The following is a 57,671-nucleotide window of genomic DNA, read 5'->3' on the forward strand; positions in this document are numbered from 1 at the left end:
ATTAAAATTGGTGATATTATCGGTGAACGGACGGATTATATAAAGGATATTCACTTTGCCGAACCACAAATGGAAGCTGCCATTGATGCCGTGCCTAAAGAACAAATTCATGATTTATACGCTGCTCTTATGGAACTATGCGAAGAAGATCCTCTCATTAAAGTGTGGAAAGACAATGTTCATAATGAACTATACATTCGTCTTTTCGGTGAAGTACAAAAAGAGGTTATTGAAACAACACTTTATGAGAAATATAATTTACAGGTTACTTTCTCAAATACACGAGTTGTCTGTATTGAGAAACCAATTGGCATTGCGAATTCCATTGAAGTAATGGGAGAAAAAACGAATCCATTTTACGCGACAATTGGTTTTAAAATTGAGCACGGTGAACTTAATTCTGGTATAACATATAAATTAGACGTTGAACTCGGCTCACTACCTTTAGCATTTCATAAAGCGATAGAAGATACTGTATTTCAAACGTTAAAACAAGGATTATACGGATGGGAAGTTACGGATATTATCGTTACGTTAACTCATACTGGTTATGCTAGTCCTGTTACAACAGCGAGTGACTTTAGAAACTTAACACCGCTCGTATTAATGAATGCTTTAAAGCAAGCTGAAACATATGTATATGAACCAGTAAATGAGTTTGAATTAACTGTACCTGAGCACGCAATTAGTACCGCAATGTATAAGCTCGCTGCCATTCCAGCAACCTTTGCAGAGCCTATATTCAATAATGATTCTTACCAGTTAACAGGATCATTACCTGTTGCGAAAACAGAGAATTTCAAACGAATGCTCCATTCATTTACTGAAGGAGAAGGTATATTTACAACGAAGCCAGCTGGTTTCACAAAGTTGACGGCTCCCTTCCCTATTCGAAAACGTGTTGATTATAATCCTCTGAACCGGAAAGATTATTTGCTTCATGTTTTGAAAGCTTATTAATTAACAAATAGAAAAAAGCGCCCTCTTGTATGATATATTCCTTACTAGAGGGCGCTTTCTTCATACAATATTAAGGTAGGGCTGGTTCAAACTCCCCTGTAATTGTTTGATATCCATTATTGTTCTCATATTCCTGTTTCCGCTCTAACCCGAATTTTTCTAAAATAGGAAGATCATTTGTTGAAAATACATAACTATTTTCTAGTGCAACGTGTTCGTGCCATGCCCAGTTTGGTACGACAAAGAAATCTCCTTTAGACCAGTCAAAGCGAACACCATTAATTATCGTATATCCTGATCCTTCATGCACATGATAGATTGATGCATGTGTATGGCGATGCGCTTTTCCTTTGAATCCCTTCGGCAATTTTTGCATCCAAGCTGCAATCGTTGGACACGCTGTTTCACCATTCGATGGATTTATATATTCAACCGCATAACCATCGTATGCATCTGGTTCAAAACGACTTAATCCATTAAGTGCCGCTTCCGTCCCTGCCCATTTATAAGAACTAAGTGGAGCTTTCTTTGCATATCGGTCCGAAACCGGTCGAACCATTCCACCTTCATAGCGCTGAGTAGTATAATTGTCCGGCACATTGGGCTGTTCAATTTTTTCTGGATATGGCTCGAAGAACGTACCACCAAGATAATAAATGGTCGGAATATCAAGGCAATCCATCCAAATCATCGGTTTGTCACCTGTATGACCATGTCCATGCCAAAGACCATTTGGCGTTGTTAAGAAGTCGCCCCGTTCCATGAAAATACGCTCTCCTTGCACAATTGAGTAAGCCCCTTCTCCCTCCATGACGAAACGTAATGCATTTTGAACGTGCCGATGTGATGGAGCAGTTTCTCCAGGTTGTATCAATTGAACCGCTGCATATAACGTTTGTGTAGTCGATGCCCATCCCCAAGGTTTTCTATAGTTAAGTCCTGGATTTTGTAAGTAAATGGCCCGGCGTTCTCCCCCTCGGTCTGGTGTAAATATTTGCGTTGCTTCCGTTAACTTTTTTTGAAGCAATTCAGATTTCCAAAGGTATGCTTGTGCATGAGGTTCCGGTGTATGTTTCATTAAATCTGGGATCGCGTTCCATAGCGGGCCAAGATGGTATTGTTCGATATCACGATTGAAATCTTGTACAAGGTCACTTTCAAAAAAAGCATTTTTTTCCGCCATTTTATTTGCCTCCTTTATCGGTCATTAAACTTACATAAATTCCGCTCGATTTGTTTATAATGCTTTTCTGTATGTTCTACGATGAGGTGATTCACAATAAAATCAATCGACTTATTGGTAAAACGAGGATTACGACTCGGAGCCTGAATCTTTAACTCTTCGTCTGTTAATGTGGTCAGTACTTTTTCTATGGTGAGTGGTATAGAAGACAGCTGCTCAATGACTTCTTCTATAGTCTGATTATGAATATTCTCTTCTGAAACCGCTTGTAGGCGCACTTCATCCGTTAAACCACGGCCCCATAAATTTTCATGATTTACTTTAATATTACTAATTTCTTTTGCCCAATACGGAATAGCTTCTGCTACATGTGTAATGATCTGCATAATTGACCATTCATCTTCTGAAGGTTTCCAGTAGATGATTTCCTCTGATAAAGGCTTAACGATCATTTTTATCTTATTGATTGATTCATAAATAGACTCGGCCGCATGGGCTTGTAAGTTTTTCGTCATAGCACTGGCACCTCTAACTTTTGTCTCACTTTATTTTCTAATACACCTACTCCATCAACTTCGATTCGAACGATATCTCCATCTTTAAGAAATACTTGCGGATTACGTGCAACTCCTACACCACCTGGCGTACCTGTTAAAATGACGTCCCCTGGCTCTAGTGTCATTAGACTAGATAAAAACGAAACGAGATATTGTACCGAGAATACTAAATTAGCAGTATTAGACTGTTGACGTTTCTCTCCATTTACCGTTAATATGATTTCCAAACCAGATGGGTTCTTTAATTCATCTGAAGTAATTAACCATGGCCCCATTGGAGCACTTCCTTCAACACTCTTCCCTTGAAGCCATTGAATTGTACGGCGCTGAATATCACGATAAGTAATATCATTTACAATTGTGTAACCAGCTACATATTGGAGGGCATCTCCTTCCGAAACATTTCGGGCACGCTTTCCAATTACAAAAGCAAATTCAGCTTCATAATCTAATTGTTCTGAAATCGGATAAAACGGAATATCATCTTGCGGGCCGACTACTGTATTCGCAAATTTTGCAAAGATAACCGGAAAAGCAGGTAATTCGCGTTTCATTTCCAAAATATGTTCACGATAATTGTGACCTACACATATAATTTTTCCTGGCGAAGGTACCGGAGCCTCAATTTTCACTTCACCTTCTTCAAATACCAATTTTTCTTTATGGTTTTTCATAAGTGCATAATCAATTGCCTCTTTTGCTAAATTCATACTTTCTGTTCCACCTTGTAAAAACCCATTCATATCCTTTGGTATATACGCCTCTGCAATTTGAGTGGCCCGAAGGTTTCCCTCGCTTGTCAGTTTCGCTTTATAAGCAGCATGCAAATCAATCAAATTCCCGTTTTCTAAAGCTGCAACTCTCGTTTCTCCATTATGTGTAAAAGTAACAAGTTTCATAGTAATCTCCCTTTCCTCTAAATAATTGAAAGTTCCACCGTCTCAAATAATCGAGAACGATGGTAGCGTATAACTTTCCCACCTCACTTTTTGTTATAAAAGATAAAAAGTATTTCGCTCTGGACCAAGTGGTATATGTCCCAATTCTATTAACTCTACTATTGGCAGAAACACATTTTTTTCTTCGGCTAATTCAGCGGCACATGCAACAGTACTTATATACATCGCATGCCCAACTAGAAATTTCACTACTTTTTCCTCTCCGAAATGTTTGAACGCTTCTTTATAAACACCATGAAAAATTGCTTCTGGTACTTTATCTACAACATCAATAAGAAGTTTTTCGTTACCTACACGTACAATTTTTTCTTTCAATTGATCAGGCACTTCTGCTAGCGTCCCCCATAAGTCATTATCTTCAAATGAAATTCGTTCAATTGTCTCACTTAATTGTTTTCTTGAAATCCATTCAATTTCATATTCACTAATGTTTAGAGCACGCATAAATTGATCTATTTTCTTCTCAGCCTCTAAATTTTGCTTTCCAATGTTGCTATACCAGTTCATCGTCATGAACCGCTCAATCATTCCATTTGTAGAACGGGCATGGGAACCATACTTTTCTTCATTTATGAATTGAGACAAACCCATTTCTTATCGCTCCTTTCATATTACTTATCTAATTTTTTATCATTTTAATATTTTGTCGTCAGTTCAGGAGGTCCAAATTTCGGTCCGTACGGTCCCTCATCAAGCCATCTTCCAAGCCTCGGAACGATAGCTACCAATGAAGCAGCAATATCTCGTTTCATATTCATTTCAGGAGAATTCCCTTGAAGATGGTGAAGTGCTGTAGTTGATGCATCGCGGTTCCACTGCGCTGCAATTCGGCGTTCTTTTGCAGCTGCTTCAATTGCTTCCACTCGCTCTTCTTCGAAATGGGATTGTAACGCTTTCTGGACACCTCTTGCAGCAAGAACTGCATCTGGAATACCAGAATTTAATCCACGTGCTCCGAATGGGGCAAATAAGTGTGCTGCTTCTCCAGCTAGAAGAACACGACGTTTTTCGTCAGTAAACGAATTTGCCACTACTTGATGGAAACGATAAGAAGACACCCACGTAATTCTCTCCGCATATTTAGCATCCATGACTTTCGGCAACCATTTCTTTACACTTTCAATATTTGTATAATCATCTGGATTATCTGATTCAAGCAGTTGTAAATCGATACGCCACCCGCCTTTAAACGGAACAAACATTACATTTCTTCCTTCCATAGCTGGATGCTGATAATGGAATATTCTTTCTAAAGGAAGTGGATCTGTTTCATCTTCTTTTGCATCCACGACTATAAAAGTATCTGCTGTACGTGGACCTTCAAACGTTAATCCTGCTTGCTCTCTTACGATGGAACGTGCTCCATCACATCCAATTACATACTGAGACTTTAAGATTTCGTCATTTGTGATTGTTAGTTCTACCCCAGAGTCTGTAATGTGTAACTTCTTGACCGGGGCATCCCAAAGGAATTCAACGCCCGCATTTATACAAGCCTCATACATATACTTTTCAATTTCATCTTGATGAAGAGCTGTGAAATGAGGTAATCGGTTAAACTTAAGGTTTTCATCCTTACCGTAATCTCTTACATATACTTCTTTCCCCTTATAAAACGTTCGTTTTACCGGCCAAATAATTCCGTTACGAGCAAGTGTAAAACCGAGGTTTTCTACAGTTTCCTCTAGTAGTTTTAACGAAGCGCTATGCAAATAAATTGCTCTACTTCCTGGACGTGGTCTTCCATATGAATCGGCCTCAATTACTAACGTTGATATCCCCTTCTTTTGTAATGCAAGTCCTGCTACAAGTCCGACTGGTCCTGCCCCAACAACAATGGCATCATATGTTTTTTCTTTTTCCATCACTATCTCCCCTTTATTAACAATTTCTCGTTACGGTATCCTTACTCGTTCTTCTTTAACTTTCTACAGTTTTTATCTCTGGCATCATCTTCTGCCGAATATATTCAGGTATTAGCTGCGCTTTCACCTTTTCTTTAAAAGAAGTCCATGCACGAGTTTCATAACCTTCTGCCACAACCTGTTCCCCTTTTACAAAAACGTGCTGAATTGTAAAAACTTTATTATGCAATTCGTTCACAGTACTTTTCACAATTACTTGATCTTCAAAACGAAGAGGTGACTTAAATTGACATTTCGCTTCTAGTAACGGCAAACCAATTTGTTGTTCTTCGTAAAGTTTGACTGAAGGAAAACCAATTTTTTTAAAATACTCATGAGTTGCTTCATCCATCCATTTATAAAAATTGGGATAATATACAATGCCCGCCGCATCTGTATCTCCCCACCTTACTTGAAATGTATACTCTTCCATTATTTCTTCGCCCCTATCTATTAAACTGTCGGACTAATATTTGAAGATACTTGTTCTTTCAGTTTCAATTTTTGAATTTTTCCACTTGCTGTTACAGGAAATTCATCCGTAAAGATCACTTTCTCTGGTAGTTTATAAATTGCCATTTTCTCTTTAAGATAGAGTTTTATTTCTTCTTCTGTACTTACTTCCCCGTTCTTTAATCGTATGACCGCACAAGCCACTTCCCCTAGCACTTTATCTGGAAGGCCTATAACAGCTGCTTCGATTACTTTCGGATGTTTCATAATGACTGCTTCAATTTCCTGTGGATAAACGTTAAGTCCACCCCTTATAATCATCTCTTTCTTTCGTCCTACGAACCTTAAATAACCTTGAGAATCAAGTGTGCCTAAATCTCCTGAATAATACCAACCTTCATTATCTAAAACCTGATTTGTCTGTTCAGGCATATTATAATAACCTTTCATTACTCCAAATCCCTTAACTGCGATTTCTCCTACTTCTCCGGGCGGGAGCGCTACTCTATTTTCATCTACAATTTTCAATGTTACTCCTGGGATTGCCTTTCCGAGAGTTTCTGTTATATTCTGCTTTGTATCATCATACGAGGTCATCGTAATAGAAACCGTTTCAGTTATCCCAAATGATTGGCAAAGGTTAATGCCCATCCGTTCTCGAATCTCCGTCACTGTTTTTGCTGGAATAGGTGCAGCACCAACTAACCCGGCACGTAATGAAGATAAATCATATTTATCAAAGCCCTCTAACTCTAGTTCCTTTATAAACATAGTTGGTACACCTTTTTGAATGGTTACCTTTTCTTGTTCAATTAATTGTAAAGTTTTGCGTGGGTGGAATTTTTCTTGTAATATGATCCGTCCTCCCATTGCTACTGCGCAAAGCATATTAATTGCCATACCGAAAATATGAAATAGTGGTGCTGAAATAATGAATACATCCTTTTGTGTACAATGCAGCTCTGTTCCTATCGTTCGTGCAGATTGTACAACGGCACGATGTGTAACCATTACACCTTTTGGAGTTCCCGTCGTCCCTGACGTATATAAAATGCAAAACAAATCATCGTTCACATTTATATGAACTGGTTCAATATCCATTTTTTCTGTACGAATTAACTCCTCATATGGACAGTAATTCTCATGTAAAAACCGTACTGTAATAACCTTTTGTACTTTATTAACGACTTTTTCAAAACCAAAATTCTTTTCAAATTCCCCTGAAGCTATTAATAGCTTTGGATCTGAACTTTCCAATATATACTCAATTTCATATGATTTATATTTTGGGTTAAATGGAACGATTATCGCTCCCAATTTCGCAGCTGCAAAATAGATTACTACTGTTTCGGACCAGTTTGGTAGAGATACGGCGATACGGTCTGCTTTACCTACTCCTAGTCTCTTAAATGCCGTAGCCAAACAATCTACTTCATGTTTCAATTGTTTGTATATAATTCGTCTCGTTAAATCATATATTGCTTCTTTTTCACCGTAAGATGAAGTAACCGTTTCTAACAGCTCATACACCGATAATAAGTTTTTATCCTTTTTCATTGTCCCACTCACTTTCTATCGTCTTACCAACTAGCCCGAATTTTTCACTTTAAGAAACGATGTAGGTAAAACCAGGAAGGACTCTCCCTGGCTTGTTCTCCCTAGTACAACGCTTCCCAAATCGCTGCAATTCCTTGACCTCCGCCAATACAAACAGCGGATACTCCATATTTTTCATTTCTTCTTCTTAATTCATAAATTAATGATAGAGAAATTCTAGTTCCACTCGCAGCAAGTGGATGACCTATTGCAATTGCCCCACCGTTTACATTTGCTTTTTCAAGATCGAATCCTAATTCTTTTTGACAAGCTAAATACTGCGCAGAAAATGCTTCATTAATTTCAATCAAATCTAAGTCTGCCAAAGTTAAATTTGCTTTTTCTAATGCACTTTGAATAGCTGGAACTGGACCGATTCCCATATACTTCGGTTCTACTCCTACAACAGCCCAAGAAACGAGCTTAGCAATTGGTTGCAATCCTCTATCTTTTGCAAAGTCGCTCGATGCTAAAACAACTGCGGCTGCACCGTCCACCATGCCGCTTGCACTACCAGGAGTTACAACGCCATTTTCCACAAAACGAGGTTTTAACTTGGCAAGTTTTTCTAGACTCGTATGACGGATATGCTCATCCTCTTCAATGACTTGTGCTCCTTTTCTTCCTTTCACTGTTACTGGAACAATCTCTTCTTTGAAATACCCTTTTTCTCTTGCTAAAAGAGCTCTTTCATGACTCGATAGTGCATGCTGATCTACTTCTTCTCTCGTTACGTTATATTTTACAGCTAAGTTTTCAGCCGTTTCGCCCATCGTACATTTACCATACGTATCATACAGACCATCCCATAACCAATCTTCTATTACCGGACCGCCGAGTGGACTTCCCCATCTCATGCCAGGTATTACATGTGGCACTTGGCTCATATTCTCCGTTCCTCCGGCAAGCGCAACTTCTGCTTCCCCACTAAGAATATAGCGAGCGGCCGTTAAAATAGATTCAACACCCGTTCCGCAAAGTCGGTTGATTGTCAAAGCTGGGACATGAATAGGCGCTCCGGCTTTTAAAGCAACATGCCTCGCCAATAAATGTGCGTCTTTGCTAGATTGCTGAACATTACCAACTACAACTTGATCAATATCTTCAGCAGATATAGTAGCTTTTCGTATTGCTTCCTTAGCAGCAATAGCTCCTAAATCTGTTGCATTCACGCCTCGGAAAGACCCCGAAATTTCAGCGAACGGAGTCCTTGCTCCTTCTAATAAAACAATTTCTTTCATATCCTTTTCACCTCATTATTTCCCTAAATAAACTGGTTTTCTTTTTTCAACGAATGCTTGTAATCCTTCCTTACGATCCTCTGTTGCGAAAGCATTCCCAAAACAGGTGCTTTCGATGATTAAGCCTGTTTCAAGATCAGCATTGCTTCCTACATTTACCGCAGTTTTTAACATTTGAAGTGCTACTGGAGGTTTTTTTGCCAATTTATATGCCCATTCTTTTGCTGCTTCAAATAACTCTTCTGCAGGTACTATTTTGTTGATAATATGTAAATCAAACGCACGTTTCGAATCAAACATGTCTCCGAAGTAGAGTAATTCTTTCGCTATACCTTGGCCAACAATCTTTTGAAGACGCTGCGTTCCTCCGCCTCCAGGAATAATTCCAAGTCCCACTTCTGGAAAAGCAAATTTTGCTTGATCCGAACAAATGCGTAAGTCACATGCAAGTGCAAGTTCAAAACCGCCACCAAGGGCCAATCCATTAATCGCAGCAATAACTGGTTTTGATATATTTTCAATTTTGCTAAATACCGTTCGTGAAGTTTTATTCATTTTGTTTACACCGACAAGATCAAGTGCTGCCATTTCATTAATATCAGCACCTGCGACAAATGCTTTCCAGCCGCTTCCTGTAAGAATGATTACTCGTACATCTTCATTTGCTTCTAGTTCACTAAATAGACTGGAAAGTTCATGAAACACTTGTGTATTTAGCGGATTTACAGGTGGCCGATTAATCGTAACAATCGCAACTTTATTTTCAATTTCACAAATTAAAAACTCGTAATTCATAACTTTATCCCCCATTCTTTATTCATAATCATAAAAACCTGCACCTGTTTTTTTACCATGTCTACCTGCTCTAACTAGCTGTTTTAAAAGAAGCGGCGGTGCGTATTGATCATTGTTTAATTCTTCTTTAAAGTACTCCATCACGTGATAGCCAATGTCTACACCTGCAAAATCTTGTAGTGTAAACGGCCCCATCGGATAATTAAGACCAAGTGTAACTGCCTTATCAATATCTTCTGCAGATGCAACCCCATCTTCAAGCAATTTAATTGCTTCAATAAATTGTGGAATCATAATTCGATTTACAATAAAACCCGGTGAATCTTTCTTTACTTCAACTGGTTCTTTCGAAAGTCTTTTGGATAGCGCTTTCAATTCTTCAACGGTTTCATCACTCGTTTTATAGCCTCGAACAACTTCTACAAGTTTCATAAGTTGTGCAGGATTAAAGAAATGCATACCTGCTACACGTTCTGGACGATTCGTTGCTGAGGCAATCTCTGTTATCGACATAGATGAAGTATTTGTCGCCAATATAACTCCTTCTGGAACGATTCGATCCAGTGCTGCAAACACTTCTCTCTTCAACTCTAATTTTTCTAACACGGCTTCAATAATTACATCCGCATCTTTCATATCTTCTAAATTTGTAGTCATTTGAATGCGGTTAAGTGCCTCTTGTTTATCCTCTTCAGTCATTTTTCCTCTCGTAGCACTTTTCGTCATAAAACCATTCATACGTTGCATTGCACTATCTAAATAACGCTCTTCAATATCGTGTAAAATAACTGTAAATCCATGTAATGCTGCTAGATTTGCAATGCCAGAACCCATAGATCCTGCACCGACAATACCAATTGTTTGAATTGCCATTTTGCTACCCCCTATAGTAACTTTTTTAATATTCTGTAAATAAATTATATCTATATTCAAAAAGTTTTTGTATGTACATAGTATAGGAAATACACATATTTCTTTCATACATTTTGAGGGTATTCATTCCAATTTAAATGGCTTTATATTCTATCTGGAGAAAGGTAGAGTCATTTTTCAAAAAAAAGTGCGCACCTCAAAATAAATAATTTTTTCTTGAGGTACGCACTCTATGATGTGAAATTCGAAACTATATGTTATCGTTCTTTACCATTTGATGAAATAACTTCTTTATACCAATAAAAGCTTTGTTTCTTTATTCTTTTTAAATCTTTTAAATCGTCTTCATCACGATTTATATAAATAAAACCATATCTTTTTCTAAAACCTTGATGTGTAGAAATTAAATCGATTGCCGCCCAAGGACAATAACCAATTACATCCACTCCATCTGCAATTGCCAATTCCATCTGTTCAATATGCTTTTTCAAATAATCAATTCGGTAATGATCTTGCACAGACCCATCTTCATCGATTTTGTCGTAAGCGCCTATCCCATTCTCTGTAACGATAATTGGCAAGTTATAACGATCATTCACTTCTCTTAATGTAGCTCGGAAGCCAATTGGGTCAATCTCCCAACCGAAATCAGTTAATTCTAGATATTCATTATCGTCACCCATGAAGAACCCTTCTTCACCTACTTCAATTTGTTGATCAGCAGCTTCATTAATTACAAAGTTCTCATCATATTCGCTAACAGTAATAGAAGAATAATAATTAAATGCAATATAATCTGGTTTTGAACTAGCTAGAATCTCCATATCTCCCTCTAAAATTTCTGGTTCGATGTTTTTACTTTTCATGAAATTCCAAGCGATATTGTTATATCGTCCATATACAGCCATATCAAGATATAACCAATTACGAATTGCATTACAATTTTGCGCTGCAATTATATCATTCGGATTGCACGTTTTCGGATACACATAACTAATATTTGGTGCTGGGCCAATTTTAGCGTCTTTTATCATTTTATGACATAAATTTGTAACCTTAGCTTCTGCTAAAAGCATGTGATGATTTTGTTGATATAACTCTTTTTGAGATAATACAGATGTACCAATAGCCCCACCGTGTAAAATCATCATATTCTGCTCATTTATCGTTAACCAATTTTTAACTCTATCTCCAAATCGATCAAATAGAATTTCACAATATGTAACAAAAGCATCGATAGTAGCATGGTTGCTCCAGCCACCCTTTTTCTCTAATTCATGCGGTAAATCAAAATGATACATTGTTACTAGTGGTACGATATCATGCTTTAGCAATTCATCAATAAGATCACTATAAAACGCGATACCTTTTTCATTCACTTCTCCAGTTCCATTTGGAATAATTCGAGTCCAAGCTATAGAAAAGCGATATACTTTCAGTCCTAATTCAGAAAAAAGTTTGACATCTTCTTTAAAATGATGATAATGATCACTGCAAACTTTGAAATCTGACGTACCTTCAGGAATAACTTTCACATCTTGAACAGAAAGGCCTTTCCCATCTTCATTATAGGCGCCTTCTACTTGATAGGCACTTGTGGAAGCTCCCCATAAAAAGTCTTTTTTAAATGTAGTATTGAGCATATTTACCTTTCCCTTTCAAAAGTAGTATTGTTCTCGTTTGTTTCTATTATTTTTGTTTCACTAAAAATGTTTCATAAACAGTTATAAGCTCTTCTGCAATGATTTTAAATCCTTCTGCACTCATTAATTGATCTTCTGCGTGTGCTAACAATAAGCTTACTTCTACTTTTTCACCAGCAGCTTCTTTACTAATTAATTCAGCGTGAGCTCTATGACCTTCAATAAAAGTTTCACTGCCTTCATTCATTAATTGTCTTGCATTTTCAAAGTTACCCATTTTTGCTTCTTGTATTGCTTCAATATATGAAGATCGTGCACTACCTACTGCTGATATAATTTGAAATACTACTAATTCATTTTGTTCCATAACAATTCTCCTAACATTTTTTTATTTTTATAATTCGAAAATACAATCAGCGGTTTTTTGTTCATCCCCACTGATTATTAGCACCCAACAATTGGGCTTTTGCGGGATACATGATTATTGCTGTGTTGCTGCTTGTTGTTCTGCTTCATAAGCCTTTTTATCTCCCATTTTAAAGAACGGATAATATAATAGAATTTGAGAGATAATGATTAAAACAGTCATGATAAGTAGTAACCAACCACCAGAAATATAAGCTGCAAATGGTGCTGGTGTTACCCATGGTAATTCAATAAGTGGGTTGAAATTAGATAAAACCCCTGTAAGTTTAAGGAATACGATACCAATTAATCCGCCTACTATTGAAGATGTTACCAATGGAACAAAGTAGATTGGATTTAGAACAAGCGGTAATCCAAAGACAATTGGTTCATTTATATTAAAGATATTTGGAACGATACCGATTTTCCCAAGTGATTTATATTGCTCCGATTTCGCAAATAGCAGGTTTATTGCTAAACCTAACGTATTTCCTGTTCCACCAATAACGACTGCAAAATGCATTAACGTAAATGCTAAATAAGGAATTTCCGAAAAAGGTGTTCCTGAAGCAAAAGCTGTAATAGCTGCCGTAAATAACGGAGCTGTCGCACTATACCATACATTTATAATTGGTGCTGGGTGTAAACCGAAGAACCAACATATATTCATAAAAGTAAAGATAGCAATAACTGACCATACAGACGATCCGATGACTTTTACAGGTAACGAGATTACTTGACTCACAAAGTTAAAAATATTTTCATATGGAGTAAAGCCAAATATTACTCTTATAAAGAAGATAAGCGTGAAAATGATGATTGAAATAAACACAGGGTTAATCGCATCAGCTACCATAGGAGGTACTGATTCTGGCAATTTCACTCCAATATTTTTCCTTTTTAATGAACAATACAGTTTACTAGTGAAAACCCCGACAAACATGGCAACGAATATTCCATCACTACCTAAATACTGATTTAAAATAGCCGGAATTTGTTCTTCTCCTACTTTAATAGACATTGGCATTAAGCATAAGAAACTACCTAGCGCTATAACAGCAGCCGTCATTCCATTCATGCCTTCCTCTTTCGCATAGGAATACGCGATAATGACAACCATATAAACTGCTAATAAACTTAATGTCGCACTAATCATGTCTTGCATATGCGTATATAAACCAATTTGAATTAAAAATTCTTTCCACCCTTTAAATGGTAGATTACCTAAAATAGCAAATAACGTAACACCGATCGTAACAGGAATTGTCATCATCATCCCTGATGTAATCGCATTTACAACTTTACTATTTCCGAGATAATTTGTTAGCGGTGTGATGATTCGTTCTAGTCCGTTTTTAGTCCCTTCTAACAGTTTCATAATTACCTCCAACATTTTTAGATTTTATTACATCTACTTTTTACCTTTTTCTACATAGCTCATATCATTTACAGATTGAATTTTATATTTCCCGTCTTTATACACAACTTTTGAAACACTTGCATTTCCTAATCCTTCTTCAACCTCATTTAACGATTCAGGAGATATTGCATATAACAGGTCCATTAATGATGTACCATGTGATACGACAAGAACTTTCCCGCCGCCACCTTCTGCTACTTCTTCTGCAATTTGATCAACTTCTTTTTTCATTCTCTTTGTAACTGTTTCAGTATCTTCAGCCTGTTTACTACTATCGATTTTCGCTGCAGTTTTTTGCATAATATCAACATCAAAATTGTTCATAAACTCTTCATAAGTCATATTATTAGCTTGCGCGAGTTTTTCCCGAAACGTATGATTTAACTCCCCTTCAAACTCACCGAAACACGCTTCCCGCAAATTTTCACTTTGGTTGATATTCATATCTTTATTTCCACTATGATCTAATACAATTTTCGCTGTTTCTATTGCACGTCCACTATCACTACTATATGTCTTATCAAACTTAGTCCCTTTCAAACCTTTTCCAAGGTATTCTGCTACCGCAACACCATCTTTCGTAAGTGGTGCATCCGCCCAACCTTGTACTCTATCAGTCGTATTTAACATTGTTTTTCCATGTCTTACTAAATAAAATTCAACCGGCTTTTCTTCTTTTTTCTCTTTACCTTGCTCTACCTTATTAGGCGAACATCCAAATAAGGACACTGTCAGAGAAGCTACTAAACAAAACGATACTATTTTTTTATTCATCGTATAATCTCCTTATAGGGCATTTCTTAATGAATATATGTAACAAGCTATTTTGACTGATTAAATATGTAGCATCACTTTAATCAGTCAAAATGATATATCAGTCTCCTAAAATATCTTTTACTCGTTCCATTACTTTCTTCCCATCTAACATGCCATAAGCTGCCATATCAATTACTTCAATATTCTTTTCTGGTAATTGGCTTTTCACAGTATTTAAGGCATATCGAACTTGCGGCCCTAATAAGATCACATCGGCTGTCGGTCCAACATTTTTTGCTTCTGTTAATGCATAAGCATTAATCTCACAGTTATATCCTGTTGATTCTGCATATCCTCTCATTTTATTCATCAACATACTCGTAGACATACCCGCATTACATAAAAGTACGATATTTTTCATATTAAAAACCTCCAATAATTAATTTAAGCGATTTATGCTCCATTAGTTGTAACCGCTTACTTCATGAGTTCAATATAAACTATGGTCTAAGACTAGGGTCAATAACTTATTTTATATAAATATTGAATAAAACTTTTTATTTCAAAAAAATGCATGTAACTGTAGACACTGTCTAACAATTACATGCATTTTTTCACTTTGTACTATTTGATTTAATAATAGGAATCATAATAATATAATGTTCAACAGTATTTTCTTGATTCTTTGTTTCACAAACGTATCGACATAAAATATCTCCGTTAAGAGAGTATCCCTGTTCCTGTATAATATGTAGTGGCTCATCTAATATTAACGAAGATAATGGTTCATTTACATCTTTTTCATATAAGTAATGCAAGCACTCTCCCATCTCTATTTGAAAAACTGAATCATCTATAGGTAATTGGCACTCTTTCATCTTCAATTCAGATATGGCCATTACCCAGTAACTATTATCTATATTTTTCCCTTTATATTCTTCAAGTGGAATACACAAAGCTGTGGAAACGGTTGGCAAGAAATTTAACCATTTTTTTAATAGTGGATTTACACATAGCGTTCCTTCATTTAAATGAACATGTTTGAGAAAATAATAAGTCTCAGCTTGTTTTATAACCCACCGCTTATCTTCTTGTTTATATTCTTTTAATAAGCTCATAAATTCATTTATTTGTTTTGTTTCTAATTCTAACTGTTTTATCGCTTCATCTTTTTCAGCTATTTTATCATTACATTTTTTCATGATGTCATCATATTCTAAACCGTTAAAAATCGATCCAATTTCTTTAACATGAAACCCCATTTGTCGAAAACTTCTAATTGCTAAAAATACCCCAAAATCCTCATATGTATAAAATCTAAAACCGTTATCTTTATCTTTTTGTGGTTTTAGGAATCCTTTCTTTTCATAAAATCGTAAAGCATCTATTGAAACTCCAAATTCCTTTCCTACTTCGCCTATTTTGTATTTCTTCATACCTATCACCTTCAAATCTATAATTCCTACAAATACCTTTATAGTGTAACAAGTTTTGAAAAACAATTATATACAAAATAAAAAGAGATTTCGTATGAATACAAAACCTCTTTTTATCAAGTTCAAACTAAAATATTAACTTCAATTCCCCTATCACTTCACCATGCATATCATAAAGCTTTAATGCCATCATTAAATTAAATCTCACTTCAGCATCATTTAAATCAACTGAAATAAGTGATTCAATCTTTTCGAGCCTGTACAGTAGAGAACTTCGATGAATAAAGAGTTCTTCTGCAGCGCTTTTTACATTTCCATTGTTTTGTAAGAATACATGTAATGTATGATATAAATCAATATTCTTTCCTTCTGAATATGCAAGGAGCGGACCAATTTGTTTTTTTACAAAAAGTTCTACGGCTGTTGAATGATTTAAATGATGTAAAATAGCGTACGATCCTAAATCTTCAAATAGTGCATACCCTTTTTTTCTGAAGCGGCTATCTAAAATATTTAGAGCCTGCACGGCTTGCTGATAACTAATATAGTAGTCTTCTAATTGTTTTGTCACACCACCAATCCCTAATAATACTTGGCAACCAATAGGTGATGCGTGTATCCATTTTTGAATGCTATGAAACATCGATTCCCAAAATGTATCGGCTCTCTTCTTCTGCTCTTCGATAGGAACAATTAAAAGTTGCTCATCATTATGAGATACTGCTAAAATGCCTGTCCCTAGTTCCGGTAGACGGGTCTTAATTAAGTCCCATATAAGTGACTTTTTCGCTTGTTGTTCAAGTAAGTTTCCTTTTTTCAATTCTTTTTCATCAAGCGATATGGATAATACGGCTACTCTATGTTTTTTGAAGAGATTCCATTGATACAAGTTGGCATATTGCAAAATGTTATCTCGATCTTCAATTTTTTCAGTAAGTAATTTACTAATAAAGCTATCTTTCATTTGTTCTTTCGTATCAAGAACGAGCTTTTGTTTAATAAACTGGATGGAACATATATTTCGGGCTAAATCTACTGTTAGTTGATCAAATTCATCCATCCCTCCATTCTTTCTTCGTACTGCTAAATAACCTAAGAAATTACCGCCCCCATTTATAATCCAAAATGAAAAACAATAATCTATATGATTTGGATCAGTAATATGGAACGTATCATTCATTCTTTGATTTTTGCGTTCTTCTCTTGCTAAATCAGCCAAATGTTCTGCTAAACGACTATCCTTTTCATCATGAAAGGCTATAGGTTGCATAAATCTATCGAAAATAAATACTGTATCTTGAAACAGACTACCAAGCATTGTTGTAATACCTTCAAAGTTATTATCATCGACTGTTTCTTTTAATAAAGCTTGCTGGTAATCTAATAGAAAATGAAGTCGTTGTTTATGCTCTTTCTCACCATTATATAATCTTGCATTATCAAGTATCGTGGCCAAATGATTCGCTATCATTTCAAGTGATTTTGCATCTGCTTCCGTAAAAACCCCTTTGCATTCCTTTTCAACATGTAAAACCCCAATTGGTTTCATATCAATAATGATTGGAGCAGTAAACTGTTCACCACCAACCGTTTCAAAAAATGGGAAGTGCTCTTTTAGTACATATTTATCTTCAACCATAATTTTGAATGGGCGCTTCATTTCTCCATATGATGGTGGTTGAAAAACAAAACAATTTTCAGCCTCGTTATACAGGTAAACACATGAAAAATGAGCGTTTGTTTCCATTCCAGCTTTAGAAGTTACCTCATATATATGCTCTTCTAACGGAACATCTAACGACAGGTTTTTACTAATCCATCCAAAACCTTCAATTTTTTTCAACTGCGATTCTTTTTGTCTAGCCACAGCTATTGCCACGGCTATATCTCTTCCAAACTCTTCAAATGATATTTCCATATCTAAAAGTGGAACATAACTTGAAAACGCAACAACACAAAAACCAAAATGCTGTATGTCATCTTTTAATGGGACAGTAAACCAAGTCTCTACACCAGCACTTTTCAACGTTTCCGCTAGTAGGCACACTTCTGGTGAATCTGCCGTTTGATCCGTTATACTTTGATACTGGAGTCTTGATGAACATTCATCAGAGTGAAGAGGAAAAGCTGAAGCTAAAGAAGTTAAATTTCCGCTCCAAGCCTTTGGTAAAAATTGTCCTCCTTCATTAAAAATGACAGCTACGAAATTACAATGTAATTCCGCGCAAAAGGAATGAGTTAAATACTGAAGTGCTTCTTCTTCGGTATCAATTTTAATAAGCTGACGTGATGTATTTCGCAAATGATATTCAATTCTTTTCATTAACCGCTCCCTCTTATTACCAGACATGCCCCATCCCCCACTTTATCTTTTCTATCTATTGTATAAGAAGCGTTACATAAAATAAAACTAAATATTAAAATTATTCAGCGAACAATTTGAAATCCCGAAGAAATATATCCCCGGGATTAATTGTTTATTATTTTGCTGTAGTTACGTTGCTATCTCCGCTTACAATCTCTTTTTTCTCTTTATAATAAATTCCATGTTCTTCTTTCACAAACAACATTGCTATACCGCCAATTACAGCAGCGCTCGCAATAGCCGCAAAATTATATTGAGGTAAGAAATGCATAGAAAGTAGTACACCTACAAAAATCGGAGCGACCACACCTCCAAGACGCCCAAACGCCATTGTACTTCCTACCGCTGTTGATCGCATATTGCTAGGATAGTATTGAGAAACAAATGCATTTGACATATTTTGTAGTCCAACTGAAGAAGCACCAATTTTAGAAATTAACAAAAATCCAACAAACATGTTATTCGCAAATCCAATTAGGGATAACGCAATCGCTCCACAGAAAAATAATGGAACAAGTACCTTTTTGAATCCAACTTTATCCACGATTGGACCGAATATGAGTGTACCAACGATAGCGCCAATTTGCATGACAGCTGTAAATGAAAGACTTGATTTCAGGTCGTACCCTGACTGCATCATAAGTCTTGGTAACCAAGTATTCATAGAGTAAATGAGCACAAAAGCACTAAAACAGGAAATCCAAAACATAATCGTACTTACTGCGCGTTTCTCCTCAAATAACTTAACAACAGGAGAACCAACTTCTTTAGTTGATGGTTTTATAAATTCAATCGTCGCATCTTCACTTAATTTCGGATTTACTTTCGCTATTACTTTTTTAGCTTCTTCTATTTTTCCTTTCCCTAGAAGAAAACCAACAGACTCTGGAATACTTTTCATTAAAAATGGAAGAAACAATAACGGAATTCCCGCTAACCAAAAGACTGGTTTCCATCCTGCTGCCATGAGAAGTGATCGACTTGTAAGTGCTGCTGCCATTGCCCCAACCGAATATCCGCAAAAAATAAAAGATACAATAGCAGTTCGAACTCGTTTCGGCGAAAATTCAGTTGCTATAGCAATTACATTCGGCATAACTCCGCCAAGCCCAATCCCAGCGATGACACGAAAGACTGTAAATGTAACAGGATCGTTCGCAAAACCAGATAGAAATGTAAATAGACTAAATAAGGTTGTAGTTAACAGTATAATATTTTTACGACCAATTTTATCAGCTAATAAACCGAAGAAAATAGCACCAATTGCCGTTCCTATAACTGTATAACTACCAATTGCCCCTGCTGTAACATCCGATATCCCCCACTCTTTAATGAGCGACGGTACTGCTGCTCCATAAATAACAACATCATATCCATCAAATGCAATTACGATAAATAGCCAAAATATTAACCAAAGGTGCATGGAATGAATACGACTCTCATCTATCACATTCATTGGGTTAATCGATTTCATCTTAATAACCTCCTTAAATGGCGATTTTTCTTTTCTCGGCCTCTAAAAATAGTAAACGCTTTCAATTATCCCTTTCTGATTTTCTGAAAAACTTTCTGAATTTTCCGTATTTAAATTGTAATCATTACTTTTAAAAATTGTTATCCGCTAATTATAGGAAAAAGTAAAGTAATATTCCTATAATTAGCGGACTTCGCTTCATAGGATTTGAATTTCCGTCTATCGAACTTCTGTAATGAAAGTAGCGAATCAAAATCAAATTATAGAGAATTGGGGTTGATACATTGAAAAGGTTTATTTCTATTTTCATTAGTCTCACTATGCTTTTTATGTTAGTAGGATTTGAACAGGCGAAAAAAGATGCTACAAAACTAGCAGACACCATTTTTATTAACGGAAATGTCTATACGGTAGAAGCAAAGCAACCTTGGGCAGAAGCAGTTGCGATTAAAAACGGGAAAATTATTTATGTGGGTAATACGAAAGGTGCAAAAAAATACAAGAATAAGAATACAAAGATCATTGATTTAAAGGGAAAAATGTTACTTCCAGGATTTGTTGATAGCCACCTTCATGCTTCCGAAACTGTAAACTCTCTTTATTCTGTTGACTTAGTAAACGCTAGAACAGTTGATGAATATGTTCAGGCAGTTGAACAGTATAGGAAAGAACATAGTGATGTAAAAGTTATTCATGGGGCTGGTTGGAGCAATACCCTTTTCTCATCATCTGGTCCGACAAAAGATTTATTAGATACTGTTGTGAAAGACATTCCTGTCGCTTTAATTTCCGAGGATTATCATTCCGTTTGGGCAAATTCGAAAGCGCTTGAGATAGCTGAAATTACAAAAGATACTCCAAATCCTAACGGTGGAGTAATTGAACGAAATGAAAACGGTGAACCGTCCGGTACGCTTCGTGATACCGCAACGAATCTTGTACTAGACAAATTACCAAAGTACAATACGGAACAGTATAAAGAAGGTTTAAAAACTTTCCAACAACTCGCAGCGAGTAATGGATATACACAAGTAAATGATGTCGTTGTTCCTCAGCAAGATACTGTCATTGAAGCACTAACAATGCTCGAGAAAGAACAAGCGTTATCTATTAGACATAGCCTTGCATTAACGATACAACCAAGTGAAGGCCAGGAGCGCATTCCTTATGTAAAAGAACAGCGTGCTAAATTACAAGGCCCACTTGTAAAAATGAATACGGTCAAGTTATTTATGGATGGTGTACTTGAAGGCGGAACTGCCTACTTACATGAGCCGTATAACAATAAACCAAACTATTACGGCGTTCCTGTTTGGGAAAAACCAGCATTTGAACAAATGGTTCAAACATTAGACAAAGAGAAATTCCAAGTTCATATCCACTCTATCGGTGATGCTGCCACTACAGAAACATTAAATACATTAGCTATCGCTCAAGAACAAAACGGAAAACGAGATAGTCGCCATAAGATTACACATCTGCAATTAGTAAAAGAAAATGATATAAATCGTTTTAAAGATTTAGGTGTCATTGGTGTTCCGCAGCCAACGTGGTTTCTTAAAGACGGAGAATACTTTTCACAAGCTGTCGAATTATTAGGAGAAGAGCGTGCAAATGAACAATATCCTATGCGAAGTTTCATAAATAAAGGTGTTGTTATGGCTTCTTCTAGTGATTATCCCATTACACAAGGACCTTACTTCTCCCCTCTAGCTGGCATTCAAATGGGGATTACTCGTACAAGTTTACAAGATACAAATTCACAAAACGCTTTAAACCCAAAAGAAAAAGTAAGTTTAGCAGAAATGATTAAGACTTATACTATAAATGGAGCCTACGCCAATTTTTTAGAGAAAGAAACTGGATCTATTAAAGTCGGCAAAAAAGCAGACCTCGTTGTATTAGACAAAAACTTATTTAAAATTCCAAAACATGATATTCATAAAACGAAAATTTTACTGACTCTATTAGAAGGAAAAGAAACATTTCGTCATACAGAGTTTCGTTAATTTCAACATAAAAAAGAGGTGCATGAAGCACCTCTTTTTTATGTTGGAACAATTATAATTCAGCTCTACTTGTTTCTATTGTTTCTTTCAGTTTTCTCATTATTTTCGCTATCGCTTCAATTGAACTTTCTGTTTCATATTCTCCAACATTTAAAGAATGATTTGCGTTTTTAACAACATCAATCGTTAAATTCGTTTTATATAACTGATCAATTTGATTTGCATTGTATTGGTGATCTTTATCCCCAATTACTAAAAGCCCTTCGTGACTACTATGTAAAATAGAATCAAAAATGGAATCAAAAGTTAGTAAAGGTGTAAGTACTATCATTTTTGACTGTAAAAAATCTTCTCTCTTCATTAAATTATTTGCAATCGGAATTGTTCCAAGTGACTTCCCTAAAAACATAGTCTCGTTGTATTGCTCATCTTTTAATACTTCATTCATTATAGGATTAATATCATCCATCATTACTTTCGTTACTTCTTCTATCGGTTTATTCATTACCTGTTCGTCGTAAGAATAATAAATATGAACAACATCAATTTTATGTTCAAGCATAAGCATCGTCGCGTAATAAAATAACGGCTTATCATAATTGTATCCTGAACCTGAAAACATAAAGCAAACCCTACTAGAACCTTTTTCGATATGTGTGTAATGAATTACTTTGTCATTTATATGTATCTCTTTTTTAGTCCCCTTCATCGTTTTCCCCTCCAAATACGTTTATTTTTGTAATATGATATGTTCTGTGTGAACTGATACATCCTTTACTTTCACTTTTATAAATGCTGGTTGTAAGTTATATGCATGTAACTCTTCTACCGGCACCCACTTAAATAAATATGTTCTACCCTCTTCTTCCAAAATATATTGATCCGCTCCATTTGCAGGCAATTCATCTAGCTCTACTTCATAATAAAAACTAATCTCATGAAACTTCTGCTCAGAAAGCGTAAAGAAATTTTCTACTGACCATATTAATCTCTTCCCTTTAATAGGAACAGCTAGTTCTTCTGCAAGCTCCCGTTTTAATGCATCTTCACTATTTTCTAGCATTTTCACTCTTCCACCCGGTACGTACCAAAAATCTTCGCCGTCACCTTGCAGAATGAGTATTTTATTATTATGTTTACAAATTGCTCCGACGCGGTAGTTAAAACATGTTTCCTCAACTTTGAACGTAAGATCCATCCGTAATGTCCCCTTATATAATTAATATCTAATTATTACAAAAAGATTATCTAATTATTGTACAAATAAGGTTACTAAATTTATCCACTTCATTCAATCATTTTCGAATTTTCCAAACTCTTATTTTTTATCATTACAAGTGTATATGCATATGTTACAATCACAATTCATACTAGAAAAACATAATGGGGGTACGAATGGAAACGTTATTAATCCAACAAAATGAGAAATCAAATAAGTTTTGGAAAATCGTTGTGAAAGAAAAAGACTACGTTGTGTTTTACGGAAAAATCGGCACAGCTGGTAGTGTGAAAGCGAAAGAATTTGAAACAGAAGAAGAGTGTATAAAAGAAGCTAGCAAACTAGTTGCTTCTAAACGTAAAAAAGGATATACAGAACCATGCCTTGGGGAAGATTATATAAAAGAAAAAACGATAACAGAAGAAGAATTTTGGGAACTACTTAATCGTGCAAAAACGAAAGGTGAAGACCAGGAAGAACAAATAGAATGGCTTACTTCTCACCTCGCTAAACGTACAGTACATGAAATTGTAGCTTTTGATACGCATATGCATCGTATTTTGAAAGACTCTTATACATCTCGCTTATGGGCAGCAGCCTATATTATTTTAGGCGGTTGTTCGGATGATTGTTTTGATTATTTCCGCGGATGGTTATTATATCAAGGAAAAGAAACTTACGAGGCGTGTATTGAAGATCCAGGGCAGTTAATACCTGTATTAGAAAATATGAGCGAGTATGATGTTCCAGAAATAGAAGAACTTACGCTATATTTCGGACAAGAAGTATATATGGAGAAGACTGGGGATGAAGATGATACATACTTTACACTATACCATGTCTTATCAAATGAAGAATTTGAGGAAGTTGATATCGAGTTAGACTGGGATGAAGATGACGAAGAAGGTTTGAAAAAGATGTTTCCTATGCTATGGAAAATGTACGGGGAAGAACCGATTGAGTGTTAGACTAATATTAGGCCTCTGTTTAATCAATAAACAGAGGCCTTTTTGCATAGAATTCTTATTTAAACCCTCTCTATTCCATACCACTTATCCAATAAAATCTTTTCTCTTTCCTCTAAAATACCTGCTTTTAATTCCCATTCGTCCATACCCTCCATCCAGTCATACACATCTGCAACTGTATCTTCTAACCTTCTAAAAATAAGCCCTTCTTTAACGGCACTCTCGATACTTATAGAAAATCCACCTTTCCACGGCTTCGTTTCCCCTTCTAATGGAAAAGTTTCTGGAATCCATAAAGGCATTTCTGTCCAAGGCTGCACTTTATGTTCATTCATAAACGATTCCTCTACCCAAACGAATTCAGCATCACTATTCGTAACCTTTTTACACGTATTTAGTAGTTCTTCCATCGTCAATTCATCATTCGGACCTGTTATATTGAATGTACCTACTTTATTATTTTCTGCCATGTTGAGTCCAAAGTTTGCGATATCTTTTATATCCACTAACTGTACTGGACGATTTTTTCTTCCTGGTACTAACACGTTTCCCCCCTTTGCTACACGCCCGATCCAGTACGAAAGTCGATCTGTATAATCAAACATTCCTGCAAGCAGTCCTGCTCTTACGTGTAAAACATGCCCAGGCCAATATTTCTCTGCTTCTTTTTCACATAATACTTTGAGCGCACCATAATGCTCATAAGGAGTTATTTCTCCATTTTCTACAGCCTTTATTTGCTCAGCCGTTGGTTCAGCTTGTAATTTATAGTCTTCTTTTATGTCATGTGGAATCCAATCTTTATATACAGAAAGACTTGAGATAAAAATATAATTCTTTACATTATCTTTTAATACTTCTCCCACATTTCTAATATGATGCGGAGAAAATCCACACGTATCTATGACAACATCCCATTTTCGATTTTCTAAACTTGATACATCGTTATTTCTGTCACCGATTAACTGCTCCACTTCAGGAAAAATTTCTTTGTTTGTTCCGCGGTTAAATAATGTAACTTCATGCCCTCTGCTCAAAGCCTCTTCTACAACAGCTCTTCCCAAAAATCGTGTACCACCTAGTATTAGAATTTTCATGGTTCTCCCCCATTCGCGATTGAAATTCCTTTCTTTTGTTAAACGATTTTTTGTGGTGGAAAGTTACGGGGAAAGCTTAATTTTTTCTACAAGTTCAATATATGTAATTCCGACGCTTTTTCTATGCTAAAAACAATAATATGGAAATATTCATTCTGTCGGTTTCCATTTCATATATAATTAAAATATCGGATATTCGATTAACCACTTATACATACTTAGGCAGGTGAAAAATATTAATAAACACATAGTTTATCATTCAACATTATGTATTTATTTTCTCACATCACTTGTATATATCATCTTGCTGAACATAGAAAATGGTCGTAATTATTTGGGGTTTACAATGGTTGTTCCGCTTTTAGCAGTTATTTCATATCAAACATTATATAAGAAACAAAAAATAGTTCATACACTTGGAATTTCACGTCCAAAAATAAAAACACTAATTTTCTCCATATTATTTCCACTACTTCTAGGGCTATGTCTCCATTTTTATTTTTATGATATAAAGTTCTTATATAATCATTGGAATGAGTTAGGATTCCTCTTGCTCGTTGGTCTTACAGTCGGATCTTTATCTGCATTTTTAGAAGAGATGATATGGCGTGGGAATTTTCATTACTATTTACGAAAAAAATATTCATTCAAACAAACAGCTATTATTATAGCTTTTCTCTGGTCTTTATGGCATATACCAGTAGCAATCTTTTATAAAAATTATGAGTTTCAACTTGTAGGAATATTAAGTTATCTCTCTTTATTATTTATATTATCTATAATTTTGACGTACACGAGAGAATATGATGGTTCTGTAATATCACCCGCTATTTTACATGGTATGTTTAATGTATTTTATTTAACAGATGTAGTGCAAAACAAGTGGGATGCCAGTCTAATAGAATTAATTAAATTTATCTTCCTAGCAATTATACTCGGCATAATGTACCTTATACATCGCAAAGATAAAGAATAGTTAAAAGTAAAAAAGTTGTTTCCGCTTTTAATGGAAAATACCATTAATAGATTATATAGTACTTCAACACCTTACAATTATTCAATAATCGTATAGGTGTTGAAGTTTTTTAATCTTAGTTAAACAATTTTGTTCTCACACCACTTATTTTTAATACGGGGAACAAAACAAGTATAACTAGACCTTTATTCTTATTTTCATAATATAAACATATTAACCTTTTATATAAGGAAGTATATACTCTTTCATTAACTTCCATCTATCCCCTGCATTTGGTATAATTTCAGAGGCAATCACCACCACCAATTCCCTCTCCGGAATACAACAAATCATATTCCCACCATCGCCCACTGCACAGTATGAAAAGATTCCATCTTCTTCTCGTAACCACCATAAGTAACCATATTGATTTGTGTTCATTTCTGTTGATTCTCTTATCCATAATGTTGATAGAATTTGTTTTCCATTATGAGTACCTTCGTTTAAATACAAACTTCCAAACTTAGCCATATCTCTAACCATTAACGTTAGTCCCCATCCGCCAGTTGAAATACCGTTTGGATCATGAACCCATCCTTTTACATCTTTTCCGAATAAGTCATCGAATCCAAATGCTATCATATTGTAGTTTGGAATTTCTTTCATACCGAGTGGCTGAAATAGCTGTTCATTCGCAAATTCACGCGCACTTTTTCCTGTTATACTCGTAATAATTGCGGATAGTACATGTGCTCCTGCAGATGAGTATTTAAAAGAACCGATTTCCCCGCCGTTCCCCATTCTATTAAGTGTATACTGTACCCAGTCTGGTTGTGTACATAGTTCTTCTAACGGTTCCTGCCAATCTACAAAAGAATATGGAGCTGTCATTGTTAGAAGATGGCGTACTGTTATTTCAGATGACTTAACTTTATATTCAGGGAAAAATTCTATTACTCTTTGATCAATGCTTTTTATATAGCCTTTATCTACACATATCCCAATTAACGCAGAAATAATCGTTTTTGTAACAGATGCTACATGAAATGCATCATCTGGACCTTGGCCGTTATAATATTTTTCAAAAATAATATTACCTTTCTGCATTACTAACATACCGTTTATATTTTTATAGTCTTCTTTTATAATGGAATCTAACTTTTCAGCGGTTTTCATCCTTCTTCCCCCTCAATAATCTATCATTAAAAAGGTTCGATAGGTACATATATATCAACTATATGTTTATTTTCCGGGTGCTGCCTTGGGTCATTTTTATACATTTCAAAAGGATACGCATCTCTCGGTTTATATCCGCTATTTGGTAGCCATTCACCGTATAAAAAATCCCATGCACCTTTGTATTCATCTTGGCGTATTTCGAAGTGACCTATCGCATACTTTCCAGAAGGTATTACCATTATTCCAATGTCGCTCGTTTCTACTGCGGACTCATTCGGAATTGTTATACATAAACTTGTTCTTAAATGATAGTCCTCCGTAAATTCATGATGATCGTGGTAAATGGTTAATACTTTCGTATCCTCAAATACATGATAGTTTTCTTCCGCTGCGTAATGAAATAATTTCTCTATCATTTTCGGAAAAGCTATAGTTAACTCTTCATATGTACCGATATGTCTTATGTATGCGACTTTCATATCGTCCGCTGTTACAATTTCAATATCTCCTCGAACCTTCTTACATTCATTGTATTGAGAAGGTTCACTTACGTCTTTGCAATTCTTGCTATTGTAGTTACGATAGTGAGATGGACTTACTCCGTAATAATTTTTAAATGTACGGGAGAAAACTGCCGAATCTGTGAAACCAAAGTGATACGCAATATCTGTAATGGTCATATCTGTACGATATGTAAGTAGATTTGTTGCCCTTTCTAACTTCAATCGGTTTACATACCGAGATAACGGTTCATCTACTATTCCTTTAAAAATTCTATGAAAATGATACTTCGAAAACCCTGCTACATCTGCTAGCTCTTCAATTGAAAGTGAATCATTTATGTGTGATTCTATATAATTTTGTACTTTGTATATGCGCTGTAAATACTCATTTCTACTTTGTTTACTCTCCATACTTTTTAGCTCCTCACAACAAAAAGGCTAACTTTGTGCTAGCCTAATTTTACACATGTTTCAAAAATAAAACTCTGCTACCACCGTTCCCGTCATAATTTGTATGTACCGATACACCCTCTATCTCATCATCCCCAGCCTCAATTCGAAAACCAATCTCCCTATGAAACTGTATCGATTTTTTATTAACTGGTGATGTGATTGCTTTTACAACTTTACGGTTATTTGCACGAGCAATATCAAAGAAATATGAATACAATGTCGTTGCGATTCCTCTTCTTCTATACTTCGGATTGACACCAATAAAATGAACGTACGCTTCCTCTTTATGCGTTTGCGAAAATAATCCGCATAAGAAACCTAACGTTTCCCCATCTTCCTCAATGATAAAACTCGTTTCTTGAAAGTGAACGAAAAACAATTTTGGCAACATGGAAGCCATGTCTCTCCCGCCCCACCAATCATTTAAAACAGAATGAATCTTTACATAATCTTCCCCTTGTATGTTTCTTACTCGCATATATTTCTCCCTCTCACTCACTTCATTTTTCCATAAATTTTAATGACTGTTTCTACTAATAGGATGAATACCCAAATACCGCAAAATACAAGTACAGACTGGAATATGGATCCAATAATAATAACACCAACTGTACCTGATCCTGAAATTGATACTTCCCCAAATCCTGGGTCATGTATAAGAGATCCAGCAGAAAAAGCCATTAAAATAGATCCTATTAAATAAATCACACTCATTATTTTTAATATCTTTATAGAAAGATAAGAAGTTTGCTTTTCTTCCACTTGTGATAATTCGATTTCCCCGCTCGCAATTCCTTTTTGCAAACAGTCTTCACATAGAAATTCTTCCTTAATTTTTTTACCACCGTGCACCGTACCTGTTATCTCTTTACACTTTGAACATTTTCGATTTATCATGTTGTTATCACTCCAATCCATTAAGATTATACTTATATAATTCTGCATTTACCTTAATATTCCTTTTATGTATTTTATAGAGAAAGGTCGTGTTTTATGATTTCGAAGTTCACGTTTGGCTCTAAAAAACCTACCGTTCATTATGTATTAAGACCTAGTTGTTATGCGATTATTTTTAATTCTTCTTCAAAGATTGCTGTTATCCAAAAAGGAGACCGTTATTTTTTACCTGGTGGCGGTATGGAAGGTAATGAAACAAAAGAAGAATGTTTACATCGTGAATTACTAGAGGAATTAGGATGGGCAATTGAAATTGATCAGTATATCGGTAATGCAATGCGGTATTTTTATGCTGAAAAGGAAGATACATATTATTTAAATGATGGGTTCTTTTACATTGCAAACATGGCGCAGAAACAAACCGAAGCCTGTGAAGAGGATCATGTTTTAAGGTGGATGTCTCCATTTCATACTGTAGAGCTTCTCATTCACGATCATCAAAAATGGGCGGTTAAACAAGCGCTTTTAATACGAAATAAAAAAGGATCTCCTTCTATATGAAAGAGATCCTTTTTACTGTTAGCTTACTTTTTTCAAATTGAGAGCTGGCTTTTTGATTCCGCCTTTTTTTACAACATATAAGCCGATAAAGATAATAAGTCCGCCAACGAGTTGCATCATATTGATTTGCTCTCCAATTGTTACTGCTGCAAAGATAACTGCGAATAATGGCACAAGATACATATAAACCATTACTTTCGTTGAGCCTATTTGACTAATGCCGACATACCACATTGCTAGCCCAAAGATGGTCGCAAAGACGATTGAATATGCAAGTGATCCCCAGCTTGGCGTATCTACTGGCCACGTTAATGTGTTTACGTTGAATAAACAGTATATAACGAGAGGTACAATTCCAATTAAAGTAGACCAAGATGTGACTCTCATTGCGGAGTATTTTGTAATAAGAGGTTGCGCTAATATTGGATACCATCCCCAAGCAATTGCTGCGACTAATCCAATTATATTTCCGAGCCATGCATACTCATAAGTAGCTCCTCCTGTATGCCCTGTTAATAAAACAAATGCTGCACCAATAAACGCTATTATTGAACCAATTTGTACTTTCATCGAAAAACGCTCTTGCTTGTGTAATACTGCTAATATCCCTGTAAAAATAGGTGACATTGCAATTAGTAATGAGGCGTTCGTTGCTGAAGTATATTTCACAGATAGCATAAACATCGTTTGATACATTGTCGTTCCAACGATGCCGACTGCTACTAATCGTAACCAATCTTTTCTTTCAATACGTAATGAGCGTTCCATTAAAAATGTAATAAGTAATAATACCGGTGATGCTATTAAAAATCGTAAACTATTAAATTGAATGGATGACATAAATGCCACGCCATACTTTCCAATTGTATAATTTGCTCCCCATACTAATGCAACTGATACTAGGAGCCATTCCATTTGCCATCGTTTCATCCGAATCTCCCCTTCCATATTTAGCATAGTAAAATTGGCTGGATAAAACACCGTCCAATTGGCTGTTTTTTTACCCAGCCAATTTGCTATACTTGATGTAGTGAAAAGATACGGAGGCGTTTTTTATGGAATGGAAGCTAGATAGTGACAGTAAAATCCCTATTTATCAGCAAGTTGTTGACTTTATTGAAAAACGTATTACGTACGGAGAACTCCCTCCAGGTAGCTTCCTCCCTTCAGAACGGAAATTAGCTACACTGTTAAATGTAAACCGAAGTACAGTAACGACTGCTTATAACGAACTTCGTGCAATGGGGATTGTAGAAAGTACGACTGGTAAAGGTACACGTGTGAGTACACATATGTGGGGCGTTTCTCCTACATTAACGCCGAACTGGAGAAATTTCGTAGAAGGTGGTACTTTTTTACCAAACTTACCTTTACTTCGTCATATTCGGGCAGAAGTACAACAAAATGAAAATATTATAGATTTTGCAAACGGAGAACTCGGTTGTAATCTTTATCCTCACGATCAGCTACAAACGATTCTACGTGAACAACCGTTAACACATTCATTAAGTTACGATCATCCGCAAGGGTATCTCCCGCTAAGACAAGCGGTAGTAAAATATATGAAAGAATATTTAAAAGTTGAAGCAACTGAGCAGTCTATTATGATTACTTCTGGCGCACAGCAAGCCTTGCACCTTATCGTGCAGTGTTTATTAAATCCAGGTGATGCTGTTGCTTTCGAAAGTCCTTCACACTGTTATTCGTTACCACTATTCCAATCAGCGGGTATTCGTATTTTCCCATTACCTGTTGATGAACACGGTATTAATCCAGATGATGTGCAAGAGTTATATCGAAAGCATCGTATTAAAATGATTTTTTTAAATCCAAATTTCCAAAATCCTACAGGCACAATGCTGCATCCAAACCGTAGAAAAAAACTATTATCACTTTGCGCTGACTTACGAATTGCGATTGTTGAAGATGATCCGTCTAGTTTACTTACGTTAGAAAAGAAACAACCTTGTCCTACTTTGAAATCGATTGATGAAAATGGAACAGTCATTTATGTACATTCCTTATCAAAGATGATTGCACCAGGATTACGAGTCGGCTGGCTTGTTGCCCCGCAGTCTGTAGTAGAAAGGTTATCCGACGCAAGGCACCAAATGGAATTAGGTATGAGCATATTCCCGCAGTGGCTTATGCAGCAATTTTTCGAAACTGTACCATTTCAGTCTCATATCGTACCATTACGAAAACAACTAGCAGAAAAAAGAGACGTTATCGTTCGCGCCCTAAACGAGCAACTTCACGACAAAATCTCTTTTTCAAACCCGACCGGCGGTATATACATATGGGGGAAATTAAACGAACCGATAAACGAAAAACAACTCATTATGCAAAGCTTAAAACAAGAAATTGCTTTTATGCCGGGGAGTATTTTCGGCGCGAAAGATGGTTATATTCGTTTATCTTATGGAAAAGTGAATATTGATCAAATTGAGGAAGGTATTTCTCGTTTGCGGAAGGCTATTTTGGTTTGCGAAAAGTAACTTATGATAAAGAGATCTCGTTTGACAAAACCTAAATCTACCATTATTATCAACACGAACCTAGTTATAGGAGTGATACCAATGAAAATTTACGTTGATGCAGATGCTTGTCCTGTAAAAGATGTAATTATTTTTGAAGCTACGAATGCGGAAATTCCTGTTACCCTCGTTACTAGCTTTTCTCATTATTCTAATGCAGAGCAGCCAAAAGGTGTGGAGACCATTTATGTTGATTCTGGAGCAGATGCTGCGGATTATCGGATTATGCAGTTAGCTAAAAAAGAAGATTTAATCGTAACACAAGATTACGGTCTTGCTTCGCTCGCTTTAGCAAAAGGCTGTATCGTACTACACCATAAAGGCTATAAGTATACGAATGATAACATTGAACAATTGTTACAAACACGATATTTAAGTGCAATGGTTCGAAAGAGTGGTAAACGTACAAAGGGACCGAAACCATTTACAGCAGAAGATAAAGAGAAATTTAGAGCGCTCTTTAAAAGTATGATCGCACTTTAAAAATGAATCGTCTATTTGCAAGGAAAACTTCGCAAAACAAAGAAGAGAATATCCAAATGAACATTCTCTTCTTGAGGTTTACCCGTTTAAAATGAAGGTAAATTATCTAAGTTATTTTCTTTTATTCCATCAGGTTCACTACGTATAATATCTCTGCCATACTTATGAAATACGTCCACATGAGCTAACTTCCCTGATTTTGCTTCATTAAGAGCAGTCATATAATCTAATTCTCTTCCACTACTTGTTTTAAAGGCAATTAAATCCCCATCATCATTTTTACGAACGGCAACAATTTGTTCTGCCCCTGAATTGACCTCATGGCCTACTTCAAATTGAGCTTGCTCTTCCCCTTGATGTAAATAATCATTATAAACTTTTTCAAAGTCTTTTTTGTCCATAAATTTCACCTCCAACACATTTTATTAGTATGGTTGGGAGGTATTGGTTTTATGTGCTATGCTCTTAATTTGGATATATTTTTAATACCTACGCAACCCCCTCAAAGTCTCCAATATATCATCTGTAAAGGCTATGCTACCCTCTGTCTCTAAAACTCTGAAATATAAACTTCTCAGGAAAGATCTAATATTTTGTACTAAAATAGCATACTGCGGAGGTCGGACGTCTTCAACAGTTGCTATACTATGTAGCCAGTTGCCCCACTCTTCTTCCGTTAAAAGATTTTGGTTACGTAGCGACATAATTGGTTTTACTAATCTCTCATCCTCAAAGTGTATGTACGCGTAGTCATTTAAACGAACCTTCTGACGAACAGCAGCTAGTATTGCATATGAAAACTCACGATTTCGTATTGTACGCGCTAACGCATCTAGCGCATCAGCAGCGTGTGCTGTAGAATGTGCCCAGCCTTTTCCTTCTACGTAACCCCTTACATCTTCTTCTAAATATACATATTCCAACACTTGTTCTGCCACACTGTACAGTTGTTCTTCGGATAACAATGGTTCTCTTTCATGAACAGATAAAATAAGTGGTGGAATTAATACGGAGAACGCACGTTTAAACACAGAGTCTGTTCCCTTTTCACCAATTTTATAAAATAAATAATCAGGACTAATTGCCTGTAACATTAACCCTCGTAATTCTTTTTGTCTAAACACATCATTTGTAATCCATTTGTGAAGCGTACTATAAATTAAATCATCACGTAATTCAGCATCGGATGATCCGATATAATCTAGCATCCACTGTGCATATGGATATGCATCTATGTCTTCTGGTACAGCATAATTATTATTTTTAATTTGTAGCAGTTCTTCTTTTAGTTCTAGTACTTCATTCATTATATTTCCTATCCCCTTTTTACGTTTTTTTATTGCCTTATCCCCCGTTTTTCACTTACTATAAATTAATTTAATTATACGAGAATTATAACTATAAATAAAAGGCTATACATATACTTTTGATTGTGTATTACTTTCGCTCATGAAATATAACTTCTGGATTTTCTAAGTCACTATTCCGAAATACAACATCCGCACACTCTTTCAGATCATGCTCATCTATATACATCTTACAGGCCGCATGATACCTATTCAAAAATATCTTCTCTGCTTCTTCATAACTTCCAAAAACCTCAGTCTCGCGCTTTGCACCACGTTTTCTCGCAATCTCAAAATCTGTATCTACCAAAATTTTGTAATCGAATAAATACTCAACGTCTTTTTTCAATAGAAATGTTCCATCTACTATTAATATCATATTTTGCGTGGCCACTAGTGGCTCATTATGTACAGGGATGTCCTTTTTTAAATTATGAGAAATCGTTTCATATTGTAAATTCCCGTTTGGTCCTAAAGGCTTTAATAACCTTTCTTTAAAAGCTGTATAATCGTGTGCATCTTCATAATACCCTCTTGCAGAATCTTTACCTTGTGCATAGCGAATCAATCTTGGATTATGAAAATCGTCAATGCTAGCACGTGTTACTGGTAACCCTCGTTTTTTTATTTCTTCCGCTAGTTCATTTGCAAATGTTGTTTTTCCTGAAGCTGTAATACCACTTACTCCAACTCTAATTGGATGAGTTAATTTTAACGTTAAAATACGATCAATAATTTCTTTGATATTTTGTTTTCGACACATGATATTCCCTCCTTTAATCAGTTAACATAATATAATTACAAGAAACAATCCGTGTCACTATTTGTAGGTAAGTCGATATCCTTTGTCAAATCGTTGATATATTTTAAGTTATGATAGATATATTTGAAAAATCATTGATATATTATGATTGGCTTACTTTCCCTTAAACCCTCGATATAAAGCTGTCCGTAATTCTTGTTTGTATTCTTCAATTTCTGGCATATCGAGCTCTTCCGCTAATCGAATGGCAAGTTCAATATCATACGGTACACGTACGAGTTGAATGGAAAAGCTCGCTGCTTCTTTTTCATTGTAAATTCCTTCGAATATTAAATAAGAAGCTTGTGTAATTTCAAGCGGATTTCCTACGCTACCAGCATTACATAACGTTTTCCCTCTGAAATTTTGAACGAATGCTTGGTGAACGTCACCGTAGCAAACGACATCTGGTTTTCTTTCTCCTTCTATATTCTCTGTGAGCTCACTATTTTCGAACATACTAATACGCTCTTCTCTTGAAGCGTGTGGTTGTATTCTTTCATATAAACTTCTCGGTGAAGCGTGGAACATACGAATCAGTTTCCCACTCATATAAAACTCGATTGAAAATGGTAAGCTTCTTAAATAGTCATTTTGTTCTTCTGATAATTGTTTTTGATGCCATTTTAATGCTTCAAATTCAGTCGGTTTTGTAATAAAATCATCCCAGTTCCCCATTACAACTCCTTCACATTCTTTACGAATGATTTCAATTACTTCGCTAGAATGAGGTCCTTTTCCTACTAAATCTCCAAGGCAAATTATGCGTTCGATTCCTCTCAATTTAATATCTTGTAGTACAGATTCTAAAGCTGGAATATTACCATGTATATCTGAAATTACCGCTATTTTATCCATATGAATTCCTCCTTTATTTATTAAATTCACTTGATTGATACCATTTTGGAATATAGGATGAAAATTGATTATGATCTTCTAAAATTCCGTTTAACCTTTCCTTCATATCGTCTACTAAATGCGGCGTGCTTCGGTTTGTCCAAACGATATCCGCTGGGAATGTCATTGCTGCGTATAATGTATACAGTTGCCAAAAATGAAGCGATGGTTCGCCTCCGCAATAACCGTGAACTTGTCCAACTGCAAATGTTTTGCTTATTCTTGTAGTAAAAATCGCTACATTATAAAAATCGTGTATTGGATCGCCAAAATCATATCCACCAAAATCGATAACGATAAACTCCTTATTATGAATCATACTATTTGCTGGATGGAAGTCATCGTGTAAAAATGTGATTGGACGATTTTTTAATAAATCTTTATGATTGTCTACAAAGGTTAATACAGGCTTCAAATCCAGAAAGTTCACCTCGTAATCTGCTAATGCTTCTATGTATCTTTCGTATTTATTCCATCTAGATGTTTCCCATTTATTACTTGCACTTTCTCTTTCAATTGAGTGGATTCGTTTTAATACTTCTCCAGCTTTTCTTCCTGCATTATACTGTTCTTCCTCCAATAGCTTACTTAAGCTCTCTTCACCATTTACACCTTGGACCCATTCAAATACTTGAACGCATTTATTTAATTTCTCAAGTTTTATGAAATGAATTAATTTGGGCGTTGGAATATGTAATAACTCTAATTGTTTCATATACGTATATTCTTCTTGTTTGCGTTCAGAATTAACCGCATCACATACTTTTACAAAATATGTTTCTCGATTTTTTAATTCAATTTTATATTTATCTTCATGTGAAAAACCTTTTGAAATAGCTGTACACTTTACAATACGAGGCCATTCTAGTTTTCTCTCTATCTCTCTAAGCATTTCTTCCACAACGTTCACCTCTATTAATATATGTACAAACTACCTAACACTTCATGCTCTCGTTTATTTTCTCCTTTAAACTCCACTGCAAATGGATATTCGCCATGATTCTTCAAACATTCTAGTACTACCCCTTCTCCAATTGGTTCACAAAACTGTACTTGAATGTCACCGAATGATACACTTTGGCATTCAGCATTCCACTCTTCACTTTTTACGACTGAGCTTGCAGTTAGCTCCATTACTTCTTTCCATTTCCGCACCGTTTCTCTAACATTTTTCACTGCATAATGAATTGTTTCAATTTGTTGTATGTTGTTTTTATGTTCAGTGATCGTTCCTATTTTATGTAAATCATTTCTTCTTTCTTCATCTGTTTCATTCCACTGTATAAAGAAAGGTAATTTCGGTCCGTTCTCTTCTTGCTTTACAAATAACATTTTCCATTCTAAAAGTCTGCCATCTTTTCTCACACGCTTCCCTTCAAATGGCCCTATCGTATGTAAACCATGCTGACTAAATTTCACTGCTAATTCTTCAATGGCATCTGTTCGAATTGCGAGTTGTAGCATTCCTTCTCCATTTTGTAATTTCACCACTGTTTCTTGTACTAATGGATTTTCTGCTTCTTTCGCTTTTTCTTCATGTTGAACTGCCAGAAATTCTATGTATGATAAATCAAAATAACTTAAACTATTCCAAGTACCCCAGTTCGTATGCTCTCCGCCTAATACAGTATGAAATCCAAGTTCCTGCATTTGTTTTTTCGCTTCCTCCGGTGTGCCATGAACTGCGTGAACGAGATGATCAAATAGTAACATGTCTTTCTCCCCTTTCTCTCCATCCTTTTATTGTATATTTTATTTTTCTTTCGTTCAATTCAAAAAACTTTAAAACCCAGTTGATTTATATGATTAATGTGTATTATAATGAAACAAATTTCAATATTGCTGATTGGAAAAACCAAAGGCACTTTTCTCACACGGGAAAAGTGCCTTTTTCATTTACTATTACAGGGGGATTTTTTATGCAGAAATTAATTGTCTTTGCTATTATTGGATTTTTCGCTCAATTGATCGATGGAGCGCTTGGAATGGCGTATGGGGTAACATCTACCTCACTATTATTAATGTTTGGTATCGCACCGGCTGTCGCTTCCGCATCTGTTCATTTAGCTGAAGTTGTTACAACCGCCGCTTCTGGTGCATCTCATATCAAATTTGGAAATGTTGATAAATATACCGTTTCCAGGCTTACATTGCCAGGAGCAGTTGGCGCATTTATTGGGGCATGTTTTTTAAGTAATTTACCTGGCGATGTCATTAAACCGTACATTTCCGTATTTTTATTTACTTTAGGGGTTTATATTTTATTACGATTCATCATTCAAAAACAAATTGTCACTTCAAAGAAACGTATGTCTGCTAAACAACTTGTTCCGCTTGGCTTATTTGCTGGATTCGTTGATTCAACTGGTGGCGGTGGCTGGGGACCGATTACGACACCTGTACTTTTAGCAAGAGGAAATGAGGCTAGAAAAGTTATCGGATCTGTAGATACGAGTGAATTCCCTGTTTCACTTGCTGCAACAATTGGCTTCTTCATCTCACTTGGCTGGGAACAAGTAAGCTGGGTTTGGGTATTTGCGTTAATGCTTGGCGGTATTGTCGCAGCTCCAATTGCTGCATGGTTAGTACGCATCGTTCCAGCACATTTACTTGGCGTATTAGTTGGTGGCCTTATTATCTTTACAAACATTCGTACACTGCTCACTACATTTAAAGTGGATCCGACTATTATTTCACTTTCTTACGTGGCAGTTGGCCTTGTCGTTATTATTTCTATTTTCATTGCTGTTCGCAATCATTCTAACGCATCGACAGCCAAATATCCGAATAATCAAAAACAAATGCTTCCATAATGATAAAAATACCGCCCGATATACTTCGAGCGGTATTTTTCATTCTTCCATTCTCCAATTAATCATTGTTTCTGTAGTGCCAATTCTTTTCATATGTAATTTCTCTAATACACGAATCGATCCCTCATTTTCAAGAAGTGTCTCTGCAATAATTGTTTCTACCTGTCCTGTTTGAAAAGCCCAATTTATTAATTCTCTTACAGCTTCTGTTGCATACCCTTTATCCCAATATTTCTCAATAAACCCGTAACCAATTTCTACTGTATGTCCCTCATTTGGTTTCCCTTTAAACCCTATATCACCTAGAACGATGTCATCTTCTTTTCGAATGACATACCACGCCCCCCACGGTAATAAATCCTTATTTTGTTTTACATTTTCTACATGCCCTACAATATGTGGACCACTATTATATCCTTGCTCGTTAGCAACGTGAATACTCTCTTCTGTGCACGGCACTATATAGAGCCTTTCTGTTTCTAATTTCATATTGATTTCCCCTTTTCAATTAAACAATACCTCAATTTTATCAGAAATAAAAAGAATATTCATTTTATTTATCAGATTTATACTTATTCTTTGAAACGAATTTAAGGAATAATCCTCTTTTGATAGTTATGTCGAATTATATTTTCTGAATTTTCTTTTAATTTTAAAGGGTTTTTCAATATTTTTTGCGAAACATTTGTATAACAATTTTTTCTTTGCTTATTGCTACATAATAGTAGGTTCGGGTGGAGTTTTGCAAGCGTTTCCTATACAATAACCGATATTTTTTGACTTTTCCTAACAAAATATCTTGCAATATATTCAGAAACTCATTACAATTGCCATATATTAAAAATCTTAGCAATATATAAATCCTCATCAATCCGATGAGGTAGAGGTTGCGACTTTTAAGAGTAAAACGGACGAGACACAGAGAATGTCATCTGACTCCGTTTGAAAGGAAAAGTTGCCGAAGTTTATATTTCTTCTCTGGAAATATGAGCTGGGGCTGTCTCCGAAAGGAACAGAACTGTCACGTTTACAAATTACCGTGTAAACGTGGGGTGCTATCTTAACGGAAGGGTATAATGGGGTGGTTATTTGTGAAACGTTCCGCCAAATTCCTTTGGCGGTTTTTTGTATTTTTCTCCCCCGCTCCTTCCTATCTTACAAGAAAAGGAGTGTTGAACATGAATAGCGCAACGAATCAAACTACCTCTAAAACAGAAACTACAAATGGAAAAGGTGAATTAAAACGTAGTTTAAAATCACGGCACCTTACGATGATTTCTCTCGGTGGTACAATTGGTACCGGACTATTTCTTGCCAGTGGTGGTGTGATCCACACAGCTGGACCTGGTGGTGCATTAGTTGCATACGCCGCAATTGGAATTATGGTTTACTTTTTAATGACAAGCTTAGCTGAACTCGCAGCTTACATGCCTGTTACTGGATCTTTTAGTACGTATGCAACAAAATTTGTTGATCCATCACTTGGCTTTGCACTTGGATGGAACTATTGGTATAACTGGGCAATTACGATAGCTGCTGAACTAGCGGCTGTAACATTAATTATGAAATTTTGGTTCCCAGATACCCCTTCCCTCATTTGGAGCGGATTATGTTTAGCTATTATTTTCCTTTTAAACTACTTATCTGTTAAAGGGTTTGGTGAATCTGAATATTGGTTCGCACTTATTAAAGTAGTTACTATTATTATCTTTTTAATTGTCGGTTTTATGATGATTTTCGGAATTATGGGCGGCGAGACTGTTGGCTTTAAAAACTTCACAGTTGCAGATGCACCATTTAACGGCGGCATCATGGCAATTATCGGTGTATTTATGGCAGCTGGTTTCTCATTCCAAGGAACTGAATTACTTGGGGTAGCTGCTGGTGAAACTTCTGATCCAGAACGTAATATTCCGAAAGCAATTCGTTCGATCTTTTGGCGTATTCTTTTATTCTATATCCTTGCGATTCTCGTTATCGGTTTATTAATTCCTTATACAACTGAAAGTCTTGCCGCAAGTGATGTAACAGTAAGTCCATTTACACTTATTTTTGAAAAAGCGGGCGTTGCCTTTGCTGCTTCTGTTATGAACGCTGTTATTTTAACGGCAGTACTTTCTGCTGGTAACTCTGGTATGTATGCATCAACTCGTATGCTTTGGGATTTAGCTCGCCAAGGGAAAGCACCAAAGTTTCTTGGTAAATTAGATAGCCGCGGTGTACCTGTTAACGCATTAATCGTAACATCAATTGTCGGTAGTATCGCTTTCATTGCTTCTTTATTCGGTGACGGTGTTGTATACATTTGGTTATTAAACGCATCAGGAATGTCTGGCTTTATCGCATGGGTCGGCATTGCAATTAGTCATTATCGCTTCCGTAAAGCATATATCGCACAAGGAAAAGATTTAAAAGACTTACCATATAGAGCAAAATGGTTCCCGTTCGGTCCAATCTTTGCATTTGCACTTTGTGTTATCGTAATTTTAGGTCAAAACTACGGCGCATTTATGGGCGAATCAATCGATTGGAACGGTGTACTCGTTTCTTACATCGGTTTACCACTCTTCTTAGTACTATGGTTAGGATATAAATTTACGAAGAAAACAAAAGTCATTCCACTTGATAAATGTGAACTAAAATAAAATGAAACGAGCAAACAAATTTGTTTGCTCGTTTTTTTGTTACAAACCTCTTTACTTCCCTATTGCTCTTGTTTTTGCAATAATAAAGGAAATATAAATAAAGGTTGGGATACCATGAACATTCGCATTACTGATGAAGCAAAAGCAGCTATACATAGTCTAGAACGTGAAGACAAAAAGATTATTCGTATTAGAGGAACAATGACAAACTCTTGTAGTATTTTCGTTGATGTCGATTTAATTTGGGATACATATGTTGCAGATGATGTTGTATATGAAGATGCTGATTTTATTGTACAAATGGATTCATTCACGAAAGATTACACTGGTGATACGGTGAAACTTGATTATAAGACGACTGGTTTTAGTATTACGACTCCAAGTGAGACTTTAGTTTATGGATTGTCGATTAAAAAATAAAAATTGCTTTTAACTGACCACCGAGGTGAAAAAATGAGTAAATATGTTCCGCTAAAATTTTTGTTTAACGAAGAATTAGCAGAAAAAATGGCTGATTCTATTTGTAAACACGATCCTACTTTCTCTAAAAGAAACTTTGTATCTTCCGTAACATGTAAAGTTGAAAATTTAGAGTTAAAGCAGCGTATTGAAGTATTGGCAGATGAATTACACAATGCTTTACAAAAAGATTTTAATGAAGCAATACATATATTACTGAGAACTTTGGGACCAGAAAATACAACAGAAGTAGGCACATTTACAAACGGATATATGTACATGCCTATCGCAAAATACGTTGAAAAATATGGACTTAACGATTTTGAAACCTCATTCAACGCCATGTATGAAATAACAAAAAGGAATACTGCTGAATATACCATTCGGCCTTTTCTTGAAACATACCATGAAGACACGCTAGACATACTACAACAGTGGCTTCATGACGAAAACAGCCACATTAGAAGATTAGTTTCTGAAGGTACAAGACCAAGGCTTCCTTGGGCTAAAAAAATAGGAGCTCTGAAAGGTGACTTTAAGTACAATTTACAGCTTCTTGAACCTTTAATGAATGACCCTTCTAAATATGTTCAAAAATCAGTAGCTAATCATATTAATGATATTACGAAAGAAGATAAAGAACTTGTTTTTCAATGGTTGCAGCAATTACGCGACAAACAGCATCCTGTTAACCCTTGGATTATAAAACATGGGTTACGAACGGTTATTAAAAATGATACTTTGCCAAAAGATTTTTCTTTTTAAGCATTTTAAACAAAAACGCTTATACTTCAAAAATGAAGCATAAGCGTTTCTTTCTTTTGAATAAAGCAATAACAAACGTATTTTTCCAATATTCTCCTCCTTCAATGAAAGGTCTATAGCAATATTTCGATGAAGCTAAACACTCATAAAATCTATTCCTATTCCATTTCTACTTGCTTCACATAATATTCCATCGCTTCATTAAGCCATTTTTGTTCATCTTCTGTGAAAGGCGAAGGTATCATATTTTCAAGTTCTTGCATATCCAGTTCTTCCACACTAGTATTAGCTAATTTTTGTATCAAATCTTCATTAAGAAATGAAAAAGACTCTTCTATATATTCCTTTACCATCTCTTGTACTTTCGCATCCTCGACTGGTTTACCATATAATTGCTTAACCTTTTTAGACAATTGAATAAACATTTTATCCAAAGCAATTTTATCTTCTTCTCGTTTCTTTGATAATTCTTCCACGATATCCGTTAACTCATGACGTTCCATCCATTCTTTATGTGTATGTTCTGTATTCATACCGTAAATAAGACTAAATAATACTGTACTATCTATTTCACATTCCTCTTCGACTAACTTCATTACTCTTTTAATTGCTTGCATTGATTGCTCAATTTTTTCTTTTTCTCTTTCTAACACTTGCAAATGGAGAGACAAACTTTCATTCAAATCAACACCAAAACTTGATTCGTGTAACAAATTAGCGACTTTATCTAGACTATAGCCTAGAAATTTTAGACTTAAAATTTTTTGTAAGGTTATAATATCGTGATACTTATAAATGCGGTGCCCTGAAGAAGGATTCTTTTCTGGTTGTAACAACCCGATTTCATCATAGTAATGCAAAGTAGGAATTGGTATTCCCGTTTTCCCTGAGAATTCTCCAATAGAAAACTTTTTATCCTTATTCATCTAAATCCCCCTATTAAAAGTATAGATTCATTATAAAACCTAAAGTAACTAGAGGTTCAAGAGAGAATTTAAGAAAATTCAAAAATATTGAAGTGCATGTAATCAATATGTATTGCATTATCCCGTTTCATTCAATAAGTTTTATTCCATTTAATGGCCCGATTATTGAACAGCATGAATGGCAGTTTTCAAACAACGACCTTCCCTCATAAGTTCAAAGGACTTTCACTTACTTATCCCGAATATATAAATAACCATTCTCACAAGGAGTAACTTTATATGAATCTATTCGAACACGAAACGTAAAACCGCTTCTCTTTCATAAGAGGTCCTCCCTTTTTCCTTTCTCATCATATCATTCATTGAAAAATAGGAGGACATAATTATGAAACGTGATCCATTATTTTTAACTTTATTAGAAAGTGCAAATACACATTTTAGCGGCTGGGATTTTTCCTTTATTTCAGAAACTGGCCGAATGAAGAGCGAGCCTTTATCATGATCATACGGCAGTACTGCTTTCCAGCTTATGCAGCGTGCAGAATCAATGCTCGATATGGGTACTGGCGGCGGAGAGTTTTTATCTATGTTACAACCGTTCCCATCAACTATTTATGCTACTGAAGGTTATGCTCCAAATGTGCCAATTGCTCGAAACAAATTAGAGCCTTTAGGGGTTACTGTTGTAGAAGTGACCGATGATACTGCTTTACCATTTCAAAATGAACAGTTTGATTTCATTTTGAATCAACATGAATCCTATTCTGCTTCTGAGGTAAACAGAATTCTCTCTCCTAATGGAATTTTCCTTACACAACAAGTTGGTGGTCTCGATTGCGCTGAACTTAATGAACAGTTTGACACACCACTAAATAGTGAATTTGCAAGTTGGTCGCTTGAAGCGGCATGTAATGAACTACAGGAAAATGGATTTACTATTTTAGAAGCAAAAGAAGAGTTTCCTTTTCAACGTTTTTATGATATTGGCGCTATCGTCTATTATTTAAAAGCAATTCCGTGGCAAATTCCTGATTTTACTGTCGAAAGGTATTATAAGGAACTATATCGTATACATGAAATCATCTTGCAAAAAGGATATTTTGATGTGAAGCAACATCGATTTATCATAAAGGCGATTCGTAGCTAACAAAAAGAAACATCGTACATATGACGATTATGACCAATGAATTGTATTTCTGGAACATATCATCACCTCACATATATAATGAGAGCAATCAGCATAAAAATACTGATTGCTCTTTAAAATATTTTATCAATTAGAGTATGAAAGTGATCTTTTTATATACCTTTTGTTTACATCATCTTCCTTCAAACATGCAGTTGTATAATTAATAATATTCCGGTTATCATATGTGAATATATGCTCTAACTTGTTTTCCTCATTTAATGCTATTGGTAAGTATTTTGGTAAATTGCTAACTACCCCTCTATTATCACAATCTAATATCCAATCCATTTCTTTCCATTCCAATAATCCTTCGGCTGTACTTACTGGCGTGTCTATATGTACTCCAGCTGGCAGGTCAGCAAGGAATACATACATTCCTTCACTATCCCGAGGCTCATCCTTACTTTTAAAAATCACATTCCCTTTATACGTTACACTTGGAAGATCTATGCCTGTTTCCTCAAGCGTTTCTCTAATTATTCCTTCATATGGTGTTTCATTGTCTTCAATTTTCCCACCAACGCCATTCCACATTCCCATATTCGGCTTTTTATTTCTATTTAGTAAGAGTATTTTATTTCCCTTTCTAATGAAACAAATTGTGTACTTATACATACGTTCATTTCCTTCCCTTTTCCTCTCATCTACAGATTTAAACTGCATTTTGATTAGACTTGGTGAATAAAGATTTTTTTATTATACAAACAATTGGTTTTTAATGAGGTTTTTTGCTCAATTTTATTAAAAATCATTCTCCTTATAATCATATCTTACATAATATATTGTACAACTTTCGTTTCAGAAAGGAGTGTTCAAAATCGATAACATAAGCAGCGAATTTTTAAAACAATATTACGACAGTCGAGTCTGGTTATATGATACTCATTGGCTTGGGGTCCCTATTCTCAAACTTCCCTCTGACCTTTTTTTGTATCAAGAAATTATTTACGAATTAAAACCCGATTTAATTATTGAATGTGGCACTTGTTATGGTGGTAGCGCATTGTATTTAGCTTCTATATTAGATTTAATTGGAAAAGGCCACGTTCTTACTCTTGATATATTCCCTCAACCAAATCGTCCATCCCATGATCGCATTACGTATTTAACAGCTTCTTCTGTTTCAGTAACCGCTGTGCAAACAATATTAAGTATGCGTAAACCTAATGATGTAATTTTAGTTATTTTAGATTCAGATCATAGTAAAGATCATGTAGCAAAAGAACTTTTACTTTATAAATCTGTTGTTACAGCTGGCAGTTATATTATTGTAGAAGATACATCTATTAATGGAAATCCTGTTTCTCCCGATTGGGGTCCTGGCCCAATGGAAGCTGTTGAAGAGTTTTTAGCTACAAATAACAATTTCATAATCGATGAATCTAAACATAAGTTTTTCATATCATTTAATCCAAAAGGTTTTTTAAAGAAGATAAAGTAAAACTTGAATAAGTGGGGTTTTATAAATCCCCACTTATTCTATGATCTTCATTTTTGAAAAAGGATAATAAACAAATTCCACTTTTCCTATTATATTATCTTCTTCAATATAGCCTAAGCCATTTCGACTATCTCTACTAAGTTCACGATTATCTCCCATTACAAATAACTTATTTGGCGGGATTTTTGTTTTTTGAAAGTTATAAAACACTTGTGTATTATTGAATAAATCTTTATTTGTATATGGTTCTTCTTGCTTTTTATCATTCACATATACGGATCCATTCGTTATGTTAATTACGTCGCCAGGAAGTCCTATTACTCGTTTTACATAATATTTCGACTCATCCTCTTCCTTTATAATGACAATTTCCCCGTGCTCTAAATTAGAAAAATGTACTGCTGCTTTATTTACAAATACGTAGTCTTCTTCATATAAAGTCGGTTGCATCGATTTCCCTTCCACTTTACATAAAGTAAAAGAATGATAGGCTACTACCAAAACAAACACGAAGAGTATGTATTTCCCCCAACCTCTCTTAATCTCCTGTTTCATATCCATTCCCACCTTATTCAAATGCTTTTTAAATCAAAAAATATATCACTGCACCATATGTCTCAATGCAGTGATATTATTTTTACTGGGCCTTGTTCGGCTGCTCTACTGGGACTGGATTTCCACCCGATCTTTTCGTTTTCAATTCAAAATACGCATCCAAAATCTCTTTACCAATCGCGGAATTAATTCCTGATTTGTCATCATTTACCCATGGTACAACAACTGAAAAAGCTACTTCTGGATCAGCATCATATGGTGCATAACCGGCAAGAGTTAAATTATAACATTTTTTTCGGTTATTGTTTTCATCTCTTCCAATATCACTTTCTCCACCATATACAGTTTCAGCTGTCCCTGTTTTTCCAGCTGGTTTATATGGTAATCCTTTAAACGTTCCAGCACCTGTTCCGTCAGTTTCCTGGAATACTCTTCTAAACCCTTCTTTTACATGATTAATGTATGAAGTATTCATATCCACTCGATTTAAAATAACTGGTTCAATAGATCGAATAACTTTTCCAACATCCTCTGGTCTATGTGGTTGCTCTCTCACTTCTTGTACAATTTGCGGTTTCATTCGGTAACCGCCATTTGCAATTGTTGAAATATATTGAGCAAGTTGAAGCGGCGTATATGTATCGTACTGTCCAATCGCATAATCAAGTAAAAAACCAGGTATGTTATCAGTTCTCCCCATTTGTCCAATCGATTCATTCGGCAAGTCAATACCAGTCGGTACACCTAATCCAAACTGTCTAAAATAGTAACGCATTTTATTAAATGTCTCTTTTCTAATGTCTAATGGATTATTTGGCACATAATTTATACCCGCCATTTTTAAAGCTGTATTAAACATATAAACGTTTGATGAAACTTGTAAAGCTCTTAAATCATCAATATCACCAAAATCTTTCCACGATTTCTTCGGCTTAGTACTTCCTTTAAAATACATTGGTGCATCAAAGAAATGCGTATACGGCTTAATCGTTTCTGTTTGATATCCGGCTAATAAAGTAGCCCCTTTTACAGTTGATCCTAATTCATAAGAACTTGTCATCGTTCCTAAAGCGTAGTCTTCTATTTGCATTCCGCCATCTTTATTTACAATTTTCTTTCCTGCCATTGATAAAATTTGGCCGTTTTTCGGGTTCATCATTACAACGAACGCACGATCCATCATTGGCTCTGCAGAATGGAATGCTCGTAAATTCTTTTCAAGACTTTCTTCTACTTTTTTCTGTAAATCCATATCAACTGTTAACATTAAATTATTTCCACTTTTTCCTTCTGTCACTTTTTCAGTTCGAATAATATTCCCTGTTTTATCTGTAATATTTCTAGTCTGTTCTTTCGTTCCATGTAGTGCATCTTCGTATTGTTTTTCAATGTAACTCTTACCAATACGATCATTTCTGTTATAATCACGTACTAAGTAATAATCCAATTGTTCTCTTGGCAATCCTTCATTTTCAGTAGAAACGCTCCCAAGGATAGAACGAAGTATTTTATCATTTGGGTATTCACGTTCCCAATCTACTGTCGTATCTACTCCTGGCAAACTTGCCAATCTTTCGCTTACGACTGCATATTCATTTTGACTTACATCTTTTTTAACGATTTGCGGCGTCATTTTATATCCCGCATTCATTCTACTTTTAATCGCTAGTACTTCTAAATCCTCTTTTGAAAGTTCGCTTAATTCTTCTTGTGTAATTCTTTGCCTACGTAATTCTTCTACTTTTTTATCTAATTCTTTCCCTTCTATCTCTTGCTTCCTAAATGTATTCTCATCTTCTTTCGTTACTTTTGTTGCTGCCTGTTTTTCATTTAACTGCATCCAAAAATCTTTCTTATCTGTTTCTGTCAACTTATCTATATCTTCTGGCGACATTTCAATTAGCTGGGCTAAATTTCTTGCTACTTGTAAAACTTCTTTCGAATCTACTCCTTTCATTTTCGTATATGTAACGGTTCGTAGCGGTTTATTATTTACAATCACATGGCCTTGTCGATCAAACATTTTCCCTCTAGGTACAGGTGTGCTTACCGTTACATCTTCTTTTTTGTTCACTTCATTTCTATACGTTTCTCCATCAATGATTTGTACTTTACCTAATTGAATTATAATAGCTGAAAATAAAAGAAAAACGATAAAAAATAGTACATTTAATCGAAATGGAATATGAGTCTTTTTCTTTTTCGATTGTTTCTTCTGCTCCTTTTTCTGTCTCATTTCGCTCCCTCGCTTCATTCTATTAACATTTCTACACAGAACCATTATGTATCAAATTTATTTATATGATATATATAGAATTTTATATTAATTACATAAGAATTAAAAGATTTAATTTTCAGTTTTTTAATTTTATATCCTATTTATTACCATTCCCTTATTAAGAAATAACATGAATGTTATTCTAAAAGAAAGATTGTATATAATTATTTTTCATACCTTTCATTTACATTTCTTTGTATACTAACAATAAAATCCATTACTAAGGAGAAAATGAAATGACAGATTCATTCACAATTCATACTAATACGTCACATTGTTTAAACTTTATGATTTATATTCAAAATATTCATCTCAACCAAAAAGAGAAAAAAGAAAATTTAAGATTTCCTTACATAGCAAGACAATTCAATTTCTCTACTAACTTTGAAGCGAATTTCAAAGAATTATGGCATACACTTCGCAAAAAAATTGCTAACGACAAATATGATTTACAAATTTTTCATGAAGAAAATCATATCTTTTATGAGAAGCTTTTTGACACTCATTTATGTAATGAGGAATCCTTTAAAGAGTTAATATGTAGTTTTAAAGTATGGTGGACTAACATAGTAGGTCAGCATTCATTAGAATGGTCTGTAAGTGAGTATAGTACGCAACTTTATAATGACTTAGTTTTATACTTAAAACAAAATCAAATAGAACCTTTACAACAGCTACACATTAGCTTACTTTATGACGATTGTGTATTCACTAAAGATAATATTACTTCTTACTCTGCTATTTTACCTACGAAACACCTTTTTATAAATTATAGAGATGTTGTTACTACATTATCAACATGTTTTCATGTGGCTTAAAACAGCGATTACTCAAATAAAAAACTGAGGTAGATACCTCAGTTTTTTTGATATTTTATTTCATTGATGATAATCCTTCTACAAATTCACCAATCTTATTTTGAAAAACAAAATCAAAGTTATATTCTTGCCCTGTTAGCTCTTCATTTACTAAAATAGTCTTTGCTCCTACTTCTCTCTTTGCGATTTCTGGGAATGAAGCGACAGGCTGTACTTTTAATGATGTTCCCATGACGATAAGCACATCTGTTTCATATAAACGTTTCATCGCGTTTTGATATTGCGGCAGTGTATCTCCGTATAAAACAACGTCTGGATTTAAAATGAAATTACACTTCTGACAGCGAGGCACTTCATGATCAATCATATACTGCAAGTCATATCCCGCTTTACATTTTGGACAATGCGCTGTTTGCAGTGTTCCATGTAGATCAATAACATGTTTACTACCACCTAATTGATGTAAACCGTCAATATTTTGCGTTAAAATCGTAATATCTTTCCCTTGTTCTTCTAATTCAGCTAAAAAGCGATGCCCACGATTTGGTTTATATTGATGAAACGTATTAATTTGAAAAATTTCTTTATAATGCTTCCAAAACTCTTTCGGGCTTCGGTTATAGTACCCTCTCGATAAGTACATTTCCACATTTGCATCAGCGTACAATCCATTTGCTGAACGAAAATCTGGGATACCACTTTCCGTACTTGCACCTGCACCTGTTAATACTGTAATTTTCTTCGCTTTTTCTAAAATTGAACGTACTTCTTCAAATTGTTGCACAAAAATCACCTCTATGTATTTTCCTATTCTTATTATACCAGTTGTTTACAGGAGGTGTTGTACACTTCGGTTTATTTAATGCGTCGCACCCCCAACCTCTACAATATCTACCTCTACTTCCGTCGTTACCTCAACTGCCAATTCTATCCCTTTACTAATAGTAGTAAGTGACATACTCGGTTGGCCTGGATAGTTACTCGCTTGTTCTGGTAAAAACGGAATATGGACAAATCCACCTTTTATTTTCTTATCACGGTTCTCTATTTCATGCATAAGACCATAGAATAAGTGATTACAAACGAATGTACCTGCTGTTTGTGAAACGGAAGCTGGTATGCCTTCTTCTTGAAGCTTTTTTACGATTGCTTTCATCGGAAGTGTAGACCAATAGGCAGCAGGTCCTCCTTCTATAACTGGTACATCTACCGGCTGATTCCCTTCATTGTCAGCTATTCTTGCATCATCGATATTAATTGCGACACGCTCTATCGTAATATCTGGTCTGCCCCCAGCTTGTCCGATACATATAATTATTTCAGGGTTTAGTTCTTGTATATATTCGTTTAAAACTTTTATTGATTTATGAAATACGGTTGGTACTTGTTTACTTATAATCTTGTACTCTCCGATTGTTTTTTCATGCAAACTTTTTGCGACTTCCCAAGCTGGATTGATACTTTCTCCGCCGAACGGATCAAATCCTGTTAATAATACTGTTTTCATAGTTTTACCCTCCTAATTAGAAACGATATACTAAGCCGTACATAATAAACATATTTATGATAAAGATCGAAAGAGCAATTGGGACTTGCGCTTTAATAACCGCATTTTTATCTTTTAGCTCTAAAAGCATTGCCGGAACGATATTAAAGTTTGCTGCCATTGGAGTAAGTAACGTTCCGCAATATCCAGCAAACATACCAAGAGCTGCCATAATTGCTGGGTTTCCACCGTGCATTTGAACAATTAAAGGTAAGCCAATTCCGCCAGTAATTACGGCAAACGCTGCGAAAGCATTTCCCATTACGACTGTAAAGAGCATCATTCCTAAACAATACGCCATAACAGCAACGAACGGATACTCTGTCGGTAATACTTGGCCGACTAAATCAGAAACGACTTGTCCAACGCCAGATTTTGCGAAAATACCGCCAAGTGCTGCTAACATTTGTGGTAAAATAACAGCCCAGCCGACAGCTTGTAATAATCTACTTCCTTCTTGAACAGGCGTTGTTATTTTCGATTTTGTAATTCGCATCGCAGCAACGAACGCAAGTAATGCTCCTAGTGCTAATGCTACTAGCGTTACTTTATCTGGATCAACAAGGGATACATTTCCCCATTTAATTTTCCCTAACGTTAACGTACCGATAATTGTAAAAATAGGAATTAAAAGTGCAGGCATAAAGATTTTATTCTTTAATTTCTCCGCATGTTTTACACGTTCTTGCACTGGTACTTCTTTTTCCTGAGACTTTGTTACTTTATTTAATGAAGCTAATACGACCATAGCAAGCACAATACAACCAACGTAAAACGAAGGAATTACATTTCCAAACAAAAATGTAACTGCAAACAATGCCCAAAATAAACTAGAACCAAATCGATTTGGATGCTCACGATCAAACACAATACGAACAGCGATAAATGCAACGATTATACCTAATACATAATAGATTGTATCCATAGTTATGATGTTCATATTATATTGCCTCCTTCTCTTCTTTTGCTTCTGCCTTCATTGTTTTCTCTATATATTTATCAAACCTTCTAAATCTAATCCAGCTCACGATAAGTGCAGATATTGCAGTTGGAATCCCCCAAAGTGCCATATCCCAAACACCGACATGCATACCTACTGAATCGAAGAATCCTTTCATTAATAAAATGGCACCAGTTGCGATAAATATATCTTCTCCGAAAAACCAAGCTGTATTTTCCGCAGCAGCTGCATTTGCTTTGATCTTCTCTCTTAATTTTTCAGGTAGTTTACCGTATTTACCTTGTGCCGCTCCTTCTGCCATCGGTGCAACAAGCGGTCTTACTGTTTGCGCATGACCACCAATATTAAGCCCTAGTGCTGCTGATGATTCTCTTATCGTAAAATATGACATTAATACTCTTCCAGTTGTTGCGCCTTTTGATTTCGTTATAAGTGCTTCTGCTCTTTCTTTTAAACCGTAACGCTCTAAAATTCCGATTACCGGTAAAGTTAATATTATCGGCATAGACATATATCTATTTTCTATGAAAAATTTACCGAACATGCTGATCACATCATAAAAACTTAATCCTGAAACCATACCAGTAACAATACCTGCGACCATAACTACTAATAGTGTATTTAATCTAAATAAAAAACCAACTGCAACAAGTAGTATCCCGATTAATTTAATCATTCCAGCACTTCCCCCTATTTTTTATTTTGGTGCACAAATAGAAACACCTTCAAGTTTGAATGTTCTGTATATTTTTTCCGCAAATTGCACTGCTTTTTCTCCATCACCATGTAAACAAATCGTTTTCGCCTGAACTGTTACTTTCTCTCCATTCACCGAATTTACATAGCCTTCTTTCACCATTTGAATCACTTGTTTTATCGCTTCGTCTTCATTTTTTATAAGCGCATTCTCTTCTGTACGACTTGTTAATGTTCCATCTTGCCTATACGTACGATCTGCAAAAGCTTCTTGTAGGAGAGTTACGTTATATTTTTCCGCAGCCTGTTTATATGCCTCGCTATTTGCCAATCCGTAAAGTAATAACTTTGGATTCACATGAGAAATTGCCTTTGCGATTGCATCTGCAATTTCCGGATTAGTCGCCGCCATATTATATAAAGCACCGTGTGGCTTTACATGCTGCATCTTCCCGCCAGCTGCTTTTACAAACCCGTCTAATGCACCAATTTGATATAAGACATAATCGTATACTTCACTTGCTGAAACGTTCATGTTTCTTCTCCCAAATCCAATTAAATCTGGAAACCCTGGGTGTGCCCCTATCGCTACGTTTTGCTGCATTGCCTTTTCAACTGTTTGCCGCATAACGGACGGATCACCCGCATGAAAACCGCAAGCAACATTTATAGAGGATACGAATGGAAGAATTTCATCATCACTCCCCATTTTATAAGCGCCAAAACTTTCTCCTAAATCACAGTTTAAATCAATTGTAGTCACAATATTACCCTCCTAATTTCAGCTTCGTAAAGCAATGAATTTCTTTAATAGATTCATATTTACTTCTTGTTCTATGTACAATTGTTCCGCTTCTTCAAGCGTAATTTGCTCAAATGAAACATAGTCTCCTGGTTTTAGCTGGGCAAGAAGAGGAAGATCTATTAAAATAATATTTCCCATTCTCGGATAGCCACCTGTCGTTTGCCTATCTGCCATTAATATAATCGGCTGTCCACCGTTTGGAACTTGAATCGTTCCGAATGTAACGGGACTCGATAAAATCTCTGTTTCTTCCATCCTATTTAAAACTTCTCCCTCAACCCTATAGCCCATACGGTCAGCATAATTAGATACCTTATAGTCTTTCGTAAAAAATGCCTTTCTACTTTCTTCTGTAAATTGATCATATTCAAAATCAGTTATGACACGAAGCTTAGGATGTTTCTTATATTTTGGCCTTACGCTGCTGCTAATTGCCCATTTCGTTTTGATTCGCTCATCCTTTTGTAAATCTTGAATGAAACGATGAGCCATTTCTGATCGTTCACCAAGTTGAAAATAGTCACCTTTTTTCAGCATTCTTCCTTCCATACCACCAATCGCTGCACGTATGTAAGTACTTTTGCTTCCCATTGTACGGTCAATATGCATACCACCTGCAAAAGTCACATACGTTCTGCAACCACTTTTCACTTTTCCAAAACAAAGCATGCTACCTTCTTCCGCTAAAATGGGACGCCATAACGGGATACGTTCTCCGTTTAATAACGGTTCCATATCTGCTCCGCCAATCGCAAGTAAAGTTGTTTTCTTTATTAACAATTTAGGCCCCATGATCGTCATTTCAAGTCCCGCTTCATTCTCTTCATTACCAACTAACATATTGATCATCCGAAGTGCACTTTGATCCATAGCCCCGCCAACAGGTACGCCGTATTGTTGATAATGAGATCGCCCTAAATCTTGGACTGTTGTAAACATCCCTGCATGCAAAACCTCTACATCCATTCCTTAGCCCCCTCAAGTGATACGTACTCTTCTTTCGTTATTGGAATAAATCGTAAATACATACCGCTTTGGATATAGGTTGGTGTTTCTTCTTCCGGATTAAATAAGGAGATTGGTGTTCGGCCAATAATATTCCATCCACCCGGTGTTTCAAGCGGATAAATACCTGTTTGATTTCCACCGATACCTACTGAACCCGGAGAGATTTGCAACCGTGGTATTTCTTTTCTAGGTGTTTCTAGTTCTTTTGATAGTCCTCCTAAATACGGGAATCCTGGTGTAAAACCTAGCATATATACAAAATATGTTGTTTCACTATGTATTCGAATTACATCTTCTACTTGTAAATCGTGATAATGTGCGACCTCTTCTAAATCAGGTCCATATTCTCCCCCGTAACAAACTGGTATAGAAATATGTTTCACTTCTCGTCTCAGCTCTTCCTTATACGTATCGAACATTCCAGTTATGTATTGGCATACGTAATCGTACGGTCTTATCTTTCTATCATTTTCCTTCCATACTTCATATAAATTGTAGTAAACGGCTAATGAAGTGAACGACGGAACGCATTCAATCATTCCTGTAAACGGATGTTGCTGCAACGCTTGAAATAGTCGTTGTACTTTTTCGTATACATCCATCCCGATCTCTTCACCAAATGTAACAATAATTGCTTGATCCCCTAACGCAGAAAATTTCATCCCACTCCCTCTTTCTATGCCAAAAAGCCGAGTTCTTTCGAAATGCGATTTGCTGTCTCTTTTACCTTCGCGATAAAATATGATATATTGCTTTCGCTGTACTCAATTGCTAATCCCGAAATACTAATGCCTGCTACAATCGTTCCATCGCTTGCGAAAATGGGTGCTGCTATAGCCGCTGTATGATTTTCTAACTCAGAGTAGCTAATTGTATGTCCTTCCTTTTTCGCCATTTGTAACACTTCTAGCAATTGTTTCTTATCCACGATTGTTCCATCTGCAAACTGTTTTAAATCCGTTTCCTCTACGTACTTCTGTTTCTCTTCCTCTGAGAAATATGATAATAAAATCCTCGGACATGCACCGGCATAAAGTGGAGCTCGTCTTCCAACCGCCGTATACACACGTACAGGCTGAACACCTTCCATCTTTTCCACATAAATCGCGTCATTTCCATCTTGGATAATTAAATTAACTGCCTGCCCTAAACTATCTCTAAGCTCTTTCATATATGGAATCGCAATATTTCTTACTGATAATCTTTGTGAGACAAGTTGACCAAACCGTAAAAAAACGACTCCTAGACGATATTTCCCCTTTTCGTTTTTTTGTAAAAACTCCATTTCTTCTAACGAGCCAATTAAACGATAAACAGATGTTTTCGGCATACTTGTAAGCTGAACCATCTCTGTTAAACTGAGCTCTTCATGCTCATAAAACAACTCTAAAATATCCATTGTTTTAACTGCCGTTTTATTTATACTCATTCTATCTCCCTCTTATTCCGAATTTCGGAACTTAAATTCCGTTTTTCGAAACAAACATATAATTTAAAATTATAAAATATTCTTTCAATTCTATCAATATTTTTTTCACATACATAATCCGATATATTTTGTCCGCTATAAAAAAACACAAATAATATGTGATTTATATAGAATGAAAGGCTCTTGGATGATTGATAGAACTTTAACACGTGAAGAACGAACTATTAGTGAATGTAATTTATATTGGAGTGATTCGCTTCCTGACAGTGAATATAAAATTAACTTTAGAAATCACGACGGTTCAATTTCCAAATTTCACATTGCTACAAAACTATTAGAATAAAAGTTACAATAAAAAAGTACGGAAGTTTAGATTTGAAATAAAATTTGATCATCTTTCATTAATAACACAGATATAAAAGAAAATATAAAGAGCATGTATTGATCAATACATGCTCTTCTCATAGTTATTCAAAGTATTCTTTTTTTAACATGATTAATTGTTCCTTCGTACAACTAATAAGTCTATTAGTTACATATTACTTATTTTTCAAAATCGTTCTTTTAGCTTTTTTAATAATTCTACTAGTTGATTTTATGTCAGTATCCTTTTCCCATTCTTCACACAGGTTCATTACCCAATCCGGTTTAGTTTTACTTGCATCATTTAACCAGTTTCCAACCGAATCTTGTACATATTTTGATGGATCTGATTTAAGTAAATTAAGAATGGGAAGTGCTTTTTCAGGTTCTTGTTTTAATATTTCAATATGTTTACTCCATACCCCTCGAGGACGAATAGATTCTACAGAGAACCTGCGAATATTCTCATCTTCACTTTTTGCCCATTCTACTAACAATTCCACACTTTCTTCTATATTTTGTGAAAGGTCTTCTCTAATTGACATCCAAGCAATTTCTCGAACACCAAAATGATGATCCGCCGCAAAAGGTCGAATGTACGTTAATGTATCTTTTAATGTGTTATTTGATTTCTTATTCATAAACGCTGCCCAACATCGTACACTATCTGAAATATGATTAGATAATTTTAACAGTACATCTTCCTTGTTCCCTTCATTCTCTTTGAGTATAATTTCATCCAGTAAAGTTCCTGTTATTCGTATGACTTTCATACCTGTTTCAACGTTCTGTTTTTCTAATTCAGCTACTATACATTCCAAACTATTCTTGAGTCCTATTGAAGGTAAGACATTTTTAAGTAGTTCAATATGATTTATAGCTAGCCATTCTGTTAGATTAACACTTTCTACTTTCCCTTGCTGTAGTAATTGTAAGACCTCTTTAGGAATTTCGTTTACTTTCCTGGCTCCTTTCCTGTTTAAAATAACTTCTGCTTCTTTCGTTATCATGTAAATTCCCTCCTTGCAATACTATCTTCAAATAAACA

At 35.4% G+C, this 57,671-nt stretch carries 60 protein-coding genes, 1 pseudogene and 1 riboswitch (1 of these 62 running past the window's edge); of the genes and pseudogenes, 15 read left to right on the forward strand and 46 right to left on the reverse strand.

Going from position 1 to position 57,671, the window contains the following annotated elements:
* Window positions 1-960 carry the final stretch of an elongation factor G gene (locus V7S50_RS16330; protein WP_242252783.1) on the forward strand. The gene continues 984 nt to the left of window position 1, outside the view, so only the last 960 of its 1,944 coding nucleotides appear in the window; the start codon falls outside the window, past its left edge; the stop codon is at window positions 958-960.
* Window positions 961-1,030: 70 nt separating this feature from the next.
* Here the strand turns inward: V7S50_RS16330 and V7S50_RS16335 are convergent, their stop codons facing one another.
* The 18 genes from V7S50_RS16335 to V7S50_RS16420 all read right to left on the reverse strand — a co-directional run bounded on the left by V7S50_RS16335 (window position 1,031) and on the right by V7S50_RS16420 (window position 20,020).
* Entirely contained in the window at window positions 1,031-2,143 is a 1,113-nt protein-coding gene (locus V7S50_RS16335; protein WP_242252782.1) for a cupin domain-containing protein, read from the reverse strand.
* Window positions 2,144-2,157: 14 nt separating this feature from the next.
* On the reverse strand, window positions 2,158-2,658 hold the full coding sequence (locus tag V7S50_RS16340; protein WP_242252781.1) for a DinB family protein: 501 nt from the start codon (window positions 2,656-2,658) through the stop codon (window positions 2,158-2,160).
* Complete coding sequence (locus V7S50_RS16345; protein ID WP_242252780.1) at window positions 2,655-3,599, reverse strand: fumarylacetoacetate hydrolase family protein; 945 nt, start codon at window positions 3,597-3,599, stop codon at window positions 2,655-2,657. Before V7S50_RS16345 ends, V7S50_RS16340 begins: the two co-directional genes overlap by 4 nt.
* Before the next feature lie 93 nt (window positions 3,600-3,692).
* Window positions 3,693-4,250: a hypothetical protein gene (locus V7S50_RS16350; protein WP_242252778.1), complete on the reverse strand. Its 558-nt coding sequence runs from the start codon at window positions 4,248-4,250 to the stop codon at window positions 3,693-3,695.
* A 44-nt stretch (window positions 4,251-4,294) separates the two neighbouring features.
* Entirely contained in the window at window positions 4,295-5,524 is a 1,230-nt protein-coding gene (locus V7S50_RS16355; protein WP_242252777.1) for an FAD-dependent oxidoreductase, read from the reverse strand.
* 55 nt (window positions 5,525-5,579) lie between these two features.
* Window positions 5,580-5,996 carry an acyl-CoA thioesterase gene (locus V7S50_RS16360; protein ID WP_242252774.1) on the reverse strand — a complete coding sequence of 139 codons (417 nt, stop codon included), beginning with the start codon at window positions 5,994-5,996 and terminating at the stop codon, window positions 5,580-5,582.
* A 20-nt stretch (window positions 5,997-6,016) separates the two neighbouring features.
* Window positions 6,017-7,573 carry a class I adenylate-forming enzyme family protein gene (locus V7S50_RS16365; RefSeq protein ID WP_242252773.1) on the reverse strand — a complete coding sequence of 519 codons (1,557 nt, stop codon included), beginning with the start codon at window positions 7,571-7,573 and terminating at the stop codon, window positions 6,017-6,019.
* 101 nt (window positions 7,574-7,674) lie between these two features.
* Window positions 7,675-8,853, reverse strand: coding sequence for an acetyl-CoA C-acetyltransferase (locus V7S50_RS16370; protein WP_242252770.1), 1,179 nt, complete (start codon window positions 8,851-8,853; stop codon window positions 7,675-7,677).
* Window positions 8,854-8,868: 15 nt separating this feature from the next.
* Entirely contained in the window at window positions 8,869-9,648 is a 780-nt protein-coding gene (locus tag V7S50_RS16375) for an enoyl-CoA hydratase/isomerase family protein (RefSeq protein ID WP_242252769.1), read from the reverse strand.
* Between the two features lie 18 nt (window positions 9,649-9,666).
* A complete protein-coding gene (locus V7S50_RS16380) occupies window positions 9,667-10,521 on the reverse strand; it encodes a 3-hydroxyacyl-CoA dehydrogenase family protein (protein ID WP_242252767.1) in 855 nt (284 codons plus the stop codon).
* Window positions 10,522-10,778: 257 nt separating this feature from the next.
* Window positions 10,779-12,164: a glycoside hydrolase family 1 protein gene (locus tag V7S50_RS16385; RefSeq protein ID WP_242252764.1), complete on the reverse strand. Its 1,386-nt coding sequence runs from the start codon at window positions 12,162-12,164 to the stop codon at window positions 10,779-10,781.
* Window positions 12,165-12,210: 46 nt separating this feature from the next.
* Window positions 12,211-12,531 carry a PTS lactose/cellobiose transporter subunit IIA gene (locus tag V7S50_RS16390; protein ID WP_242252762.1) on the reverse strand — a complete coding sequence of 107 codons (321 nt, stop codon included), beginning with the start codon at window positions 12,529-12,531 and terminating at the stop codon, window positions 12,211-12,213.
* 114 nt (window positions 12,532-12,645) lie between these two features.
* Window positions 12,646-13,947 (reverse strand): PTS sugar transporter subunit IIC, encoded by a 1,302-nt coding sequence (locus V7S50_RS16395; protein WP_242252761.1) that lies wholly within the window; start codon window positions 13,945-13,947, stop codon window positions 12,646-12,648.
* Between the two features lie 33 nt (window positions 13,948-13,980).
* On the reverse strand, window positions 13,981-14,763 hold the full coding sequence (locus tag V7S50_RS16400) for a histidine phosphatase family protein (RefSeq protein WP_242252759.1): 783 nt from the start codon (window positions 14,761-14,763) through the stop codon (window positions 13,981-13,983).
* Between the two features lie 100 nt (window positions 14,764-14,863).
* Complete coding sequence (locus V7S50_RS16405; RefSeq protein ID WP_242252757.1) at window positions 14,864-15,166, reverse strand: PTS sugar transporter subunit IIB; 303 nt, start codon at window positions 15,164-15,166, stop codon at window positions 14,864-14,866.
* A gap of 193 nt (window positions 15,167-15,359) precedes the next feature.
* The gene (locus tag V7S50_RS16410; RefSeq protein WP_242252755.1) at window positions 15,360-16,181 is read right to left on the reverse strand and encodes a MerR family transcriptional regulator; all 822 of its coding nucleotides are present in this window, start codon (window positions 16,179-16,181) and stop codon (window positions 15,360-15,362) included.
* A gap of 127 nt (window positions 16,182-16,308) precedes the next feature.
* Entirely contained in the window at window positions 16,309-18,531 is a 2,223-nt protein-coding gene (locus tag V7S50_RS16415; protein ID WP_242252753.1) for a helix-turn-helix domain-containing protein, read from the reverse strand.
* Between the two features lie 130 nt (window positions 18,532-18,661).
* Complete coding sequence (locus V7S50_RS16420) at window positions 18,662-20,020, reverse strand: MFS transporter (protein WP_336376447.1); 1,359 nt, start codon at window positions 20,018-20,020, stop codon at window positions 18,662-18,664.
* A gap of 320 nt (window positions 20,021-20,340) precedes the next feature.
* Here V7S50_RS16420 and V7S50_RS16425 point away from each other — a divergent pair, with 320 nt between their 5' ends.
* On the forward strand, window positions 20,341-22,029 hold the full coding sequence (locus V7S50_RS16425) for an amidohydrolase (RefSeq protein WP_242253097.1): 1,689 nt from the start codon (window positions 20,341-20,343) through the stop codon (window positions 22,027-22,029).
* Between the two features lie 52 nt (window positions 22,030-22,081).
* Here the strand turns inward: V7S50_RS16425 and V7S50_RS16430 are convergent, their stop codons facing one another.
* Both V7S50_RS16430 and V7S50_RS16435 read right to left on the reverse strand, forming a co-directional pair.
* Window positions 22,082-22,738 carry an alpha/beta hydrolase gene (locus V7S50_RS16430; RefSeq protein ID WP_242252749.1) on the reverse strand — a complete coding sequence of 219 codons (657 nt, stop codon included), beginning with the start codon at window positions 22,736-22,738 and terminating at the stop codon, window positions 22,082-22,084.
* Between the two features lie 21 nt (window positions 22,739-22,759).
* Window positions 22,760-23,227: an NUDIX hydrolase gene (locus tag V7S50_RS16435; RefSeq protein ID WP_063225278.1), complete on the reverse strand. Its 468-nt coding sequence runs from the start codon at window positions 23,225-23,227 to the stop codon at window positions 22,760-22,762.
* Between the two features lie 197 nt (window positions 23,228-23,424).
* On the opposite strand from V7S50_RS16435, the gene V7S50_RS16440 reads away from it, so the two are divergent.
* Window positions 23,425-24,216, forward strand: coding sequence for a DUF4240 domain-containing protein (locus tag V7S50_RS16440; RefSeq protein WP_242252747.1), 792 nt, complete (start codon window positions 23,425-23,427; stop codon window positions 24,214-24,216).
* A 59-nt stretch (window positions 24,217-24,275) separates the two neighbouring features.
* Here the strand turns inward: V7S50_RS16440 and V7S50_RS16445 are convergent, their stop codons facing one another.
* Window positions 24,276-25,313 carry an SDR family oxidoreductase gene (locus V7S50_RS16445; protein WP_242252746.1) on the reverse strand — a complete coding sequence of 346 codons (1,038 nt, stop codon included), beginning with the start codon at window positions 25,311-25,313 and terminating at the stop codon, window positions 24,276-24,278.
* Between the two features lie 226 nt (window positions 25,314-25,539).
* Here V7S50_RS16445 and V7S50_RS16450 point away from each other — a divergent pair, with 226 nt between their 5' ends.
* Window positions 25,540-26,289, forward strand: a complete 750-nt coding sequence (locus V7S50_RS16450; protein WP_242252745.1) for a CPBP family intramembrane glutamic endopeptidase — start codon at window positions 25,540-25,542, stop codon at window positions 26,287-26,289.
* Window positions 26,290-26,502: 213 nt separating this feature from the next.
* On the opposite strand, the gene V7S50_RS16455 is transcribed toward V7S50_RS16450, so the two are convergent.
* From V7S50_RS16455 to V7S50_RS16470, 4 genes are read right to left on the reverse strand one after another with little or no spacing between them, the layout of a single operon-like run.
* Window positions 26,503-27,444, reverse strand: coding sequence for a serine hydrolase domain-containing protein (locus V7S50_RS16455; protein WP_242252744.1), 942 nt, complete (start codon window positions 27,442-27,444; stop codon window positions 26,503-26,505).
* Between the two features lie 26 nt (window positions 27,445-27,470).
* Window positions 27,471-28,361 (reverse strand): AraC family transcriptional regulator, encoded by an 891-nt coding sequence (locus V7S50_RS16460; RefSeq protein ID WP_242252743.1) that lies wholly within the window; start codon window positions 28,359-28,361, stop codon window positions 27,471-27,473.
* A gap of 49 nt (window positions 28,362-28,410) precedes the next feature.
* Entirely contained in the window at window positions 28,411-28,881 is a 471-nt protein-coding gene (locus tag V7S50_RS16465; RefSeq protein WP_242252742.1) for a GNAT family N-acetyltransferase, read from the reverse strand.
* 17 nt (window positions 28,882-28,898) lie between these two features.
* Window positions 28,899-29,300: a DUF3980 domain-containing protein gene (locus V7S50_RS16470; protein ID WP_242252741.1), complete on the reverse strand. Its 402-nt coding sequence runs from the start codon at window positions 29,298-29,300 to the stop codon at window positions 28,899-28,901.
* Between the two features lie 96 nt (window positions 29,301-29,396).
* Here V7S50_RS16470 and V7S50_RS16475 point away from each other — a divergent pair, with 96 nt between their 5' ends.
* The gene (locus tag V7S50_RS16475) at window positions 29,397-29,861 is read left to right on the forward strand and encodes an NUDIX hydrolase (protein WP_242252740.1); all 465 of its coding nucleotides are present in this window, start codon (window positions 29,397-29,399) and stop codon (window positions 29,859-29,861) included.
* Between the two features lie 18 nt (window positions 29,862-29,879).
* Here V7S50_RS16475 and V7S50_RS16480 read toward each other — a convergent pair whose 3' ends face one another.
* The gene (locus tag V7S50_RS16480; protein WP_242252739.1) at window positions 29,880-30,791 is read right to left on the reverse strand and encodes a DMT family transporter; all 912 of its coding nucleotides are present in this window, start codon (window positions 30,789-30,791) and stop codon (window positions 29,880-29,882) included.
* Between the two features lie 125 nt (window positions 30,792-30,916).
* Here V7S50_RS16480 and pdxR point away from each other — a divergent pair, with 125 nt between their 5' ends.
* Both pdxR and V7S50_RS16490 read left to right on the forward strand, forming a co-directional pair.
* On the forward strand, window positions 30,917-32,359 hold the full coding sequence (gene pdxR, locus V7S50_RS16485) for a MocR-like pyridoxine biosynthesis transcription factor PdxR (protein ID WP_063225268.1): 1,443 nt from the start codon (window positions 30,917-30,919) through the stop codon (window positions 32,357-32,359).
* Window positions 32,360-32,440: 81 nt separating this feature from the next.
* Window positions 32,441-32,881, forward strand: a complete 441-nt coding sequence (locus tag V7S50_RS16490) for a YaiI/YqxD family protein (protein WP_000708761.1) — start codon at window positions 32,441-32,443, stop codon at window positions 32,879-32,881.
* Between the two features lie 86 nt (window positions 32,882-32,967).
* On the opposite strand, the gene V7S50_RS16495 is transcribed toward V7S50_RS16490, so the two are convergent.
* The 6 genes from V7S50_RS16495 to V7S50_RS16520 form a co-directional block, all read right to left on the reverse strand.
* The gene (locus tag V7S50_RS16495; RefSeq protein ID WP_000358173.1) at window positions 32,968-33,282 is read right to left on the reverse strand and encodes a DUF3892 domain-containing protein; all 315 of its coding nucleotides are present in this window, start codon (window positions 33,280-33,282) and stop codon (window positions 32,968-32,970) included.
* An 81-nt stretch (window positions 33,283-33,363) separates the two neighbouring features.
* Window positions 33,364-34,188: a DUF2785 domain-containing protein gene (locus V7S50_RS16500; protein ID WP_242252738.1), complete on the reverse strand. Its 825-nt coding sequence runs from the start codon at window positions 34,186-34,188 to the stop codon at window positions 33,364-33,366.
* Window positions 34,189-34,318: 130 nt separating this feature from the next.
* Window positions 34,319-34,990: a hypothetical protein gene (locus V7S50_RS16505; RefSeq protein ID WP_309259010.1), complete on the reverse strand. Its 672-nt coding sequence runs from the start codon at window positions 34,988-34,990 to the stop codon at window positions 34,319-34,321.
* 153 nt (window positions 34,991-35,143) lie between these two features.
* On the reverse strand, window positions 35,144-35,887 hold the full coding sequence (locus V7S50_RS16510) for a metallophosphoesterase family protein (RefSeq protein ID WP_098556010.1): 744 nt from the start codon (window positions 35,885-35,887) through the stop codon (window positions 35,144-35,146).
* Between the two features lie 13 nt (window positions 35,888-35,900).
* Window positions 35,901-36,827 (reverse strand): aminoglycoside phosphotransferase family protein, encoded by a 927-nt coding sequence (locus tag V7S50_RS16515; protein ID WP_242252734.1) that lies wholly within the window; start codon window positions 36,825-36,827, stop codon window positions 35,901-35,903.
* 14 nt (window positions 36,828-36,841) lie between these two features.
* On the reverse strand, window positions 36,842-37,639 hold the full coding sequence (locus V7S50_RS16520; protein WP_242252732.1) for a VOC family protein: 798 nt from the start codon (window positions 37,637-37,639) through the stop codon (window positions 36,842-36,844).
* Window positions 37,640-37,845: 206 nt separating this feature from the next.
* Here V7S50_RS16520 and V7S50_RS16525 point away from each other — a divergent pair, with 206 nt between their 5' ends.
* Window positions 37,846-38,739, forward strand: a complete 894-nt coding sequence (locus V7S50_RS16525; RefSeq protein ID WP_242252730.1) for a sulfite exporter TauE/SafE family protein — start codon at window positions 37,846-37,848, stop codon at window positions 38,737-38,739.
* Between the two features lie 39 nt (window positions 38,740-38,778).
* On the opposite strand, the gene V7S50_RS16530 is transcribed toward V7S50_RS16525, so the two are convergent.
* A complete protein-coding gene (locus V7S50_RS16530; RefSeq protein ID WP_336376446.1) occupies window positions 38,779-39,228 on the reverse strand; it encodes a GNAT family N-acetyltransferase in 450 nt (149 codons plus the stop codon).
* A 384-nt stretch (window positions 39,229-39,612) separates the two neighbouring features.
* Window positions 39,613-39,805: riboswitch (Lysine riboswitch) on the forward strand.
* Window positions 39,806-39,917: 112 nt separating this feature from the next.
* Between V7S50_RS16530 and V7S50_RS16535 the strand changes: the two genes are divergently transcribed.
* From V7S50_RS16535 to V7S50_RS16545, 3 genes are all read left to right on the forward strand, one after another.
* Complete coding sequence (locus V7S50_RS16535; protein WP_063225258.1) at window positions 39,918-41,384, forward strand: amino acid permease; 1,467 nt, start codon at window positions 39,918-39,920, stop codon at window positions 41,382-41,384.
* 114 nt (window positions 41,385-41,498) lie between these two features.
* Window positions 41,499-41,804 (forward strand): iron-sulfur cluster biosynthesis family protein, encoded by a 306-nt coding sequence (locus tag V7S50_RS16540; RefSeq protein ID WP_142332764.1) that lies wholly within the window; start codon window positions 41,499-41,501, stop codon window positions 41,802-41,804.
* Between the two features lie 33 nt (window positions 41,805-41,837).
* Window positions 41,838-42,608, forward strand: a complete 771-nt coding sequence (locus V7S50_RS16545) for a DNA alkylation repair protein (protein ID WP_242252725.1) — start codon at window positions 41,838-41,840, stop codon at window positions 42,606-42,608.
* Between the two features lie 158 nt (window positions 42,609-42,766).
* Here the strand turns inward: V7S50_RS16545 and V7S50_RS16550 are convergent, their stop codons facing one another.
* On the reverse strand, window positions 42,767-43,534 hold the full coding sequence (locus tag V7S50_RS16550; RefSeq protein WP_242252723.1) for a MerR family transcriptional regulator: 768 nt from the start codon (window positions 43,532-43,534) through the stop codon (window positions 42,767-42,769).
* 385 nt (window positions 43,535-43,919) lie between these two features.
* Here V7S50_RS16550 and V7S50_RS16555 point away from each other — a divergent pair.
* Window positions 43,920-44,681, forward strand: a pseudogene (locus tag V7S50_RS16555) (class I SAM-dependent methyltransferase).
* A gap of 126 nt (window positions 44,682-44,807) precedes the next feature.
* Here the strand turns inward: V7S50_RS16555 and V7S50_RS16560 are convergent.
* Window positions 44,808-45,338: an NUDIX hydrolase gene (locus tag V7S50_RS16560; protein ID WP_242252721.1), complete on the reverse strand. Its 531-nt coding sequence runs from the start codon at window positions 45,336-45,338 to the stop codon at window positions 44,808-44,810.
* Window positions 45,339-45,531: 193 nt separating this feature from the next.
* Between V7S50_RS16560 and V7S50_RS16565 the strand changes: the two genes are divergently transcribed.
* Window positions 45,532-46,164, forward strand: a complete 633-nt coding sequence (locus V7S50_RS16565) for a CmcI family methyltransferase (protein ID WP_242252719.1) — start codon at window positions 45,532-45,534, stop codon at window positions 46,162-46,164.
* A gap of 33 nt (window positions 46,165-46,197) precedes the next feature.
* Here V7S50_RS16565 and lepB read toward each other — a convergent pair whose 3' ends face one another.
* Both lepB and V7S50_RS16575 read right to left on the reverse strand, forming a co-directional pair.
* Window positions 46,198-46,719: a signal peptidase I gene (lepB, locus tag V7S50_RS16570; RefSeq protein ID WP_000806886.1), complete on the reverse strand. Its 522-nt coding sequence runs from the start codon at window positions 46,717-46,719 to the stop codon at window positions 46,198-46,200.
* Between the two features lie 82 nt (window positions 46,720-46,801).
* Window positions 46,802-48,955: a peptidoglycan D,D-transpeptidase FtsI family protein gene (locus V7S50_RS16575; protein WP_242252718.1), complete on the reverse strand. Its 2,154-nt coding sequence runs from the start codon at window positions 48,953-48,955 to the stop codon at window positions 46,802-46,804.
* 278 nt (window positions 48,956-49,233) lie between these two features.
* Between V7S50_RS16575 and V7S50_RS16580 the strand changes: the two genes are divergently transcribed.
* Window positions 49,234-49,815, forward strand: a complete 582-nt coding sequence (locus V7S50_RS16580; protein WP_063225248.1) for a hypothetical protein — start codon at window positions 49,234-49,236, stop codon at window positions 49,813-49,815.
* Window positions 49,816-49,870: 55 nt separating this feature from the next.
* Here V7S50_RS16580 and V7S50_RS16585 read toward each other — a convergent pair whose 3' ends face one another.
* The 8 genes from V7S50_RS16585 to V7S50_RS16620 form a co-directional block, all read right to left on the reverse strand.
* Window positions 49,871-50,599: an NAD-dependent protein deacylase gene (locus V7S50_RS16585; RefSeq protein WP_242252717.1), complete on the reverse strand. Its 729-nt coding sequence runs from the start codon at window positions 50,597-50,599 to the stop codon at window positions 49,871-49,873.
* Between the two features lie 75 nt (window positions 50,600-50,674).
* Window positions 50,675-51,322, reverse strand: coding sequence for a pyroglutamyl-peptidase I (gene pcp / locus V7S50_RS16590; RefSeq protein ID WP_063225246.1), 648 nt, complete (start codon window positions 51,320-51,322; stop codon window positions 50,675-50,677).
* Window positions 51,323-51,338: 16 nt separating this feature from the next.
* Window positions 51,339-52,301, reverse strand: a complete 963-nt coding sequence (locus V7S50_RS16595) for a DUF979 domain-containing protein (RefSeq protein WP_242252716.1) — start codon at window positions 52,299-52,301, stop codon at window positions 51,339-51,341.
* 1 nt (window position 52,302) lies between these two features.
* Window positions 52,303-52,998: a DUF969 domain-containing protein gene (locus V7S50_RS16600; protein WP_063225244.1), complete on the reverse strand. Its 696-nt coding sequence runs from the start codon at window positions 52,996-52,998 to the stop codon at window positions 52,303-52,305.
* A 21-nt stretch (window positions 52,999-53,019) separates the two neighbouring features.
* Window positions 53,020-53,781, reverse strand: coding sequence for a 5-oxoprolinase subunit PxpA (pxpA, locus tag V7S50_RS16605; RefSeq protein ID WP_242252715.1), 762 nt, complete (start codon window positions 53,779-53,781; stop codon window positions 53,020-53,022).
* A gap of 18 nt (window positions 53,782-53,799) precedes the next feature.
* The gene (locus V7S50_RS16610) at window positions 53,800-54,789 is read right to left on the reverse strand and encodes a biotin-dependent carboxyltransferase family protein (protein ID WP_242252714.1); all 990 of its coding nucleotides are present in this window, start codon (window positions 54,787-54,789) and stop codon (window positions 53,800-53,802) included.
* Window positions 54,780-55,493, reverse strand: a complete 714-nt coding sequence (gene pxpB / locus V7S50_RS16615) for a 5-oxoprolinase subunit PxpB (RefSeq protein WP_242252713.1) — start codon at window positions 55,491-55,493, stop codon at window positions 54,780-54,782. Before pxpB ends, V7S50_RS16610 begins: the two co-directional genes overlap by 10 nt.
* A gap of 14 nt (window positions 55,494-55,507) precedes the next feature.
* Window positions 55,508-56,260, reverse strand: a complete 753-nt coding sequence (locus V7S50_RS16620) for an IclR family transcriptional regulator (RefSeq protein ID WP_063225240.1) — start codon at window positions 56,258-56,260, stop codon at window positions 55,508-55,510.
* Window positions 56,261-56,447: 187 nt separating this feature from the next.
* Here V7S50_RS16620 and V7S50_RS16625 point away from each other — a divergent pair, with 187 nt between their 5' ends.
* Window positions 56,448-56,603 carry a hypothetical protein gene (locus V7S50_RS16625; protein ID WP_180230819.1) on the forward strand — a complete coding sequence of 52 codons (156 nt, stop codon included), beginning with the start codon at window positions 56,448-56,450 and terminating at the stop codon, window positions 56,601-56,603.
* 196 nt (window positions 56,604-56,799) lie between these two features.
* On the opposite strand, the gene V7S50_RS16630 is transcribed toward V7S50_RS16625, so the two are convergent.
* The gene (locus tag V7S50_RS16630; RefSeq protein ID WP_242252712.1) at window positions 56,800-57,633 is read right to left on the reverse strand and encodes a DNA alkylation repair protein; all 834 of its coding nucleotides are present in this window, start codon (window positions 57,631-57,633) and stop codon (window positions 56,800-56,802) included.
* Window positions 57,634-57,671 lie beyond the last annotated feature (38 nt).

This window comes from Bacillus sp. CCNWLW194 (genome assembly GCF_037120585.1).
Lineage (GTDB): Bacteria > Bacillota > Bacilli > Bacillales > Bacillaceae_G > Bacillus_A > Bacillus_A basilensis.

Excerpts from the sequence above, each read along its gene's own strand:
- V7S50_RS16335 (WP_242252782.1), bottom strand. The coding sequence starts at position 2,143 with ATGGCGGAAAAAAATGCTTTTTTTGAAAGTGACCTTGTACAAGATTTC.
- V7S50_RS16340 (WP_242252781.1), bottom strand. The coding sequence starts at position 2,658 with ATGACGAAAAACTTACAAGCCCATGCGGCCGAGTCTATTTATGAATCA.
- V7S50_RS16345 (WP_242252780.1), bottom strand. The coding sequence starts at position 3,599 with ATGAAACTTGTTACTTTTACACATAATGGAGAAACGAGAGTTGCAGCT.
- V7S50_RS16350 (WP_242252778.1), bottom strand. The coding sequence starts at position 4,250 with ATGGGTTTGTCTCAATTCATAAATGAAGAAAAGTATGGTTCCCATGCC.
- V7S50_RS16355 (WP_242252777.1), bottom strand. The coding sequence starts at position 5,524 with ATGGAAAAAGAAAAAACATATGATGCCATTGTTGTTGGGGCAGGACCA.
- V7S50_RS16360 (WP_242252774.1), bottom strand. The coding sequence starts at position 5,996 with ATGGAAGAGTATACATTTCAAGTAAGGTGGGGAGATACAGATGCGGCG.
- V7S50_RS16365 (WP_242252773.1), bottom strand. The coding sequence starts at position 7,573 with ATGAAAAAGGATAAAAACTTATTATCGGTGTATGAGCTGTTAGAAACG.
- V7S50_RS16370 (WP_242252770.1), bottom strand. The coding sequence starts at position 8,853 with ATGAAAGAAATTGTTTTATTAGAAGGAGCAAGGACTCCGTTCGCTGAA.
- V7S50_RS16375 (WP_242252769.1), bottom strand. The coding sequence starts at position 9,648 with ATGAATTACGAGTTTTTAATTTGTGAAATTGAAAATAAAGTTGCGATT.
- V7S50_RS16380 (WP_242252767.1), bottom strand. The coding sequence starts at position 10,521 with ATGGCAATTCAAACAATTGGTATTGTCGGTGCAGGATCTATGGGTTCT.
- V7S50_RS16385 (WP_242252764.1), bottom strand. The coding sequence starts at position 12,164 with ATGCTCAATACTACATTTAAAAAAGACTTTTTATGGGGAGCTTCCACA.
- V7S50_RS16390 (WP_242252762.1), bottom strand. The coding sequence starts at position 12,531 with ATGGAACAAAATGAATTAGTAGTATTTCAAATTATATCAGCAGTAGGT.
- V7S50_RS16395 (WP_242252761.1), bottom strand. The coding sequence starts at position 13,947 with ATGAAACTGTTAGAAGGGACTAAAAACGGACTAGAACGAATCATCACA.
- V7S50_RS16400 (WP_242252759.1), bottom strand. The coding sequence starts at position 14,763 with ATGAATAAAAAAATAGTATCGTTTTGTTTAGTAGCTTCTCTGACAGTG.
- V7S50_RS16405 (WP_242252757.1), bottom strand. The coding sequence starts at position 15,166 with ATGAAAAATATCGTACTTTTATGTAATGCGGGTATGTCTACGAGTATG.
- V7S50_RS16410 (WP_242252755.1), bottom strand. The coding sequence starts at position 16,181 with ATGAAGAAATACAAAATAGGCGAAGTAGGAAAGGAATTTGGAGTTTCA.
- V7S50_RS16415 (WP_242252753.1), bottom strand. The coding sequence starts at position 18,531 with ATGTCTGGTAATAAGAGGGAGCGGTTAATGAAAAGAATTGAATATCAT.
- V7S50_RS16420 (WP_336376447.1), bottom strand. The coding sequence starts at position 20,020 with ATGAAATCGATTAACCCAATGAATGTGATAGATGAGAGTCGTATTCAT.
- V7S50_RS16425 (WP_242253097.1), top strand. The coding sequence starts at position 20,341 with ATGCTTTTTATGTTAGTAGGATTTGAACAGGCGAAAAAAGATGCTACA.
- V7S50_RS16430 (WP_242252749.1), bottom strand. The coding sequence starts at position 22,738 with ATGAAGGGGACTAAAAAAGAGATACATATAAATGACAAAGTAATTCAT.
- V7S50_RS16435 (WP_063225278.1), bottom strand. The coding sequence starts at position 23,227 with ATGGATCTTACGTTCAAAGTTGAGGAAACATGTTTTAACTACCGCGTC.
- V7S50_RS16440 (WP_242252747.1), top strand. The coding sequence starts at position 23,425 with ATGGAAACGTTATTAATCCAACAAAATGAGAAATCAAATAAGTTTTGG.
- V7S50_RS16445 (WP_242252746.1), bottom strand. The coding sequence starts at position 25,313 with ATGAAAATTCTAATACTAGGTGGTACACGATTTTTGGGAAGAGCTGTT.
- V7S50_RS16455 (WP_242252744.1), bottom strand. The coding sequence starts at position 27,444 with ATGAAAACCGCTGAAAAGTTAGATTCCATTATAAAAGAAGACTATAAA.
- V7S50_RS16460 (WP_242252743.1), bottom strand. The coding sequence starts at position 28,361 with ATGGAGAGTAAACAAAGTAGAAATGAGTATTTACAGCGCATATACAAA.
- V7S50_RS16465 (WP_242252742.1), bottom strand. The coding sequence starts at position 28,881 with ATGCGAGTAAGAAACATACAAGGGGAAGATTATGTAAAGATTCATTCT.
- V7S50_RS16470 (WP_242252741.1), bottom strand. The coding sequence starts at position 29,300 with ATGATAAATCGAAAATGTTCAAAGTGTAAAGAGATAACAGGTACGGTG.
- V7S50_RS16475 (WP_242252740.1), top strand. The coding sequence starts at position 29,397 with ATGATTTCGAAGTTCACGTTTGGCTCTAAAAAACCTACCGTTCATTAT.
- V7S50_RS16480 (WP_242252739.1), bottom strand. The coding sequence starts at position 30,791 with ATGAAACGATGGCAAATGGAATGGCTCCTAGTATCAGTTGCATTAGTA.
- pdxR (WP_063225268.1), top strand. The coding sequence starts at position 30,917 with ATGGAATGGAAGCTAGATAGTGACAGTAAAATCCCTATTTATCAGCAA.
- V7S50_RS16490 (WP_000708761.1), top strand. The coding sequence starts at position 32,441 with ATGAAAATTTACGTTGATGCAGATGCTTGTCCTGTAAAAGATGTAATT.
- V7S50_RS16495 (WP_000358173.1), bottom strand. The coding sequence starts at position 33,282 with ATGGACAAAAAAGACTTTGAAAAAGTTTATAATGATTATTTACATCAA.
- V7S50_RS16500 (WP_242252738.1), bottom strand. The coding sequence starts at position 34,188 with ATGAATGAAGTACTAGAACTAAAAGAAGAACTGCTACAAATTAAAAAT.
- V7S50_RS16505 (WP_309259010.1), bottom strand. The coding sequence starts at position 34,990 with ATGTGTCGAAAACAAAATATCAAAGAAATTATTGATCGTATTTTAACG.
- V7S50_RS16510 (WP_098556010.1), bottom strand. The coding sequence starts at position 35,887 with ATGGATAAAATAGCGGTAATTTCAGATATACATGGTAATATTCCAGCT.
- V7S50_RS16520 (WP_242252732.1), bottom strand. The coding sequence starts at position 37,639 with ATGTTACTATTTGATCATCTCGTTCACGCAGTTCATGGCACACCGGAG.
- V7S50_RS16525 (WP_242252730.1), top strand. The coding sequence starts at position 37,846 with ATGCAGAAATTAATTGTCTTTGCTATTATTGGATTTTTCGCTCAATTG.
- V7S50_RS16530 (WP_336376446.1), bottom strand. The coding sequence starts at position 39,228 with ATGAAATTAGAAACAGAAAGGCTCTATATAGTGCCGTGCACAGAAGAG.
- V7S50_RS16535 (WP_063225258.1), top strand. The coding sequence starts at position 39,918 with ATGAATAGCGCAACGAATCAAACTACCTCTAAAACAGAAACTACAAAT.
- V7S50_RS16540 (WP_142332764.1), top strand. The coding sequence starts at position 41,499 with ATGAACATTCGCATTACTGATGAAGCAAAAGCAGCTATACATAGTCTA.
- V7S50_RS16545 (WP_242252725.1), top strand. The coding sequence starts at position 41,838 with ATGAGTAAATATGTTCCGCTAAAATTTTTGTTTAACGAAGAATTAGCA.
- V7S50_RS16550 (WP_242252723.1), bottom strand. The coding sequence starts at position 43,534 with ATGAATAAGGATAAAAAGTTTTCTATTGGAGAATTCTCAGGGAAAACG.
- V7S50_RS16560 (WP_242252721.1), bottom strand. The coding sequence starts at position 45,338 with ATGTATAAGTACACAATTTGTTTCATTAGAAAGGGAAATAAAATACTC.
- lepB (WP_000806886.1), bottom strand. The coding sequence starts at position 46,719 with ATGAAACAGGAGATTAAGAGAGGTTGGGGGAAATACATACTCTTCGTG.
- V7S50_RS16575 (WP_242252718.1), bottom strand. The coding sequence starts at position 48,955 with ATGAGACAGAAAAAGGAGCAGAAGAAACAATCGAAAAAGAAAAAGACT.
- V7S50_RS16580 (WP_063225248.1), top strand. The coding sequence starts at position 49,234 with ATGACAGATTCATTCACAATTCATACTAATACGTCACATTGTTTAAAC.
- pcp (WP_063225246.1), bottom strand. The coding sequence starts at position 51,322 with ATGAAAACAGTATTATTAACAGGATTTGATCCGTTCGGCGGAGAAAGT.
- V7S50_RS16595 (WP_242252716.1), bottom strand. The coding sequence starts at position 52,301 with ATGAACATCATAACTATGGATACAATCTATTATGTATTAGGTATAATC.
- V7S50_RS16600 (WP_063225244.1), bottom strand. The coding sequence starts at position 52,998 with ATGATTAAATTAATCGGGATACTACTTGTTGCAGTTGGTTTTTTATTT.
- V7S50_RS16610 (WP_242252714.1), bottom strand. The coding sequence starts at position 54,789 with ATGGATGTAGAGGTTTTGCATGCAGGGATGTTTACAACAGTCCAAGAT.
- pxpB (WP_242252713.1), bottom strand. The coding sequence starts at position 55,493 with ATGAAATTTTCTGCGTTAGGGGATCAAGCAATTATTGTTACATTTGGT.
- V7S50_RS16620 (WP_063225240.1), bottom strand. The coding sequence starts at position 56,260 with ATGAGTATAAATAAAACGGCAGTTAAAACAATGGATATTTTAGAGTTG.
- V7S50_RS16625 (WP_180230819.1), top strand. The coding sequence starts at position 56,448 with ATGATTGATAGAACTTTAACACGTGAAGAACGAACTATTAGTGAATGT.
- V7S50_RS16630 (WP_242252712.1), bottom strand. The coding sequence starts at position 57,633 with ATGATAACGAAAGAAGCAGAAGTTATTTTAAACAGGAAAGGAGCCAGG.